63 protein-coding genes and 2 tRNA genes (2 of these 65 only partly in view) are annotated in these 54,592 nt (G+C 61.8%); 51 read left to right on the top strand and 14 right to left on the bottom strand.

Annotated elements, in window-relative coordinates; all coding sequences use genetic code 11:
- From ACSQ3E_RS12570 to ACSQ3E_RS12515, 12 genes are all read left to right on the top strand, one after another.
- Positions 1–391: the 3' portion of a group II truncated hemoglobin gene (locus ACSQ3E_RS12570; protein ID WP_436122918.1), read on the top strand. The gene continues 86 nt to the left of window position 1, outside the view; 391 of the gene's 477 nt are visible here — the last part of the coding sequence; its start codon lies beyond the left edge, outside the window; its stop codon occupies positions 389–391.
- 150 nt (positions 392–541) lie between these two features.
- A tRNA-Trp gene (locus ACSQ3E_RS12565) sits at positions 542–617 on the top strand.
- A gap of 303 nt (positions 618–920) precedes the next feature.
- On the top strand, positions 921–1,121 hold the full coding sequence (gene secE, locus ACSQ3E_RS12560; protein ID WP_184774692.1) for a preprotein translocase subunit SecE: 201 nt from the start codon (positions 921–923) through the stop codon (positions 1,119–1,121).
- 26 nt (positions 1,122–1,147) lie between these two features.
- A complete protein-coding gene (gene nusG / locus ACSQ3E_RS12555; RefSeq protein ID WP_115732114.1) occupies positions 1,148–1,675 on the top strand; it encodes a transcription termination/antitermination protein NusG in 528 nt (175 codons plus the stop codon).
- Between the two features lie 155 nt (positions 1,676–1,830).
- Positions 1,831–2,259 (top strand): 50S ribosomal protein L11, encoded by a 429-nt coding sequence (rplK, locus tag ACSQ3E_RS12550; protein WP_310328509.1) that lies wholly within the window; start codon positions 1,831–1,833, stop codon positions 2,257–2,259.
- A gap of 4 nt (positions 2,260–2,263) precedes the next feature.
- Complete coding sequence (gene rplA, locus ACSQ3E_RS12545) at positions 2,264–2,962, top strand: 50S ribosomal protein L1 (RefSeq protein WP_115732112.1); 699 nt, start codon at positions 2,264–2,266, stop codon at positions 2,960–2,962.
- Positions 2,963–3,350: 388 nt separating this feature from the next.
- Entirely contained in the window at positions 3,351–3,869 is a 519-nt protein-coding gene (rplJ, locus tag ACSQ3E_RS12540; RefSeq protein ID WP_067961867.1) for a 50S ribosomal protein L10, read from the top strand.
- Between the two features lie 54 nt (positions 3,870–3,923).
- Positions 3,924–4,298, top strand: coding sequence for a 50S ribosomal protein L7/L12 (gene rplL / locus ACSQ3E_RS12535; RefSeq protein WP_310328513.1), 375 nt, complete (start codon positions 3,924–3,926; stop codon positions 4,296–4,298).
- Positions 4,299–4,502: 204 nt separating this feature from the next.
- Entirely contained in the window at positions 4,503–8,636 is a 4,134-nt protein-coding gene (rpoB, locus tag ACSQ3E_RS12530) for a DNA-directed RNA polymerase subunit beta (RefSeq protein WP_436122917.1), read from the top strand.
- A gap of 175 nt (positions 8,637–8,811) precedes the next feature.
- Positions 8,812–13,008 (top strand): DNA-directed RNA polymerase subunit beta', encoded by a 4,197-nt coding sequence (rpoC, locus tag ACSQ3E_RS12525; RefSeq protein WP_310328518.1) that lies wholly within the window; start codon positions 8,812–8,814, stop codon positions 13,006–13,008.
- Positions 13,009–13,143: 135 nt separating this feature from the next.
- Positions 13,144–14,238, top strand: coding sequence for an esterase-like activity of phytase family protein (locus ACSQ3E_RS12520; protein ID WP_436122916.1), 1,095 nt, complete (start codon positions 13,144–13,146; stop codon positions 14,236–14,238).
- Positions 14,239–14,404: 166 nt separating this feature from the next.
- Positions 14,405–15,826 (top strand): APC family permease, encoded by a 1,422-nt coding sequence (locus ACSQ3E_RS12515; RefSeq protein WP_310328523.1) that lies wholly within the window; start codon positions 14,405–14,407, stop codon positions 15,824–15,826.
- Between the two features lie 33 nt (positions 15,827–15,859).
- On the opposite strand, the gene ACSQ3E_RS12510 is transcribed toward ACSQ3E_RS12515, so the two are convergent.
- Positions 15,860–16,141, bottom strand: a complete 282-nt coding sequence (locus ACSQ3E_RS12510) for a transcriptional regulator (RefSeq protein ID WP_310328525.1) — start codon at positions 16,139–16,141, stop codon at positions 15,860–15,862.
- Between the two features lie 475 nt (positions 16,142–16,616).
- Here ACSQ3E_RS12510 and rpsL point away from each other — a divergent pair, with 475 nt between their 5' ends.
- The 36 genes from rpsL to ACSQ3E_RS12330 all read left to right on the top strand — a co-directional run bounded on the left by rpsL (position 16,617) and on the right by ACSQ3E_RS12330 (position 39,904).
- A complete protein-coding gene (rpsL, locus tag ACSQ3E_RS12505; RefSeq protein ID WP_008837709.1) occupies positions 16,617–16,988 on the top strand; it encodes a 30S ribosomal protein S12 in 372 nt (123 codons plus the stop codon).
- Positions 16,989–17,065: 77 nt separating this feature from the next.
- Positions 17,066–17,536, top strand: a complete 471-nt coding sequence (gene rpsG / locus ACSQ3E_RS12500) for a 30S ribosomal protein S7 (RefSeq protein ID WP_067961877.1) — start codon at positions 17,066–17,068, stop codon at positions 17,534–17,536.
- Between the two features lie 32 nt (positions 17,537–17,568).
- Positions 17,569–19,659, top strand: a complete 2,091-nt coding sequence (gene fusA, locus ACSQ3E_RS12495) for an elongation factor G (protein ID WP_310328541.1) — start codon at positions 17,569–17,571, stop codon at positions 19,657–19,659.
- A gap of 67 nt (positions 19,660–19,726) precedes the next feature.
- Positions 19,727–20,902, top strand: a complete 1,176-nt coding sequence (gene tuf, locus ACSQ3E_RS12490; protein ID WP_067961853.1) for an elongation factor Tu — start codon at positions 19,727–19,729, stop codon at positions 20,900–20,902.
- Between the two features lie 64 nt (positions 20,903–20,966).
- Positions 20,967–21,275, top strand: a complete 309-nt coding sequence (gene rpsJ / locus ACSQ3E_RS12485) for a 30S ribosomal protein S10 (protein ID WP_006205468.1) — start codon at positions 20,967–20,969, stop codon at positions 21,273–21,275.
- 58 nt (positions 21,276–21,333) lie between these two features.
- Positions 21,334–22,044 (top strand): 50S ribosomal protein L3, encoded by a 711-nt coding sequence (rplC, locus tag ACSQ3E_RS12480; RefSeq protein WP_310328546.1) that lies wholly within the window; start codon positions 21,334–21,336, stop codon positions 22,042–22,044.
- Positions 22,044–22,664 (top strand): 50S ribosomal protein L4, encoded by a 621-nt coding sequence (gene rplD / locus ACSQ3E_RS12475; RefSeq protein ID WP_115732105.1) that lies wholly within the window; start codon positions 22,044–22,046, stop codon positions 22,662–22,664. The genes rplC and rplD overlap by 1 nt, the downstream gene beginning before the upstream one ends.
- Entirely contained in the window at positions 22,661–22,954 is a 294-nt protein-coding gene (locus tag ACSQ3E_RS12470; RefSeq protein WP_067961884.1) for a 50S ribosomal protein L23, read from the top strand. The genes rplD and ACSQ3E_RS12470 overlap by 4 nt, the downstream gene beginning before the upstream one ends.
- 22 nt (positions 22,955–22,976) lie before the next feature.
- The gene (gene rplB, locus ACSQ3E_RS12465; RefSeq protein WP_115732104.1) at positions 22,977–23,810 is read left to right on the top strand and encodes a 50S ribosomal protein L2; all 834 of its coding nucleotides are present in this window, start codon (positions 22,977–22,979) and stop codon (positions 23,808–23,810) included.
- Positions 23,811–23,825: 15 nt separating this feature from the next.
- A complete protein-coding gene (gene rpsS / locus ACSQ3E_RS12460) occupies positions 23,826–24,104 on the top strand; it encodes a 30S ribosomal protein S19 (protein ID WP_055976414.1) in 279 nt (92 codons plus the stop codon).
- Between the two features lies 1 nt (position 24,105).
- Positions 24,106–24,495: a 50S ribosomal protein L22 gene (gene rplV, locus ACSQ3E_RS12455; RefSeq protein WP_055976417.1), complete on the top strand. Its 390-nt coding sequence runs from the start codon at positions 24,106–24,108 to the stop codon at positions 24,493–24,495.
- A complete protein-coding gene (gene rpsC / locus ACSQ3E_RS12450) occupies positions 24,495–25,214 on the top strand; it encodes a 30S ribosomal protein S3 (protein ID WP_067961888.1) in 720 nt (239 codons plus the stop codon). Before rplV ends, rpsC begins: the two co-directional genes overlap by 1 nt.
- A gap of 27 nt (positions 25,215–25,241) precedes the next feature.
- Positions 25,242–25,655: a 50S ribosomal protein L16 gene (gene rplP, locus ACSQ3E_RS12445; protein ID WP_055976423.1), complete on the top strand. Its 414-nt coding sequence runs from the start codon at positions 25,242–25,244 to the stop codon at positions 25,653–25,655.
- Between the two features lie 13 nt (positions 25,656–25,668).
- Positions 25,669–25,869, top strand: a complete 201-nt coding sequence (gene rpmC / locus ACSQ3E_RS12440) for a 50S ribosomal protein L29 (RefSeq protein ID WP_018427849.1) — start codon at positions 25,669–25,671, stop codon at positions 25,867–25,869.
- 11 nt (positions 25,870–25,880) lie between these two features.
- On the top strand, positions 25,881–26,120 hold the full coding sequence (gene rpsQ / locus ACSQ3E_RS12435; protein ID WP_115732103.1) for a 30S ribosomal protein S17: 240 nt from the start codon (positions 25,881–25,883) through the stop codon (positions 26,118–26,120).
- Positions 26,121–26,188: 68 nt separating this feature from the next.
- Positions 26,189–26,557, top strand: coding sequence for a 50S ribosomal protein L14 (gene rplN / locus ACSQ3E_RS12430; RefSeq protein WP_006205457.1), 369 nt, complete (start codon positions 26,189–26,191; stop codon positions 26,555–26,557).
- A 12-nt stretch (positions 26,558–26,569) separates the two neighbouring features.
- Positions 26,570–26,884 (top strand): 50S ribosomal protein L24, encoded by a 315-nt coding sequence (gene rplX / locus ACSQ3E_RS12425; RefSeq protein WP_115732102.1) that lies wholly within the window; start codon positions 26,570–26,572, stop codon positions 26,882–26,884.
- Positions 26,877–27,434, top strand: a complete 558-nt coding sequence (gene rplE, locus ACSQ3E_RS12420; RefSeq protein WP_115732101.1) for a 50S ribosomal protein L5 — start codon at positions 26,877–26,879, stop codon at positions 27,432–27,434. Before rplX ends, rplE begins: the two co-directional genes overlap by 8 nt.
- A gap of 27 nt (positions 27,435–27,461) precedes the next feature.
- The gene (gene rpsN / locus ACSQ3E_RS12415; protein ID WP_115732100.1) at positions 27,462–27,767 is read left to right on the top strand and encodes a 30S ribosomal protein S14; all 306 of its coding nucleotides are present in this window, start codon (positions 27,462–27,464) and stop codon (positions 27,765–27,767) included.
- Positions 27,768–27,779: 12 nt separating this feature from the next.
- Positions 27,780–28,178 (top strand): 30S ribosomal protein S8, encoded by a 399-nt coding sequence (gene rpsH, locus ACSQ3E_RS12410; RefSeq protein ID WP_067961896.1) that lies wholly within the window; start codon positions 27,780–27,782, stop codon positions 28,176–28,178.
- Positions 28,179–28,213: 35 nt separating this feature from the next.
- Positions 28,214–28,747 carry a 50S ribosomal protein L6 gene (gene rplF / locus ACSQ3E_RS12405; protein ID WP_310328898.1) on the top strand — a complete coding sequence of 178 codons (534 nt, stop codon included), beginning with the start codon at positions 28,214–28,216 and terminating at the stop codon, positions 28,745–28,747.
- Positions 28,748–28,834: 87 nt separating this feature from the next.
- Positions 28,835–29,194, top strand: a complete 360-nt coding sequence (rplR, locus tag ACSQ3E_RS12400; protein WP_055976445.1) for a 50S ribosomal protein L18 — start codon at positions 28,835–28,837, stop codon at positions 29,192–29,194.
- 128 nt (positions 29,195–29,322) lie between these two features.
- On the top strand, positions 29,323–29,892 hold the full coding sequence (rpsE, locus tag ACSQ3E_RS12395) for a 30S ribosomal protein S5 (protein ID WP_067961902.1): 570 nt from the start codon (positions 29,323–29,325) through the stop codon (positions 29,890–29,892).
- Positions 29,893–29,920: 28 nt separating this feature from the next.
- Entirely contained in the window at positions 29,921–30,118 is a 198-nt protein-coding gene (rpmD, locus tag ACSQ3E_RS12390) for a 50S ribosomal protein L30 (RefSeq protein WP_067961904.1), read from the top strand.
- Between the two features lie 21 nt (positions 30,119–30,139).
- Positions 30,140–30,613 (top strand): 50S ribosomal protein L15, encoded by a 474-nt coding sequence (gene rplO / locus ACSQ3E_RS12385; RefSeq protein ID WP_115732099.1) that lies wholly within the window; start codon positions 30,140–30,142, stop codon positions 30,611–30,613.
- Positions 30,614–30,746: 133 nt separating this feature from the next.
- Complete coding sequence (secY, locus tag ACSQ3E_RS12380) at positions 30,747–32,087, top strand: preprotein translocase subunit SecY (RefSeq protein ID WP_310328904.1); 1,341 nt, start codon at positions 30,747–30,749, stop codon at positions 32,085–32,087.
- Positions 32,084–32,674 carry an adenylate kinase gene (locus tag ACSQ3E_RS12375; RefSeq protein ID WP_310328906.1) on the top strand — a complete coding sequence of 197 codons (591 nt, stop codon included), beginning with the start codon at positions 32,084–32,086 and terminating at the stop codon, positions 32,672–32,674. Before secY ends, ACSQ3E_RS12375 begins: the two co-directional genes overlap by 4 nt.
- A gap of 188 nt (positions 32,675–32,862) precedes the next feature.
- Positions 32,863–33,231, top strand: a complete 369-nt coding sequence (gene rpsM, locus ACSQ3E_RS12370) for a 30S ribosomal protein S13 (RefSeq protein WP_055976458.1) — start codon at positions 32,863–32,865, stop codon at positions 33,229–33,231.
- A 130-nt stretch (positions 33,232–33,361) separates the two neighbouring features.
- On the top strand, positions 33,362–33,751 hold the full coding sequence (gene rpsK, locus ACSQ3E_RS12365) for a 30S ribosomal protein S11 (protein ID WP_055976460.1): 390 nt from the start codon (positions 33,362–33,364) through the stop codon (positions 33,749–33,751).
- 96 nt (positions 33,752–33,847) lie between these two features.
- Entirely contained in the window at positions 33,848–34,858 is a 1,011-nt protein-coding gene (locus ACSQ3E_RS12360; protein WP_055976463.1) for a DNA-directed RNA polymerase subunit alpha, read from the top strand.
- A 109-nt stretch (positions 34,859–34,967) separates the two neighbouring features.
- A complete protein-coding gene (gene rplQ / locus ACSQ3E_RS12355; protein WP_067961913.1) occupies positions 34,968–35,396 on the top strand; it encodes a 50S ribosomal protein L17 in 429 nt (142 codons plus the stop codon).
- Between the two features lie 196 nt (positions 35,397–35,592).
- Entirely contained in the window at positions 35,593–37,074 is a 1,482-nt protein-coding gene (locus ACSQ3E_RS12350) for a DegQ family serine endoprotease (RefSeq protein WP_436122915.1), read from the top strand.
- A gap of 60 nt (positions 37,075–37,134) precedes the next feature.
- The gene (locus ACSQ3E_RS12345) at positions 37,135–38,445 is read left to right on the top strand and encodes a replication-associated recombination protein A (protein ID WP_436122914.1); all 1,311 of its coding nucleotides are present in this window, start codon (positions 37,135–37,137) and stop codon (positions 38,443–38,445) included.
- Between the two features lie 286 nt (positions 38,446–38,731).
- Positions 38,732–39,052, top strand: coding sequence for an ArsR/SmtB family transcription factor (locus ACSQ3E_RS12340; RefSeq protein WP_409014722.1), 321 nt, complete (start codon positions 38,732–38,734; stop codon positions 39,050–39,052).
- Positions 39,045–39,473 carry a YeeE/YedE family protein gene (locus tag ACSQ3E_RS12335; protein WP_436122913.1) on the top strand — a complete coding sequence of 143 codons (429 nt, stop codon included), beginning with the start codon at positions 39,045–39,047 and terminating at the stop codon, positions 39,471–39,473. Before ACSQ3E_RS12340 ends, ACSQ3E_RS12335 begins: the two co-directional genes overlap by 8 nt.
- 2 nt (positions 39,474–39,475) lie before the next feature.
- Complete coding sequence (locus tag ACSQ3E_RS12330) at positions 39,476–39,904, top strand: DUF6691 family protein (RefSeq protein WP_436122912.1); 429 nt, start codon at positions 39,476–39,478, stop codon at positions 39,902–39,904.
- Positions 39,905–39,960: 56 nt separating this feature from the next.
- On the opposite strand, the gene ACSQ3E_RS12325 is transcribed toward ACSQ3E_RS12330, so the two are convergent.
- The 10 genes from ACSQ3E_RS12325 to ACSQ3E_RS12280 all read right to left on the bottom strand — a co-directional run bounded on the left by ACSQ3E_RS12325 (position 39,961) and on the right by ACSQ3E_RS12280 (position 50,968).
- Positions 39,961–40,581, bottom strand: coding sequence for a class I SAM-dependent methyltransferase (locus tag ACSQ3E_RS12325; protein WP_436122981.1), 621 nt, complete (start codon positions 40,579–40,581; stop codon positions 39,961–39,963).
- A gap of 357 nt (positions 40,582–40,938) precedes the next feature.
- The gene (locus tag ACSQ3E_RS12320; protein ID WP_436122911.1) at positions 40,939–41,754 is read right to left on the bottom strand and encodes an MBL fold metallo-hydrolase; all 816 of its coding nucleotides are present in this window, start codon (positions 41,752–41,754) and stop codon (positions 40,939–40,941) included.
- A gap of 4 nt (positions 41,755–41,758) precedes the next feature.
- Positions 41,759–42,541, bottom strand: a complete 783-nt coding sequence (locus ACSQ3E_RS12315) for a TatD family hydrolase (RefSeq protein WP_436122910.1) — start codon at positions 42,539–42,541, stop codon at positions 41,759–41,761.
- A gap of 11 nt (positions 42,542–42,552) precedes the next feature.
- The gene (metG, locus tag ACSQ3E_RS12310) at positions 42,553–44,094 is read right to left on the bottom strand and encodes a methionine--tRNA ligase (RefSeq protein WP_436122909.1); all 1,542 of its coding nucleotides are present in this window, start codon (positions 44,092–44,094) and stop codon (positions 42,553–42,555) included.
- Positions 44,095–44,180: 86 nt separating this feature from the next.
- Positions 44,181–45,236, bottom strand: a complete 1,056-nt coding sequence (locus tag ACSQ3E_RS12305; protein ID WP_436122980.1) for a DNA polymerase III subunit delta' — start codon at positions 45,234–45,236, stop codon at positions 44,181–44,183.
- Positions 45,233–45,904, bottom strand: coding sequence for a dTMP kinase (gene tmk, locus ACSQ3E_RS12300; protein ID WP_436122908.1), 672 nt, complete (start codon positions 45,902–45,904; stop codon positions 45,233–45,235). Before tmk ends, ACSQ3E_RS12305 begins: the two co-directional genes overlap by 4 nt.
- 114 nt (positions 45,905–46,018) lie before the next feature.
- Complete coding sequence (locus ACSQ3E_RS12295) at positions 46,019–47,152, bottom strand: D-alanyl-D-alanine carboxypeptidase family protein (RefSeq protein ID WP_436122979.1); 1,134 nt, start codon at positions 47,150–47,152, stop codon at positions 46,019–46,021.
- A 154-nt stretch (positions 47,153–47,306) separates the two neighbouring features.
- Positions 47,307–48,605, bottom strand: a complete 1,299-nt coding sequence (locus ACSQ3E_RS12290) for a septal ring lytic transglycosylase RlpA family protein (RefSeq protein WP_436122907.1) — start codon at positions 48,603–48,605, stop codon at positions 47,307–47,309.
- 322 nt (positions 48,606–48,927) lie between these two features.
- Complete coding sequence (locus ACSQ3E_RS12285) at positions 48,928–50,304, bottom strand: sensor histidine kinase (protein WP_436122906.1); 1,377 nt, start codon at positions 50,302–50,304, stop codon at positions 48,928–48,930.
- On the bottom strand, positions 50,291–50,968 hold the full coding sequence (locus ACSQ3E_RS12280) for a winged helix-turn-helix domain-containing protein (protein WP_436122905.1): 678 nt from the start codon (positions 50,966–50,968) through the stop codon (positions 50,291–50,293). The genes ACSQ3E_RS12285 and ACSQ3E_RS12280 overlap by 14 nt, the downstream gene beginning before the upstream one ends.
- A 369-nt stretch (positions 50,969–51,337) precedes the next feature.
- On the opposite strand from ACSQ3E_RS12280, the gene ACSQ3E_RS12275 reads away from it, so the two are divergent.
- The 3 genes from ACSQ3E_RS12275 to ACSQ3E_RS12265 all read left to right on the top strand — a co-directional run bounded on the left by ACSQ3E_RS12275 (position 51,338) and on the right by ACSQ3E_RS12265 (position 52,922).
- A tRNA-Ser gene (locus ACSQ3E_RS12275) sits at positions 51,338–51,427 on the top strand.
- Between the two features lie 307 nt (positions 51,428–51,734).
- The gene (locus ACSQ3E_RS12270) at positions 51,735–52,418 is read left to right on the top strand and encodes a GGDEF domain-containing protein (protein WP_436122904.1); all 684 of its coding nucleotides are present in this window, start codon (positions 51,735–51,737) and stop codon (positions 52,416–52,418) included.
- Positions 52,419–52,643: 225 nt separating this feature from the next.
- The gene (locus tag ACSQ3E_RS12265; RefSeq protein WP_310318995.1) at positions 52,644–52,922 is read left to right on the top strand and encodes a DUF2218 domain-containing protein; all 279 of its coding nucleotides are present in this window, start codon (positions 52,644–52,646) and stop codon (positions 52,920–52,922) included.
- Between the two features lie 60 nt (positions 52,923–52,982).
- Here the strand turns inward: ACSQ3E_RS12265 and xth are convergent, their stop codons facing one another.
- The 3 genes in view from xth to ACSQ3E_RS12250 are tightly spaced (at most 4 nt apart) and all read right to left on the bottom strand, a layout consistent with a single transcriptional unit that may run on beyond the window.
- Complete coding sequence (xth, locus tag ACSQ3E_RS12260) at positions 52,983–53,753, bottom strand: exodeoxyribonuclease III (protein WP_436122903.1); 771 nt, start codon at positions 53,751–53,753, stop codon at positions 52,983–52,985.
- 4 nt (positions 53,754–53,757) lie between these two features.
- Positions 53,758–54,396 carry an alpha/beta hydrolase family protein gene (locus ACSQ3E_RS12255; protein WP_436122902.1) on the bottom strand — a complete coding sequence of 213 codons (639 nt, stop codon included), beginning with the start codon at positions 54,394–54,396 and terminating at the stop codon, positions 53,758–53,760.
- Positions 54,397–54,592, bottom strand: the end of a protein-coding gene (locus ACSQ3E_RS12250) for a tetratricopeptide repeat protein (protein WP_436122901.1). It continues 893 nt past the right edge of the window; 196 of the gene's 1,089 nt are visible here — the last part of the coding sequence; its start codon lies beyond the right edge, outside the window; it ends in the stop codon at positions 54,397–54,399.

Below are 54,592 nucleotides of genomic sequence, written 5' to 3'. Positions count from 1 at the left end.
ACTCGCGGATCCGCTGCTCGAGCCAGTGTTCCGCCACATGTCCGGCGATCATCCCGCACATGTCGCTGCCTTCATCGGCGAGGTGTTCGGCGGGCCGAAGGACTACAGCGAGGCCCATGGCGGCCATCCCGCGATGATCAGCCACCATCTCAACCGGCACCTGACCGAGGCGCAGCGGCGGCAGTGGATCGCGCTGTTGCTCCATGCCGCCGATGAGGTGGGGCTGCCGGACGATCCCGAGTTTCGTTCGGCCTTCGTCGCCTATCTCGAATGGGGCACGCGGCTGGCCAAGCTGAATTCGCAGGACGGTGCAGCACCCGCGCTGCACGAGCCGATGCCTCGCTGGGGTTGGGGTGTTCCGGGCGGGCCTTACGTGCCGCCGGGCAGCTAAAGTGCATCCATCGGGCAGGCGAGTGTGCCTGCGTTACACCTGACGAAATTCCGCCTGTGAATGTTTCCGACATCATGCATTGCGCTCTTTACAGACGCCTAGGAAATCCTTAGGAAGCCCGTGCTGCGCAGATGATGCGCGGCGAGATGCACGGGCATAGCTCAGTTGGTAGAGCGGCGGTCTCCAAAACCGCAGGTCGTAGGTTCGAGCCCTGCTGCCCGTGCCAGTCTTGCCAGAATTCGCTAATTCAGGCATAAGGACTTCTATAGCCGGAACGGAACGACTGGATGGTTCCGACGCGGCGTTTAAACGTAAAGCTTGTTCCTGCCACTTGCGTGGAGAGAGAATCGGTTTTATGTAAGCGAAACAGACACGCGGCGCGTGGAGCTGGGGATCCGGCTTTACGCGTCCGAATTGCATGGGCGAAATGTTGCGCTGATTCGGCGTGAATATCGGTCGTGTGATGGCATCTCCCGGTCACGGGATCATCCAGAAGTCCGGTCAACGGACGTTGAGAGCAGAGCGGCACATGGCGAAAACCACGAACCCCTTCACCTTTCTGCAGCAGGTAAGGTCGGAAACGGCGAAGGTGACGTGGCCATCACGGCGCGAGACGATGATCTCCACGGTCATGGTTCTCGGCTTTGCAATTATTGCGATGATTTTCTTTTTTGCCGCTGACCAGCTGATGGCATTCGCTGTCGAGCAGATCTTGGGCATTGGCCGCTAAGGCTGCGAATACGGAGAATTCCTGAGATGACTGCGCGCTGGTATATCGTCCACGCCTATTCGAACTTCGAAAAGAAGGTCGCCGAGGACATCGAGCACAAGGCCAAGCAGAAGGGCCTGAGCGAGCAGATCGAGCAGATCGTCGTTCCGACCGAGAAGGTTGTTGAGGTTCGCCGCGGCCGCAAAGTCGATGCCGAGCGCAAGTTCTTCCCGGGCTACGTGCTTTTGAAGGCCCATTTGACCGACGCCGTGTTCTCGCTCGTGAAGAACACGCCGAAGGTCACTGGTTTCCTTGGCGATTCGAAGCCGGTGCCGATCACGGAAGCTGAGGCCCAGCGCATCCTGAACCAGGTCCAGGAAGGCGTCGAGCGTCCCAAGCCGTCGGTCACCTTCGAGATCGGCGAGGCGGTTCGCGTCTCGGATGGTCCGTTCGCGTCGTTCAACGGTTTCGTCCAGGAAGTGGACGAGGAGCGCGCCCGCCTCAAGGTGGAAGTTTCGATCTTCGGGCGCGCCGTGCCTGTCGATCTCGAATTCGGTCAGGTCGAAAAGGGCTGATCGAACAGCCTGCCGCCGGTTTCGGTGGAGGGCAGTGCCGGGCGCAGGCCTGGCGCAAGCATGGTGGGAGAAGAGGCGGCTTAGCCGGTTGTCTTTTTCGCACCACCGAACTGCAACCGCCGGGTACTCCGGCATAAAACGAAAGCAGGAAAGAGATGGCTAAGAAAATAGCGGGCCAGCTCAAGCTCCAGGTTTCCGCGGGTTCGGCGACGCCGTCGCCCCCGATCGGTCCGGCGCTTGGTCAGCGTGGCATCAACATCATGGAGTTCTGCAAGGCGTTCAACGCGCAGACCCAGGAACTTGAGAAGGGATCCCCGATCCCGGTCGTTATCACCTATTACCAGGACAAGTCGTTCACCTTCGTCATGAAGACGCCGCCGGTGTCCTACTTCCTGAAGAAGGCCGCCAACCTGAAGTCGGGCTCGAAGGAGCCGGGCAAGGTCAAGGCTGGCGAGATCAGCAGCGCCAAGGTGCGTGAGATCGCCGAAGTCAAGATGAAGGACCTGAACGCGAACGACATCGACGCCGCCATCAAGATGGTCGAAGGCTCGGCTCGTTCCATGGGCCTGGAAGTGGTGGGCTGAGATCATGGCTAAGATTGCAAAGCGCGTTTCCAAGTCCCGCGAAGGCATCGATGTGAACAAGGCTTACGGCCTTGGTGAAGCCATCGAGCTTTTGAAGGCTCGCTCGTCGGTCAAGTTCGACGAGACCATCGAAGTCGCCATGAACCTCGGCGTCGACCCGCGCCACGCTGACCAGATGGTCCGCGGCGTGGTCAACCTGCCGAACGGCACGGGCCGCACGGTTCGCGTCGCTGTGTTCGCACGTGATGCCAAGGCTGACGAAGCCCGCGCCGCCGGCGCTGACATCGTCGGTGCGGAAGATCTCGTCGATATCGTCCAGAAGGGCCAGATCGACTTCGATCGCTGCATTGCCACCCCCGACATGATGCCGCTGGTCGGCCGTCTCGGTAAGGTGCTCGGCCCGCGCGGCATGATGCCGAACCCGAAGGTCGGCACCGTGACCACCGACGTCGCAGCTGCCGTCAAGGCTTCGAAGGGCGGCGCCGTCGAGTTCCGCGTCGAGAAGGCCGGCATCATCCACGCTGGCGTTGGCAAGGTCTCGTTCGACGTCAAGGCGCTGGAAGAAAACGTCCGCGCTTTCGCTGACGCGGTCAACAAGGCAAAGCCGGCAGGCGCCAAGGGCGTCTACGTCAAGAAGGTGTCCGTCACCTCGACGATGGGCCCGGGCCTCAAGGTCGACCTCGGCACGCTCGCAGCGTCCTGATGATTTGAATCGGGATTGGCCGGCATCGGCTGGATCCTGAAACCTATTCCGGGCCTCCGGGCCCGGATTTTCGGAAGCTGGCAACAGCTTTCGAAAATCCTGTCCGAGATTGCAGGCGGTCCAAGCGACCCTTGGTCCTTAATTCGAATGGGCCTGCATGAGACGGGTGAAGACCAGACAACGGAGCCTCCGCTCCAATGAAAGGTTCGAACCGTGTTTGCCTTTTGTCTGCGCATCGCGCCGGGCCGCAAGCCCGTCAGGTGTGGCGAAAGGGGGCAGGATCCTCGAGCGCCGTTCGGGTGATCTGGAATTTCTGGATTGGCCGCCCGGCAAAAGGCAACCCGACCGTCACCCCCGCAAATGGGGAGCGGTCAACTGGAGATAGGCAGTGGACAGAGCGGAAAAACGCGAACTCGTCACGGGCCTGAATGACGCGTTCTCGAACGCAGGTTCAGTGGTCGTGGCCCACTATGCCGGTATCACCGTCGCGCAAATGAACGATCTTCGCGTGAAGATGCGTCAGGCCGGCGGCACCGTCAAAGTCGCGAAGAACCGTCTCGCCAAAATCGCTCTTCAGGGCACGGAATCCGAAAACATCATCGATCTGTTCAAGGGACAGACGCTGGTTGCTTATTCGGAAGATCCGATTGCAGCGCCGAAGGTCGCGTCCGAATTCGCCAAGACCAATGACAAGCTTGTCATCCTTGGTGGTTCGATGGGCACGACCTTGCTCAACGCCGATGGTGTGAAGGCTCTCGCCTCGCTCCCGTCGCTCGACGAGCTGCGTGCAAAGCTGGTTGGCATGATCGCCACCCCGGCTACCCGGATCGCCCAGATCGTCAATGCGCCGGCGGCTTCGGTCGCGCGCGTCATTGGCGCTTATGCCCGGAAGGACGAGGCGGCATGAGGCCGTTCCTCGCTATCATCAACTCACGTTCGAACTGATTGAAGGAATAGAAAAATGGCTGATCTCGCAAAGATCGTTGACGACCTGTCGGCCCTGACCGTCCTCGAGGCGGCTGAGCTGTCGAAGCTCCTCGAAGAGAAGTGGGGCGTTTCGGCTGCAGCTCCTGTGGCTGTTGCTGCTGCTGGCGGCGGCGCTGCTGCTGCACCGGTCGAAGAGAAGACCGAGTTCGATGTCGTCCTGGCAGCTGCCGGCGACAAGAAGATCGAAGTCATCAAGGAAGTCCGCGCCATCACCGGCCTGGGCCTCAAGGAAGCCAAGGACCTCGTCGAAGGCGCTCCGAAGACCGTCAAGGAAGGCGTTTCGAAGGCTGACGCCGAGAAGCTCAAGGCTCAGCTGGAAGCAGCTGGCGCCAAGATCGAGCTTAAGTAAGCTCACGGTTTCGGTGGGCGGCCTCGTTGCCGCCCACCGGCTCCCGTGACCCGGGGGATGTGTGGGGAACCTATTTCCTGATGGCCGCAAGCGGCTTTCAGGAAACGGGTTTTCGCCCGTTTTGGATAGGCCGCCGCCGAGGCGGCGCGAATGCAAGGTGAGCATTAGCGACGCTCACCCCAAGAAAGGCAGCAAGGAGCGACGATGGCCCAGGTCCAGACTTTCAATGGCCGCAGACGCGTACGCAAGTTCTTCGGAAAGATCCCGGAAGTTGCGGAGATGCCGAACCTCATCGAGGTTCAGAAGGCATCCTACGATCAGTTCCTCATGGTGGACGAGCCCAAGGGCGGCCGTCCCGATGAAGGACTGCAGGCCGTTTTCAAGTCGGTCTTCCCGATTTCTGATTTCTCCGGCGCGTCGATGCTGGAATTCGTCAAGTATGAGTTCGAAGCACCAAAGTTCGACGTCGACGAGTGCCGTCAGCGCGATCTGACCTTCGCTGCGCCGCTCAAGGTGACGCTGCGCCTCATCGTGTTCGATATTGACGAGGACACCGGCGCGAAGTCGATCAAGGACATCAAGGAGCAGGACGTCTACATGGGCGACATGCCGCTCATGACGTCCAACGGCACCTTCATCGTCAACGGCACCGAGCGCGTCATCGTTTCGCAGATGCATCGTTCGCCGGGCGTCTTCTTCGATCACGACAAGGGCAAGTCGCACTCGTCGGGCAAGCTTCTGTTTGCCGCGCGTGTCATCCCTTACCGTGGTTCGTGGCTCGACATCGAGTTCGACTCCAAGGACATCGTCCACGCCCGTATCGACCGTCGCCGCAAGATTCCGGTGACGTCGCTGCTGATGGCGCTTGGCATGGACGGCGAAGAGATCCTGTCGACCTTCTACAACAAGATCACCTACAAGAAGTCGGGCGACCACTGGCGCATCCCGTTCTCGGTCGACCGTTTCCGCGGCCTCAAGGCTGTCGGCGACCTGGTTGACGCCGACACCGGCGAGATCGTTGTCGAAGCCGGCAAGAAGATCACCGCACGTCAGGCCAAGCAGCTTGCCGAAAAGGGCCTCAAGGCGATCAAGGCGACCGAAGACGATCTCTTCGGCAGCTACCTCGCCGAGGACATCGTCAACTACGCCACCGGCGAGATCTTCCTCGAAGCCGGCGACGAGATCGACGAAAAGACCCTCAAGGTTCTGCTCGCGGCTGGCGAAGAAGAGATCAAGATTCTCGACATCGACCACATCAACGTCGGCGGCTACATCCGCAACACGCTGACCGTCGACAAGAACGAGAGCCGCCAGGACGCCCTGTTCGACATCTACCGTGTCATGCGCCCGGGCGAGCCGCCCACCATCGACACGGCGGAAGCGATGTTCAACTCGCTGTTCTTCGACAGCGAGCGCTACGACCTGTCGGCTGTCGGCCGCGTCAAGATGAACATGCGCCTCGAGCTCGACGCTGAAGACACCGTCCGTGTCCTGCGCAAGGATGACATCCTTGCCGTGGTAAGGACGCTTGTCGAACTGCGCGACGGCAAGGGCGAAATCGACGACATCGACAACCTCGGCAACCGCCGTGTCCGTTCGGTCGGCGAGCTGATGGAAAATCAGTACCGCGTCGGTCTGCTCCGGATGGAGCGCGCGATCAAGGAACGCATGTCCTCGATCGAGATCGACACGGTCATGCCGCAGGACCTGATCAACGCCAAGCCGGCGGCTGCCGCCGTGCGTGAGTTCTTCGGCTCCTCGCAGCTGTCGCAGTTCATGGATCAGACCAACCCGCTGTCGGAGATCACCCACAAGCGTCGTCTTTCGGCGCTTGGACCTGGTGGTCTGACCCGCGAGCGCGCTGGCTTTGAAGTCCGCGATGTGCACCCGACCCACTACGGCCGTATCTGCCCGATTGAGACGCCGGAAGGCCCGAATATCGGTCTGATCAACTCGCTGGCTACCTTCGCACGCGTCAACAAGTACGGCTTCATCGAGAGCCCGTACCGCAAGATCGTCGATGGCACGCTGACCAATGAGGTCGTCTATCTCTCGGCTATGGAAGAGGCCAAGCACTTCGTTGCCCAGGCCAACGCCGAGCTGGACAAGGACGGCCACTTCGTCGACGAGTTCGTCATTTGCCGTAACGCCGGCGAAGTGATGATGGCGCCGCGCGAAAACGTCGACCTTATGGACGTTTCGCCCAAGCAGATGGTGTCGGTCGCAGCAGCGCTGATCCCGTTCCTGGAAAACGACGACGCCAACCGCGCTCTGATGGGCTCGAACATGCAGCGTCAGGCCGTGCCGCTGGTGCGCGCCGAGGCTCCATTCGTCGGTACCGGCATGGAGCCGATCGTTGCCCGTGACTCTGGCGCTGCCATCGGCGCTCGCCGCGGCGGTATCGTCGACCAGGTCGACGCGACCCGTATCGTTATCCGTGCGACCGAAGACCTCGATCCGGGCAAGTCCGGCGTCGACATCTACCGCCTGATGAAGTTCCAGCGTTCGAACCAGAACACCTGCATCAACCAGCGTCCGCTGGTTCGTATGGGCGACCGGGTCAACAAGGGCGACATCATCGCTGACGGTCCGTCGACCGAGCTCGGCGATCTGGCTCTCGGCCGTAACGTGCTCGTCGCGTTCATGCCGTGGAACGGTTACAACTACGAGGACTCGATCCTGCTCTCCGAGCGCATCGTGGCCGACGACGTCTTCACCTCGATCCACATCGAGGAGTTCGAGGTCATGGCGCGCGATACGAAGCTCGGGCCTGAGGAAATCACGCGCGACATTCCGAACGTTTCGGAAGAAGCGCTGAAGAACCTCGACGAAGCCGGTATCGTCTACATCGGCGCGGAAGTTGCTCCTGGCGACATCCTCGTCGGCAAGATCACGCCGAAGGGCGAAAGCCCGATGACGCCGGAAGAGAAGCTTCTGCGCGCCATCTTCGGTGAAAAGGCGTCCGACGTCCGTGACACCTCCATGCGCATGCCGCCCGGAACCTTCGGCACCGTCGTCGAAGTGCGCGTCTTCAACCGCCACGGCGTGGAGAAGGACGAACGCGCCATGGCGATCGAGCGCGAGGAAATCGAGCGTCTCGCCAAGGACCGTGACGACGAGCAGGCGATCCTCGATCGCAACGTCTACAGCCGCCTGAGCGACATGCTCATCGGCAAGGACGCGATTGCCGGACCGAAGGGCTTCAAGAAGAGCTCGACCGTCGCCAAGGAGACGCTGGACGACTATCCGCGTTCGCAGTGGTGGCAGTTCGCCGTCGAAGACGAGAAGATGCAGGGTGAGCTCGAAGCTCTCCGCGGCCAGTACGACGACTCCAAGAAGCAGCTCGAGCAGCGCTTCATGGACAAGGTCGAGAAGGTGCAGCGCGGCGACGAGATGCCGCCCGGCGTGATGAAGATGGTCAAGGTCTTCGTTGCGGTGAAGCGCAAGATGCAGCCCGGCGACAAGATGGCCGGCCGTCACGGCAACAAGGGTGTCGTGTCGCGTATCGTTCCGGTCGAGGACATGCCGTTCCTCGAAGACGGCACGCATGCTGATATCGTGCTCAACCCGCTCGGCGTGCCTTCGCGCATGAATGTCGGCCAGATTCTGGAAACGCATCTGGGCTGGGCATGCGCAGGCATGGGCAAGAAGATCGGTGAGCTGATCGAGGCGTACAAGTCTGGTGGCGATATCAAGCCGCTGCGCGAGACGCTCGAGAGCTTCATTCCGGCCAACGACCGCAACGAGCCGGTCCGCGATTACGACGACGAGAGCATCGTTCGCCTCAGCGAGCAGATGAAGCGTGGCGTCTCGATTGCGACCCCCGTGTTCGACGGCGCGCATGAAGCCGACATCAACATCATGTTGGAGCAGGCGGGTCTTCATACCTCCGGCCAGTCGCAGTTGTACGATGGCCGTACGGGTGAGCCGTTCGACCGCAAGGTGACCATGGGCTACATCTACATGCTCAAGCTTCACCACCTGGTCGACGACAAGATCCACGCCCGTTCGATCGGACCGTACTCGCTCGTTACCCAGCAGCCGCTGGGCGGCAAGGCGCAGTTCGGTGGCCAGCGCTTCGGCGAAATGGAGGTCTGGGCGCTCGAGGCTTACGGCGCCGCCTACACGCTGCAGGAAATGCTGACCGTGAAGTCGGACGACGTGGCCGGCCGTACCAAGGTCTACGAGGCGATCGTGCGCGGCGACGACACGTTCGAAGCGGGCATCCCCGAGAGCTTCAACGTTCTCGTCAAGGAAATGCGTTCGCTGGGCCTCAACGTCGAGCTTGAGAACACCAAGGTCGACGAAAACCACCGGCTGCCAAACGCTGCCGAGTAAGCACTAAAGGCGCGCCGCGGGATTTTCCCGCGGCGTCGCCGCTGAGCACGATCCCCAAGGTTGGGTACTGATCGCGCTCTTCGATGAGAATTCTTCGGCGATGGCCGAAAGCAGGCGGGCGCTCTGGCCCGCACAAGATGAAAGGGGCTTTCGTGGCCCCGAAAAGGAGAACGGCATGAACCAAGAGGTCATGAATCTCTTCAACCCCCAGGCGCCTGCGCAGGTGTTCGATTCCATCCGGATTTCGCTCGCCAGCCCTGAGAAGATTCTGTCCTGGTCGTTCGGCGAAATCAAAAAGCCGGAGACGATCAACTACCGCACCTTCAAGCCGGAGCGTGACGGGCTGTTCTGCGCCCGTATCTTTGGCCCGATCAAGGACTACGAGTGCCTGTGCGGCAAGTACAAGCGCATGAAGTACAAGGGCGTCATCTGCGAAAAGTGCGGCGTGGAAGTGACGCTGTCGCGCGTTCGCCGCGAGCGCATGGGCCACATTGAGCTCGCAGCGCCCGTCGCCCACATCTGGTTCCTGAAGTCACTGCCGAGCCGCATCGGTACGCTGCTCGACATGACGCTCAAGGATATCGAGCGCGTCCTGTATTTCGAGAACTACATCGTCACCGAGCCGGGCCTGACCGCGCTCAAGGAGCACCAGCTCCTTGGCGAGGAAGAGTACCAGATCGCCGTCGACGAGTATGGCGAGGACAGCTTCACCGCCATGATCGGCGCTGAGGCCATCCACGACCTGCTCGCTTCGATGGATCTCGAAAAGATCGCTGGCGATCTGCGTTCGGAGCTCGCGACGACGACGTCGGAACTGAAGCAGAAGAAGTATCTCAAGCGCCTCAAGGTGGTTGAGAACTTCATGGAATCGGGCAACCGCCCCGAGTGGATGATCATGAAGGTCGTGCCGGTGATCCCGCCGGACCTGCGTCCGCTGGTCCCGCTGGATGGCGGCCGCTTTGCGACGTCCGACCTGAACGATCTCTATCGCCGCGTCATCAACCGTAACAACCGCTTGAAGCGCCTGATCGAGCTCCGTGCGCCGGGGATCATCATCCGCAACGAGAAGCGCATGCTGCAGGAGGCCGTCGACGCACTGTTCGACAACGGCCGCCGTGGCCGCGTCATCACCGGTGCCAACAAGCGTCCGCTGAAGTCGCTGTCCGACATGCTCAAGGGCAAGCAGGGCCGCTTCCGTCAGAACCTGCTCGGCAAGCGCGTCGACTATTCCGGCCGTTCGGTCATCGTGACCGGTCCGGAGCTCAAGCTGCACCAGTGCGGCCTGCCGAAGAAGATGGCGCTCGAGCTGTTCAAGCCGTTCATCTACGCCCGCCTCGACGCCAAGGGTTACTCCTCGACCGTCAAGCAGGCCAAGAAGCTGGTCGAGAAGGAAAAGCCGGAAGTCTGGGATATCCTCGACGAGGTCATCCGCGAGCATCCGGTCCTGCTCAACCGCGCACCGACGCTGCACCGCCTGGGCATCCAGGCCTTCGAACCCACTCTGATCGAAGGCAAGGCAATCCAGCTGCACCCGCTCGTCTGCACGGCCTTCAACGCCGACTTCGACGGCGACCAGATGGCTGTCCACGTTCCGCTGTCGCTCGAGGCTCAGCTCGAAGCACGCGTGCTGATGATGTCGACCAACAACATCCTGCACCCGGCTTCCGGCGCGCCGATCATCGTGCCGTCGCAGGACATGGTTCTCGGTCTCTACTATCTCTCGATCGTCAACCAGAACGAGCCGGGCGAGGGCATGGTGTTTGCCGACATGGGCGAACTCCAGCACGCGCTTGAGACCAAGGCTGTCACGCTGCACGCCAAGATCAAGGGTCGCTTCCGCACGGTCGACGCCGAAGGCAATGTCGTGTCCAAGATCCACGACACGACGCCGGGCCGCATGATCATCGGCGAACTGCTGCCGAAGAACGTCAACGTGCCGTACGACACCGCAAACCAGGAGATGACCAAGAAGAACATCTCCAAGATGATCGACACCGTCTACCGCCACTGCGGTCAGAAAGAGACGGTCATCTTCTGCGATCGCATCATGGCTCTCGGCTTCGCTCATGCCTGCCGCGCCGGCATTTCGTTCGGCAAGGACGACATGCTGATCCCGGATACCAAGGAAAAGCTGGTCGCCGACACCGAGGCTTTGGCCAAGGAATACGAGCAGCAGTACAATGACGGCCTGATCACTCAGGGCGAGAAGTACAACAAGGTCGTCGACGCCTGGGCCAAGTGCTCGGAAAAGGTCGCCGACGAAATGATGGCCCGCATCAAGGCGGTGGAGTTCGAGGACAACGGCCGTCAGAAGCCGATGAACTCGATCTACATGATGTCGCACTCCGGTGCGCGTGGTTCGCCCACCCAGATGCGCCAGCTCGCCGGCATGCGCGGCCTGATGGCCAAGCCGTCGGGTGAAATCATCGAGACGCCGATCATTTCCAACTTCAAGGAAGGTCTGACGGTTCTCGAGTACTTCAACTCGACCCACGGTGCCCGTAAGGGCCTCGCGGATACCGCTCTGAAGACGGCTAACTCCGGCTACCTGACCCGTCGTCTCGTCGACGTGGCGCAGGACTGCATCGTCAACTCGGTTGATTGCGGCACCGACAAGGGCCTCACCATGCAGCCGATCGTCGATGCCGGCCAGGTTGTCGCTTCGCTCGGCCTGCGTATCCTCGGCCGTACGTCGCTGGACGACATCAACCACCCCGTCACTGGCGATTTGCTGGTCAAGGGCGGTACGCTGATGGACGAACGCGACATCGAGGTCATCGAGAAGGCTGGCGTCCAGTCGGTCCGCATCCGTTCGGCCCTGACCTGCGAAGTCAAGGTCGGCGTCTGTGCGGTCTGCTACGGTCGCGACCTGGCACGCGGTACCCCTGTCAACCAGGGCGAAGCTGTCGGTGTCATTGCCGCGCAGTCGATCGGCGAGCCGGGCACGCAGCTCACCATGCGTACCTTCCACATGGGCGGTACCGCGCAGGTCGTGGACAGCTCGTTCCTTGAAGCCTCGTATGAGGGCAAGGTCGAGATCCGCAACCGCAACGTGGTTCGCAACTCCGACGGCAACCTTGTCGTGATGGGCCGCAACATGGCGATCCTGATCCTCGACGAAGCCGGCAAGGAGCGTGCCACGCACCGCGTCACCTATGGTTCGCGTATCTTCGTGGACGATGGCGACAAGGTGAAGCGCGGTCAGCGTATCGCCGAGTGGGACCCCTACACCCGTCCGATCCTCACCGAAATCGAAGGCCGCGTGGCGTTCGAGGATCTGGTCGACGGCATTTCCGTTCAGGAAACGGCCGACGAGTCGACCGGCATCACCAAGCGTGAGGTCATCGACTGGCGTTCGACCCCGCGTGGCAACGATCTGAAGCCCGCGATGGTCGTTCAGGACGCCAAGGGCAAGGTCGGCAAGCTGTCGAAGGGCGGCGATGCCCGCTTCCTGCTCTCGGTCGAGGCCATTCTTTCGGTCGAGCCGGGTGCACAGGTTCGTCCTGGCGACGTTCTGGCGCGTATCCCCATGGAAAGCGCGAAGACCAAGGACATCACCGGCGGTCTGCCGCGTGTTGCCGAACTCTTCGAAGCCCGCCGTCCGAAGGATCACGCCATCATCGCCGAGATCGACGGTACTGTCCGCTTCGGCCGCGACTACAAGAACAAGCGCCGCATCATCATCGAGCCGCATGACTCGACGCTTGAACCGGTCGAATACCTGATCCCGAAGGGCAAGCCGTTCCATCTCCAGGACGGCGACGCCATCGAAAAGGGCGACTACATCCTCGACGGCAACCCGGCGCCGCACGACATCCTGGCAATCAAGGGCGTGGAAGCTCTCGCTTCCTACCTCGTCAACGAAATCCAGGAAGTCTACCGACTGCAGGGCGTGTCGATCAACGACAAGCACATCGAGGTCATCGTTCGTCAGATGCTGCAGAAGGTCGAGATCACCGCACAGGGCGACTCGATCTACATCCCGGGCGATCATGTCGACGTCATCGAGTTCGACGAGATCAACGAGCGCCTGATCGAGGAAGGCAAGAAGCCTGCCGAAGGTCAGCCGGTCCTGCTCGGTATCACCAAGGCATCGCTGCAGACGCCGTCCTTCATCTCGGCCGCTTCCTTCCAGGAAACGACCAGGGTGCTGACGGAAGCTGCTGTCGCCGGCAAGACCGACATGCTGCAGGGCCTGAAGGAAAACGTCATCGTCGGCCGCCTTATCCCGGCCGGCACGGGCGGCATGATGAGCCAGATCCGGCGCATCGCCACCTCGCGCGACGAACTTATCCTCGACGAGCGCCGCAAGCTCTCGGGCGCGGAGATCGCCGAGCCGATCCTGACCGACATGGTCAACGCCGCTCAGTAAGAGCGTCGTCGCAAGGAACTGGAAAAGGGGGCTTCGGCCCCCTTTTTTCATTTCGGCGACACCCAGGCTTCATGCCGCTGTCAAATGCCGCCGCTAGCTATGCTGCTTCAACGCACATGCCAGGTGGCCGTCATCATGAAAAACGTCGTTTCCGCTCTTACTGCCCTGCTGGCCTCGGTGGCCATGCCCGCCCATTCTGAGGAAGCCGTACCGTTCAAGGCTACGCTGCTCGGCCAGGTCGTCCTGCCGACCGGACTGAAGATCGCGGGAACCGAGTTCGGCGGTATTTCCGGCCTCGACTACGACGCTGCGAGTGGGCTGTTCTACGCTATTTCGGACGACCGCTCGGAGCGCGCGCCGGCGCGGCTCTACACACTGAAGCTTGCCGTCGACGGCAAGGGCGTCCACGGCATCGACATCGTTTCGAGCGCGGAATTGCGCAACGCCGAGGGTGCTGCCTTCGCCAAGAAGGACGTCGACCCCGAGGCAATCCGCTTCGACGCCTCGGCAAATCGCATCTTCTGGTCGAGCGAGGGCGATGCAGCCGGACGGCCGGCGATCTATGAAGCCAAGGCCGACGGCAGCCACGTCAGGAGCTTCGCCATTCCCGAGGCCTACCTGCCTGATGCCGACAAGACGCGCGGCGTGCGTGGCAACCTATCGTTTGAAAGCCTCGCCATTTCGCCCGACGGCAAGACCCTTTGGGCGGGAACCGAAAATGCGCTGGTGCAGGACGGCGAAAAGGCGACGCTAGAGGCTGGCAGCCCGTCGCGCATCATCGGCTTCGACATCGCCAGCGGCGCCGTCGCGGCCGAGTACGTCTATGACAACGGGCCGATCTTCACCAAGGCGACCCAGGACCCGTTTTACAATGACAACGGCCTCTCCGAATTCATGTTCTTCGGACCCGATGAGCTTCTGACGATCGAACGTTCCTTCGCGCTCGGCATCGGCAGCGAGATCAATTTCTACCTGGCGAGCTTCTCCGGTGCGACCGATGTCAAAGGTTCTGCCTCGATCAAGGACGTTGCGGCAAAGGCGATGTCCAGGCGCAAGGTGCTGAAGATAGGCGAGGGCGACTTCGGCCTCGACATCGACAACATCGAGTCGGTGACATGGGGGCCGGAAGTCGACGGCCAGCGCACCTTGGTCATTGCCTCCGACAACAACTTCAACCCGGAGCAGTTCACCCAGTTCGTCGTGCTGAAACTGGACTCCGCCACGAATTGACAGGCGTGGGGCCGGTCGACCGCTACGTGTCGATCCTTCCAGGAGCCGCCGGAGTGATCCGGCGGTTTTTAGCAAGGATTTGCTAATGTATTGAGGCGGTTTGACATCGCGAACTTACGAAAATAGCCTCCTCCTTGAAGTGCATCAGCCCTGAGAGGAGTGCCCGATGACCGACGTCCCCTCCGACGCAAAAGGACAGGGGGTATCGGTAGAGCCGAGCCTCCATCGCGTGATGGGCCCCTGGCTCCTTCTGCTCTTCATCGTCGGTGACATATTGGGAACCGGCATCTATGCGCTGACCGGCCAGGTGGCCAAACAGGTCGGCGGCGTGGTCTGGCTGCCGTTCCTTGTCGCCTTCATCGTCGCCGTCATCACCGCCTTCAGCTATCTTGAGCTGGTCACCAAATATCCGAAGGCGGCCGGTGCTGCTCTTTATGCGCACAAGGCCTTCGGCATCCATTTCATCACCTTCATCGTGGCTTTCGCCGTGATGTGCTCGGGTATCACCTCGGCGTCGACGGCCTCGCGCGCCTTTGCCGCCAACCTGTCGGGTGCTTTCGATCTCGGCCTCACCGGCACCTATGGCATCACGCTGATCGGCTTGGCATTCATGGCGGTCGTCGCCGCCGTGAACTTTCGTGGCGTCGGCGAGAGCGTCAAAGCCAATGTCGTGCTGACCTGTGTCGAGTTCACCGGCCTGATGATCATCATCGTCATCGGCCTGTGGGCGATCGGTGCGGGCGAGGGCGATGTCTCCCGCATCACCCAGTTCCATTCGGCACCCGACCGCAGCGCCTTCTGGTCGGTGATCGCTGCCACCACGCTCGCCTTCTTCGCGATGGTCGGCTTCGAGGACTCGGTCAACATGGCCGAGGAGTGCAAGGACCCGACGCGCATCTTCCCGAAGGTTCTGTTGACCGGCCTGCTAATCACCGGCGTGATCTACGTGCTCGTGTCGATCTCGGCGATCACCCTTGTGCCGCCGGAACAACTGGGCGAGGGCGAAACGCCATTGCTCAAGGTCGTCCAGGCCGGCGCGCCGAACTTCCCGGTCGAGATTTTCGGCTTCATCACCATGTTCGCCGTTGCCAACAGCGCGCTCATCAACATGCTGATGGCGAGCCGGCTGGTCTATGGCATGAGCCGCGAGCACGTGTTGCCGGAAGTGCTCGGCAAGGTACACGCTTCACGCCGCACGCCTTACATTGCGATCGGCTTCACCACCTTGCTCGCCTTCGCGCTCATTACCTTCGTCGGCGAGGTTCCGGCACTGGGCGGCACGACGGCACTGCTGTTGCTCTGCGTCTTCACCGTGGTCAACATTGCGGTGCTGGTGCTGCGCAAGGACACGGTCGGGCACGATCATTTCCGTACGCCGACGCTGTTGCCGATCCTGGGGGCCGTGGCTTGCGCCTTCTTCGCCGGGCCATGGACCGGGCGCGATCCCGTTCAATACAAGATCGCCGGTATCCTGATCGGCATCGGCGTGGTGTTGTGGTTCGTGACCGTGCTGGTCAACCGTGCCACCGGGCAGAAGCCCGCCGAACCTGACATGGCTGACATCGGCGGGGCAGGGCCGGTAAACTGACCGCTGTCTATATACAGGCGAGGTGCGCGGCCGTCAGAAAGGCTCGTTGAAGGTGACGATCGAGACCTCGCCTTCGAGCGCGCCCTGATAGGCGGAGATGTGCGGCTCGTCGTCGGGTTCGCCCTGCATGTCGCCGATCTGGTCGAGCTCGGCTTCGGCGTAACCTTCCTTGGCAAGTGCGTCGAGCGCCGAGCGAACGGCGGTGTCGTCGTCGGGCGCGACCAGCATGATGTGCACGCCTTCCGGCTTGCCGCCCTTCTTGCGCCAGACTCGGCCTGTGATGATTGTCACGGGCCGTTCGTCGTTGTCGTTCATAGTGATTCCCTGGAACTAGATTCGTTTGCGGGGGGATTCGCCCCGGTTTCCCCGATTTTCGCACGAAGGCGGGGTGCAAGACAGAACAAACAGCCTTATAAATTGGCTTCGAACCCATGTTGCAGTGCAATATAGTTGCTGCAAGCCCTTCAACCCGCCCGAAGCCCCGGTTTCGTTAAGGTTTTTAAGGGGACGGGCTTGACGGTTGGCGGTCATGCGAGTAGATACCGCCTCGTCTGAGCCGATGTGAGGTTGGCTTTTCCGAAGCGACGTGCTTTGGAGTTCACCTCAAACAGGGTTCGTTTTTTACGAGCGAGAAGACATTTCCGGCGTGCATGAAGCGGATTCGCTTCCTCTGCCTTTGTTCGGGCAAGACCGCAAAACGCGGTTTGGGGCCCGAATTCGCGTATGGATTTTGCGCTTGAAGCCGCCCCGAACGGGCTTGAGACACGGAATTGAGAGACAAGAGGGTTTAATGCCTACCGTCAACCAGCTGATCCGCAAGCCGCGCATTGCGCCGGTGAAGCGCAACAAGGTTCCGGCCATGCAGGCCAACCCGCAGAAGCGGGGCGTTTGCACGCGCGTCTATACGACGACGCCGAAGAAGCCGAACTCGGCTCTGCGTAAGGTCGCTAAGATTCGCCTGACCAATGGCTTTGAAGTGATCGGCTACATCCCCGGCGAAGGCCACAACCTTCAGGAGCACTCCGTGGTCATGATCCGCGGCGGCCGCGTGAAGGATCTTCCGGGTGTGCGCTATCACATCATCCGCGGCGTGCTCGACACGCAGGGCGTGAAGAACCGCAAGCAGCGCCGTTCGAAGTACGGTGCGAAGCGTCCGAAGTAATTCGGGTTCTGCAATTTAGGCGCTGCGCGAGGTTCTCCGCGTAATAGAGCGTCGGCCAAGTTTGAGAGACAAGAACCATGTCACGTCGTCACAGTGCAGATAAGCGCGAAATCAACCCGGATCCCAAGTTCGGCGATCTCGTTGTCACCAAGTTCATGAATGCCGTCATGTATGACGGCAAGAAGTCGATCGCCGAAACGATCGTCTACGGTGCGCTTGACCAGGTTCAGGCCAAGACCAAGCAGGAGCCGGTCACCGTCTTCCATCAGGCGCTCGACAACGTCGCGCCGCACGTGGAAGTGCGTTCGCGTCGTGTTGGCGGCGCCACCTACCAGGTTCCGGTCGATGTGCGCCCCGAGCGCCGTCAGGCTCTCGCCATTCGCTGGCTGATCACTGCTGCCCGCAACCGCAACGAGACCACCATGGTCGACCGCCTCTCGGGCGAGCTGATGGATGCGGCGAACAACCGCGGCACGGCCGTCAAGAAGCGTGAAGACACCCACAAGATGGCGGAAGCCAACCGCGCCTTCGCGCACTACCGCTGGTAATAGCGCGACCGAACGACTGAGAGGCACCTCCCATGGCCCGCGAATACAAGATCGAAGACTACCGCAATTTCGGTATCATGGCGCATATCGACGCCGGCAAGACCACGACCACCGAGCGCATCCTTTATTACACGGGCAAGTCGCACAAGATCGGCGAAGTCCATGACGGCGCTGCCACCATGGACTGGATGGAGCAGGAGCAGGAGCGCGGCATCACGATCACGTCTGCTGCGACCACGACCTTCTGGAAGGGCCGTGACGGCAAGCAGCGCCGCTTCAACATCATCGACACCCCAGGCCACGTCGACTTCACCATTGAAGTCGAGCGTTCGCTGCGCGTTCTCGACGGCGCCATCGCGCTGCTCGATGCCAACGCGGGTGTTGAGCCGCAGACCGAGACCGTGTGGCGCCAGGCGGACAAGTATCACGTCCCGCGCATGATCTTCTGCAACAAGATGGACAAGATCGGCGCCGATTTCTATCGCTCGTACGATATGATCAAGTCGCGTCTCGGTGCGACCGCCGTTGCCGTTCAGCTGCCGATCGGTGCTGAGTCCGAGTTCAAGGGTGTCGTCGATCTGATCGAGATGAACGCGCTCGTCTGGCGCGACGAGAGCCTGGGCGCTGCCTGGGACGTCGTCGAGATCCCGGAAGACCTCAAGGCCAAGGCTGAAGAGTTCCGCGAAAAGATGATCGAGACCGCCGTCGAAATGGACGAGACGGCTCTCGAGAACTACCTCGAAGGCAAGATGCCCTCGAACGACGAACTGCGCGCGCTGATCCGCAAGGGCACCATCGCCGTCAAGTTCTTCCCGATGTTCTGCGGCTCGGCCTTCAAGAACAAGGGCGTTCAGCCGCTGCTCGACGGCGTCGTCGAGTTCCTGCCTTCGCCGCTCGACGTTCCAGCCATCAAGGGCATCGATGCCAAGACCGAAGCCGAGATCGAGCGTCATGCCGACGACAGCGAGCCGCTGTCGATGCTGGCCTTCAAGATCATGAACGATCCGTTCGTCGGTTCGCTGACCTTCTGCCGCATCTACTCGGGCAAGGTGGTCAAGGGCGCTTCGCTCGAAAACACCGTCAAGGGCAAGAAGGAGCGTCTCGGCCGTATGCTGCAGATGCACTCGAACTCGCGTTCGGACATCGAAGAAGCATTCGCTGGCGACATCGTCGCTCTGGCCGGCCTCAAGGAAACGACCACCGGCGACACGCTCTGCGATCCGCTGCACCCGGTCATCCTTGAGCGCATGGAATTCCCCGAGCCGGTCATCCAGATCGCGATCGAGCCGAAGACCAAGGGCGACCAGGAAAAGATGGGCCTCGCGCTCAACCGCCTGGCTGCTGAAGATCCTTCGTTCCGCGTCAAGTCGGACGAAGAGTCGGGTCAGACCATCATCGCCGGCATGGGCGAGCTGCACCTCGACATCATCGTCGACCGCATGCGTCGCGAGTTCAAGGTCGAGGCGAACGTCGGCGCGCCGCAGGTTGCGTATCGCGAGACGATCACCCGCACCCACGAGCAGGACTACACCCACAAGAAGCAGTCGGGTGGTACCGGTCAGTTCGCTCGCGTCAAGATCGTGTTCGAGCCGAACCCCGAGGGCGAAGATTTCGTCTTCGAATCGAAGATCGTCGGCGGTGCTGTTCCGAAGGAATACATCCCGGGCGTCGACAAGGGCCTCCGCAGCGTTCTGTCGTCGGGTCCGTTCGCGGGCTTCCCGATGATCGGCGTCAAGGCGACGCTCATCGACGGCGCCTACCACGACGTCGACTCGTCGGTTCTCGCCTTCGAAATCGCCGGCCGCGCCTGCCTTCGCGAAGCCGCTCCGAAGCTGGGTGTCCAGCTGCTCGAGCCGATCATGAAGGTCGAAGTCGTGACGCCGGAAGACTACGTCGGTAACGTCATCGGCGACTTGAACAGCCGTCGTGGCCAGATCCAGGGCCAGGAAAGCCGTGGTATCGCCGTCGTCGTCAACGCGATGGTGCCGCTGGCAAACATGTTCAAGTACGTGGACAGCTTGCGTTCGATGTCTCAGGGCCGCGCCCAGTACACGATGCAGTTCGACCACTACGAGCCGGTTCCGACCGCGGTCGCTCAGGAAGTTCAAAAGAAATACGCGTAATTCCAACGAATTGCAGCGTTTTATTAATTCAACGCCCTTATCGGGCTAGCAAGAATGGAGACCTCACATGGCAAAAGGTAAATTCGAGCGTAATAAGCCTCATGTGAACATCGGCACGATTGGTCACGTTGACCACGGCAAGACGTCGCTGACGGCGGCGATCACGAAGTATTTCGGCGAGTTCAAGGCCTACGACCAGATCGACGCAGCGCCTGAAGAGAAGGCCCGCGGCATCACCATTTCGACCGCACACGTCGAATACGAGACGCCTGCTCGTCACTACGCCCACGTCGACTGCCCAGGCCACGCCGACTACGTCAAGAACATGATCACTGGTGCTGCCCAGATGGACGGCGCGATCCTGGTCGTGTCGGCTGCCGACGGCCCGATGCCGCAGACCCGCGAGCACATCCTGCTCGCCCGTCAGGTTGGTGTTCCCGCCCTCGTCGTGTTCCTGAACAAGGTCGACCTGGTCGACGACGCCGAGCTGCTCGAACTGGTCGAGCTCGAAGTTCGCGAGCTGCTGTCGAAGTACGAGTATCCGGGCGACGACATTCCGATGATCAAGGGTTCGGCTGTTGCTGCGCTCAACGATTCGGACAAGAAGATCGGCGAAGACGCGATCCGCGCGCTGATGGAAGCCGTCGACGCCTACATCCCGACGCCTGAGCGTCCGATCGACCGTCCGTTCCTGATGCCGATCGAAGACGTGTTCTCGATCTCGGGTCGCGGTACTGTTGTCACCGGTCGTGTCGAGCGCGGCATCGTCAAGGTTGGCGAAGAAGTCGAGATCGTCGGCATCAAGGCAACCTCGAAGACCACCGTCACCGGCGTTGAAATGTTCCGCAAGCTGCTCGACCAGGGCCAGGCTGGCGACAACATCGGCGCGCTGATCCGTGGCGTTGGCCGTGAAGACGTCGAGCGCGGCCAGGTGCTGTGCAAGCCGGGTTCGGTGAAGCCGCACAAGAAGTTCGTGGCTGAAGCCTACATCCTGACCAAGGAAGAGGGTGGCCGTCACACGCCGTTCTTCACCAACTACCGTCCGCAGTTCTACTTCCGCACGACCGACGTGACCGGCATCGTGTCGCTGCCGGAAGGCACCGAGATGGTCATGCCCGGCGACAACATCACCGTCGACGTCGAGCTGATCGTTCCGATCGCCATGGAAGAGAAGCTCCGCTTCGCTATCCGTGAAGGTGGCCGCACCGTCGGCGCCGGCATCGTCGCTTCGATCAAAGAATAATCCGAATTAACGATCTGTCGCGGGCGGGAATACGCCCGCGCCGCGCCAGAACAAGGAAGTGACCATGAACGGACAGAATATCCGCATCCGCCTCAAGGCGTTTGACCACCGGGTTCTCGACGCTTCGACGCGTGAGATCGTGTCGACCGCGAAGCGCACCGGCGCCAATGTTCGCGGCCCGATCCCGCTGCCGACGCGGATCGAGAAGTTCACGGTGAACCGCTCGCCGCACGTCGATAAGAAGAGCCGCGAGCAGTTCGAAATGCGCACGCACAAGCGTCTGCTGGACATCGTCGATCCGACCCCGCAGACCGTCGATGCTCTGATGAAGCTCGACCTCGCAGCAGGTGTCGACGTCGAAATCAAGCTCTAAGAGCTAACATGAGCCGCGCGAGCAGATCCAAACGGCTCCTCTGAAGGAAAACGAACCGATGCGTTCAGGTGTAATTGCACAGAAGGTGGGAATGACCCGCGTCTATAATGACGCTGGCGAACACGTTCCCGTCACCGTTCTCCGCATGGAGAACTGCCAGGTCGTGGCACAGCTGACCAAAGAGAAGAATGGCTACACCGCCGTTCAGCTCGGCGTTGGCCTGGCCAAGGTCAAGAATACGACGAAGGCGTTGCGCGGTCACTTCGCTGCCGCTTCCGTCGAGCCGAAGTCGAAGGTTGCCGAGTTCCGCGTCTCCGCAGACAACATGCTGGACGTTGGCGCCGAGATCACCGTAGAGCATTTCGTCGCCGGCCAGAAGGTCGACGTGACGGGCACGACGATCGGTAAGGGCTTCCAGGGCGTCATCAAGCGTCACCACTTCGGTGGTGGCCGCGCTACCCACGGTAACTCGGTCTCGCACCGTACGCACGGTTCGACTGGTCAGCGCCAGGATCCGGGCAAGGTGTTCAAGGGCAAGAAGATGGCCGGCCACATGGGCGACGTTCGCGTCACCACCCAGAACGTGGAAGTCGTCTCGACCGACACCGATCGCGGTCTCATCCTGATCCGCGGTGCGGTTCCGGGTTCGAAGGGTGCATGGATCCTGGTTCGCGACGCCGCAAAGGTTGCGCTTCCTGAGAACGCGCCGAAGCCGGCCGCGATCCGCGCTGCCAGCAACAAGGCTCCGGCCAACGAGGGAGCGGAATAATGGACCTCAAGATTACAACCCTCGCAGGCAAAGATGCCGGCAAGGTTGAGCTCTCGGAAGAGATCTTCGGCCTCGACCCGCGCGAAGACGTTCTCCAGCGCGTCGTGCGCTGGCAGCTCGCCAAGAAGCAGCAGGGCACGCACAAGGCCAAGGGTCGCGCGGAAATCGCGCGCACCGGCGCCAAGATGTACAAGCAGAAGGGTACGGGCCGCGCTCGTCACCATTCGGCACGCGCTCCGCAGTTCCGGGGCGGCGGCAAGGCCCACGGCCCGGTCGTTCGCAGCCACGAGCATGACCTTCCCAAGAAGGTTCGCGCTCTTGGCCTGAAGCACGCACTCTCGGCCAAGGCCAAGGCATCGAACCTGATCATCGTCGACGAGCTGACGCTCGCCGAGGGCAAGACCAAGGCGCTGCTCGCGAACTTCGCGACGCTGGGCCTGACCAACGCCCTGGTGATCGGTGGCGCCGAGCTTGACGTCAACTTCAAGCGCGCAGCGACCAACATCCCGAACATCGATGTCCTGCCGATCCAGGGCATCAACGTTTACGACATTCTGCGCCGCGGCACGCTGGTCCTTTCGAAGGCCGCCGTCGAGGCTCTCGAGGAGCGCTTCAAATGACGGATCTCCGCCACTATGACGTGATCGTCAGCCCGGCGATCACCGAAAAGTCGACCATGGCTTCGGAAAACAACCAGGTCGTCTTCAATGTCGCCAAGAAGGCGAGCAAGCCCGAGATCAAGGCTGCCGTCGAAGCGCTGTTCGGCGTGAAGGTGACTGCTGTGAACACCCTGGTCCGCAAGGGCAAGGTGAAGCGCTTCCGCGGCACGATCGGCCGCCAGAGCGACGTCAAGAAGGCGGTAGTGACGCTGGCTGATGGCCAGTCGATCGACGTCGCGACGGGTCTCTGAGCTGGGCTGAGAGGACAGGACAATGGCACTAAAGAAATTCAAGCCAGTAACGCCGAGCACGCGCCAGCTGGTCATCGTCGACCGCTCGGGTCTGCATAAGGGCAAGCCCGTCAAGGGTCTGACCGAAGGCCTGACCAAGTCGGGCGGCCGTAACAACTACGGTCGCATCACGGCTCGCTTCATCGGCGGCGGTCACAAGCGTTCGTACCGCATCATCGACTTCAAGCGTCGCAAGTTCGACGTCGTCGGCACGGTCGAGCGTCTCGAGTACGATCCGAACCGCACCGCCTTCATCGCGCTGATCAAGTACGACGACGGTGAGCTGAGCTACATCATTGCTCCGCAGCGTCTGCAGGCCGGCGACAAGATCATCGCTGGTGAGCAGGTCGACGTGAAGCCGGGCAACGCAATGCCGCTCGCAGCAATGCCGGTCGGCACGATCGTCCACAACATCGAGCTGAAGCCCGGCAAGGGCGGCCAGGTCGCTCGTTCGGCTGGTGCTTACGCCCAGCTCGTCGGTCGTGACCAGGGCATGGCGATCCTTCGCCTCAACTCGGGTGAACAGCGCGTCGTCAGCGGTCTCTGCATCGCCACCGTCGGTGCCGTGTCCAACCCGGACCATGGCAACATCAACGACGGCAAGGCCGGCCGCACGGTCTGGCGTGGCAAGCGCCCGCACAACCGCGGCGTGACCATGAACCCGGTCGACCATCCGCACGGCGGTGGTGAAGGCCGCACCTCGGGCGGACGCCATCCGGTGACCCCGTGGGGCAAGCCCACCAAGGGCAAGAAGACGCGGTCCAACAAGGCGACCGACAAGTTCATCCTGCGCTCGCGCCATCAGCGCAAGAGCTAAGAAGAGGTAACGCCAGTGACTCGTTCAGTCTGGAAAGGCCCGTTCATTGACGGCTATCTGCTCAAGAAGGCAGAGAAGGTTCGTGAAGGCGGTCGCAATGAGGTGATCAAGATGTGGAGCCGTCGCTCCACCGTCCTGCCGCAGTTCGTCGGCCTCACCTTCGGTGTCTACAACGGCCAGAAGCACGTCCCGGTCTCGGTGAACGAGGACATGGTCGGCCACAAGTTCGGTGAGTTCGCTCCCACCAGGACCTACTACGGTCACGGCGCGGACAAGAAGGCAAAGAGGAAGTAACATGGGCAAGGCCAAAGCTCCGCGCAGGCTTGCTGACAACGAGGCACGTGCGGTCCTCCGCACGATCCGGGTCAGCCCGCAGAAGCTCAACCTCGTTGCCGCGCTTATCCGCGGCAAGAAGGTAGCGACCGCGCTTTCGGATCTGGAATTTTCGCGCAAGCGCATCGCCGGAACGGTTAAAAAGACCCTCGAATCGGCTATCGCCAACGCGGAAAACAATCACGACCTCGATGTCGATGCACTGGTGGTGGCGGAAGCCTTTGTCGGTAAGTCGATCGTCATGAAGCGTTTCCACGCTCGTGGCCGTGGTCGCGCCAGCCGTATTGAGAAGCCGTTTTCGCACCTCACGATCGTCGTTCGTGAAGTCGAAGAGAAAGGGGAGGCCGCATAATGGGCCAGAAAATCAATCCTATTGGTCTCCGCCTCGGCATCAACCGCACCTGGGACTCGCGTTGGTACGCAAACACCGGCGAATACGGCCAGCTGCTCCACGAAGACATCAAGATCCGCAAGTATCTTGAAGCCGAGCTGAAGCAGGCCGCGATCTCCAAGGTCGTGATTGAGCGTCCGCATAAGAAGTGCCGCGTGACCATTCACGCAGCACGTCCGGGCCTGATCATCGGCAAGAAGGGCGCCGACATCGAAAAGCTTCGCAAGAAGCTGATGGAGATGACGAAGTCCGAGACGCACCTCAACATCGTCGAGGTTCGCAAGCCGGAGACCGACGCTACGCTGGTCGCACAGTCGATCGCGCAGCAGCTCGAGCGCCGCATTGCCTTCCGTCGCGCCATGAAGCGCGCGGTGCAGTCGGCCATGCGCCTCGGCGCAGAGGGCATCCGCATCAACTGCTCGGGCCGCCTCGGCGGCGCTGAAATCGCTCGTATGGAGTGGTATCGCGAAGGTCGCGTTCCGCTGCACACCCTGCGCGCTGACGTCGACTACGGCACTGCCGAGGCAAAGACCGCCTACGGCATCTGCGGCGTCAAGGTCTGGGTGTTCAAGGGCGAGATCCTTGAGCACGATCCGATGGCTTCCGAGCGTCGCGCAACCGAAGGCGAGCATTCGCATGCTGGCGAGCGCCCTGAGCGCCGCCGTCGCGAAAACGCCTGACACGCATAGGAATTTGGAGTTAGAACGATGCTGCAGCCAAAGCGCACAAAGTTCCGTAAGCAGTTCAAGGGCCGCATCCACGGTACCGCGAAGGGTGGCACCAACCTGGATTTCGGCGGCTTCGGACTGAAGGCGCTTGAGCCAAACCGCGTCACCGCGCGTGAGATCGAGGCGGCTCGCCGCGCGATCACCCGCGAAATGAAACGTCAGGGCCGCGTCTGGATCCGTATTTTCCCAGACGTTCCGGTCACGTCGAAGCCGACCGAAGTCCGCATGGGTAAGGGCAAGGGCGCCGTCGACTACTGGGCATGCCGCATCAAGCCAGGTCGCGTGATGTTCGAGATCGATGGTGTCTCCGAGGAAGTGGCGCGTGAAGCGCTGCGTCTTGGCGCTGCCAAGCTCTCGGTCAGGACGCGCTTCGTTCAGCGCATCGCAGAATAAGGAAGGGCTGATCATGAAAGCCTCGGACATCAGGACGAAGACCCAGGACCAGCTCACCGACGAGCTCGCCAGCCTCAAGAAGGAGCAGTTCAACCTGCGCTTCCAGAAGGCGACCGGTCAGCTGGAAAAGACGGCGCGCGTGAAACAGGTCCGTAAGGATATCGCGCGTATCAAGACCATCGCCGCCGAAAAATCGGCCGGCAAGAAGGCTTAAGGACGAAAACCATGCCAAAGCGCATCCTGCAGGGTACGGTCGTCAGCGACAAGAACGAGAAGACGGTCGTCGTCAAGGTCGAGCGTCGCTTCACGCACCCGGTGATGAAGAAGACCGTGCGTATGTCGAAGAACTACAAGGCGCACGACGAAAACAACGCCCACAAGGTTGGCGATCAGGTGGCTATCCAGGAATCGAAGCCGATTTCCAAGGATAAGCGCTGGGTCGTCATTACCCCGGACCAGGCGTAACAACGAATTTTGGACAAGCCGGGGAGGGCGGTAGCCCATCCCGTTAGAGAAGAAGAAGGCGGCCAGTCATGATTCAGATGCAAACAAACCTCGACGTCGCGGATAATTCCGGCGCCCGTCGTGTCATGTGCATCAAGGTGCTGGGCGGCTCGAAGCGGAAGTATGCTTCTGTTGGCGACATCATCGTGGTGTCGATCAAGGAAGCCATTCCGCGCGGCCGCGTAAAGAAGGGTGACGTGATGAAGGCGGTCGTGGTTCGCACGGCCAAGGACATTCGTCGTCCGGACGGCAGCGTGATCCGTTTCGACAAGAACGCGGCCGTTCTTGTCGATAACAAGAAAGAACCTATCGGCACGCGTATCTTCGGGCCGGTTCCGCGCGAACTCCGCGCCAAGAACCACATGAAGATCATCTCGCTCGCGCCCGAAGTGCTGTAAGGAGCCGGAACAATGCAGAAGATCCGTAAAGGCGACAAGGTTGTCGTTCTGGCCGGCAAGGACAAGGGCCGCACCGGCGAGGTGCTGTCCGTCCAGCCGAAGGAAGACAAGGCACTTGTCCGCGGCGTGAACATGATCCGCCGCCACCAGAAGCAGTCCCAGACCCAAGAGGGCGGGATCATCACGAAGGAAGCGCCGATCCACCTGTCGAACCTCGCGCTCGCCGACCCCAAGGATGGCAAGCCGACCCGCGTCGGTTTCCAGGTCCAGAAGGACGGCACGAAGGTGCGTGTCGCCAAGCGCTCGGGAGAAGTCATCAATGGCTAAGGCAACCAACGAGCCGCGTCTGAAGAAGGTCTACAATGAGACCATCCGCCAGGCGATGCAGGAACAGTTCAAGTACGACAACGTCATGCAGATCCCGCGCATCGACAAGATCGTGCTCAACATGGGTGTTGGCGAAGCCACTGCGGACTCGAAGAAGCCCGCCGTTGCCGCTGAAGACCTGGCGATGATCGCCGGTCAGAAGCCGGTCATCACCCGCGCCCGCAAGTCGATCGCCGGCTTCAAGGTGCGTGAGCAGATGCCGATCGGGGCCAAGGTGACGCTCCGCCAGGAGCGCATGTACGAGTTTCTGGACCGTCTCGTGAACATCGCACTGCCGCGCGTTCGCGACTTTCGCGGTCTGAACCCGAAAAGCTTTGACGGCCGCGGAAATTACGCTATGGGCCTCAAGGAGCATATCGTGTTCCCCGAGATCAACTACGACAAGGTTGATCAGATGTGGGGTATGGACATCATCGTTTGCACGACCGCCAAGACGGACGAAGAAGCCCGGGCTCTGCTCAAGGCCTTCAACTTCCCCTTCCGGCAGTAACGGCAGCGAGAAAAGGAAAAATCTGAAATGGCAAAGACCAGCTCAGTCGAGAAGAACAATCGGCGCCGTAAGCTTGTGGACCAGTACGCTGCCAAGCGTCAGGCCCTCAAGGACGTCATCATGGATCAGTCCAAGCCGATCGAGGAACGCTTCCGCGCGCAGCTCAAGCTCGCCGCGCTGCCGCGCAACTCGGCCAAGATCCGTATCCGTAATCGCTGCGAAGTGACGGGCCGCCCGCGCGCCTACTATCGCAAGCTTAAGATGTCGCGTATCGCGCTTCGCGACCTGGGCTCGATCGGGGCGATCCCCGGTCTGGTCAAGTCGAGCTGGTAAGGAGCATTTGACATGTCTTTGAGTGATCCTCTCGGCGATATGCTGACCCGCATCCGCAATGCCTATGGCCGCAAGAAGTCGACCGTGTCGACGCCTGCGTCCAGGCTGCGCGCCCGTGTTCTCGACGTGCTGAAGGCGGAAGGCTACATCCGCGACTACAGCCAGACCGACTTCGAAAACGGCAAGTCCGAGATCGAAATCGAGCTGAAGTACTTCGACGGCCAGCCGGTTATCCGCGAAATCGCCCGCGTCTCCAAGCCGGGCCGCCGCGTGTACGTCTCGTCCAAGTCGATTCCGCCTGTTGCCAATGGCCTCGGCATCTCGATCCTTTCGACCCCGAAGGGCGTGATGGCCGACCACGAAGCGCGCGAACAGAACGTCGGCGGGGAAATCCTCTGCCAGATCTTCTGATCTGCCTAGGCTGAAACAAGAAAGGCACGAGGACTATGTCTCGTATTGGCAAGAAACCCGTTCAGCTTCCGCAGGGCGTTACCGCTTCCGTCGACGGCCAGACCGTCACGGCTAAGGGCCCCAAGGGCGAGCTGAAGTTCGTGGTCAACAACGAAGTTCTGGTGACGATGGAAGGCAGCGAGATCGCTGTTCAGCCGCGCGACCAGTCGAAGGACGCGCGCTCCAAGTGGGGCATGTCGCGGACCCAGATCGTCAACATCCTGACCGGTGTTAAGGACGGCTTCGAAAAGAAGCTCGAGATCACCGGCGTCGGTTACCGTGCAGCGCTCCAGGGCAAGAACCTGCAGCTGGCACTTGGCTTCTCGCACGACGTCGTCTATCAGACGCCGGAAGGCATCACCATCACGGTGCCGAAGCCTACCGAAATCGTGGTCAACGGCATCAACAAGCAGCAGGTTGGCCAGGTTGCTGCCGAGATCCGCGAATATCGCGGTCCCGAGCCCTACAAGGGTAAGGGCGTACGCTATGCAGGCGAGAAGATCGTCCGCAAAGAAGGCAAGAAGAAGTAATAACAACGCCGCGGTGCGCGGTCGCGGGAAGCATTTGGGCTTACCGCAGATGGCCGCGCCCGTTTCAGAAGGCAAGGAACACTTACTATGGCTTCGAAAGAAACCACTCTGCGCCGTTCGGCGCGCATCCGCCGACAGATCAAGAAGGTCGCAAACGGCCGTCCGCGCCTGTCGGTTCACCGCACGTCGAAGAACATCTATGTTCAGGTCATCGACGACGCCAATGGCCGTACGCTCGCTGCCGCTTCGACCCTCGAGAAGGATCTCAAGGGCTCGCTCAAGACCGGCGCCGACACTGCTGCTGCAACCGCAGTTGGCAAGCTGATCGCCGAGCGCGCTTCGAAGGCTGGCGTCAAGGACGTCGTTTTCGATCGTGGCGCCTACATCTATCACGGCCGCATCAAGGCACTTGCCGAGGCTGCGCGTGAAGGTGGTCTCAACTTCTGATGCAGTTTACGGCGTAGCGCGCGGCGCTGCGCCGCATCTGTGATCAGTTGCAATAAATCCGGCGACGCTATAGACGCCGGATTTGGTTTTTAACCCCCGTGCTTCCGGAAAAAAATAAGGATAGGAATATGGCACAAGAACGTAGGGAAGGTGGTCGCGACCGTAGCCGTGACCGCGAAGAGCGCGACAGCGAGTTCGTCGATAAGCTCGTCCACATCAACCGCGTTGCCAAGGTCGTCAAGGGCGGCCGGCGTTTCGGTTTTGCAGCACTCGTCGTTGTCGGCGACCAGAAGGGCCGCGTTGGCTTTGGTCACGGCAAGGCACGCGAAGTGCCGGAAGCGATCCGCAAGGCAACCGAATCGGCCAAGCGCGACATGATTTTCGTGCCGCTCCGCTCGGGCCGTACGCTGCACCACGATGTTGAAGGCCGTTGGGGCGCTGGTCGCGTTCTGCTGCGCTCTGCCAAGCAGGGTACCGGCATCATCGCCGGCGGTCCTATGCGCGCTGTCTTCGAGACGCTCGGCATGCACGACGTCGTCGCCAAGTCGATGGGTTCGTCGAACCCGTACAACATGGTTCGTGCGACCTTCGATGCGCTGAAGAGCCAGATGCATCCTAAGGATGTGGCTGCACAGCGCGGCATCAAGTATTCGACGCTTCAGGCCCGCCGCGGCACCGCCGTTGCGGCCGAAGAATAGTCGCTCGAGCTGACCAGGGACAATGACCATGGCCAAGAAAGCAACCAAGACCATCACCGTCGAGCAGATCGGTAGCCCGATCCGTCGTCCGAAGGAACAGCGTGCAACGCTGGTCGGCCTCGGCCTCAACAAGATGCATCGCAAGCGCACGCTGGAGGATACTCCTTCGGTGCGTGGCATGATCGCAGCTGTCCAGCACCTCGTCCGCGTTGTGGACGAGGCGTAAGCCGAGCGCAGGAGATAGAAGATGAAACTCAACGATCTGCGTGACAACGCCGGCGCGACCCACTCCAAGAAGCGTCTTGGCCGTGGCATCGGTTCCGGCTCCGGCAAGACCGGCGGCCGCGGCGTGAAGGGCCAGAAGGCTCGTTCGGGCGTCGCGATCAACGGCTTCGAGGGTGGCCAGATGCCGCTCTATCGTCGCCTGCCGAAGCGCGGCTTCACCAACATTTTCGCCAAGAGCTACAACACCGTTTCGCTGGCCCGCATCCAGGTCGCGATCGATGCCAAGAAGCTCGATGCGAAAGAGACCGTGACGGCGGAAGCCCTCGTCAAGGCCGGCGTGATTCGCCGCGTCAAGGACGGCGTCCGCATCCTCGGCGACGGCGAACTCAAGGCCAAGGTGGCCTTCGACGTTGCCGGCGCTTCCAAGCCGGCGATCGAGAAGATCGAAAAGGCTGGAGGATCGGTGAAGCTGCCTGAAGTGGCAGCCGCCGAGTAAAAGGCTTTGCAAAGTAAGCGGCGGTAGAGATACCGCCGCTTGCATGTTTGCCTCCCGGAGCCTATCTCGTGGCTTCGGTGACACGCGCCGCGCCCATCGCGGCATTTTGGCGTGACCAAGCGGAGTACCCTGAATGGCATCGGCTGCTGAACAACTAGCATCCAATCTGAATTTCGCAGCCTTCGCCAAGGCCGAAGACCTCAAGAAGCGTATCTGGTTCACGCTTGGCGCGCTGCTGGTCTACCGCCTCGGTACCTACATCCCGCTTCCGGGAATCAATCCCGACGCATTCGCGCAGGCTTTCACCCAGCAGAGCCGCGGCGTCCTTGGCATCTTCAACATGTTCGCCGGCGGCGCCGTGCAGCGCATGGCGATCTTTGCCCTGGGCATCATGCCCTACATCTCCGCCTCCATCATCATGCAGCTCATGACGTCGGTCGTTCCGTCGCTTGAAGCGCTGAAGAAGGAAGGCGAGCAGGGCCGCAAGATCATCAACCAGTACACCCGCTACGGCACCGTGCTTTTGGCCGTCGTTCAGGCCTATGGCATTTCCGCCGGCCTTGAAGGCGGCAACGGCATCGTCACCGATCCTGGCATGTTCTTCCGCGCCTCGACGGTCATCACGCTTGTCGGCGGCACCATGTTCCTGATGTGGCTCGGCGAGCAGATCACCGCGCGCGGCATCGGCAACGGCATTTCACTGATCATCTTTGCTGGCATCGTCGCAGGCCTTCCGAGCGCCATCAGCGGCACGTTGGAGCTTGGTCGCACCGGCGCTCTTTCGACCGGCCTGATTCTCGCGATCATCGTCCTTGCGATCGTCGTCATCGCGCTCATCGTCTTCTTCGAGCGTGCCCAGCGCCGCCTTCTGATCCAGTATCCGAAGCGCCAGGTCGGCAACCGCATGTTCCAGGGCGATACGTCGCACCTGCCGCTGAAGCTGAACACCGCAGGCGTTATTCCTCCGATCTTCGCTTCGTCGCTGCTGCTTCTGCCGGCAACGGTTGCGGGCTTCTCGAACACCGCCACGCTGCCCGGTTGGGTGAGCACGATGATGGCCGCTCTCGGTCATGGTCAGCCGCTCTACATGCTGCTTTACGCCGCGATGATCGTCTTCTTTGCCTTCTTCTACACGGCAATCGTCTTCAATCCGAAGGACACGGCCGATCAGCTGAAGAAGCATTCGGGCTTCATCCCGGGCTATCGCCCTGGCGAGCGCACGGCAGAATATATCGACTACGTGCTGACCCGCGTCACCGTCATCGGCGCTGCCTACCTGGTCGTCATCTGCTTGATGCCCGAGTTCCTGATTTCGGCAACCGGCGTTCCGTTCTACCTTGGTGGTACTTCGCTTCTGATCGTGGTCAATGTAACCCTTGATACCGTGGCGCAGATTCAGGGTCACCTGATCGCCCACCAGTACGAGGGGCTGATCAAGAAGTCGAAGCTCCGTGGAGGTAAGAGGGGAAGATGAAGCTTATATTGCTGGGACCGCCCGGGGCGGGGAAGGGCACTCAGGCGCAGAGGCTGGTCGAAAAGCACGGCATCCCTCAGCTTTCCACCGGTGACATGTTGCGGGCCGCAGTGAAGGCCGAAACGGATGTCGGCAAGCGCGCCAAGGCCGTTATGGACGCCGGCGAGCTGGTTTCGGACGAAATCGTCAACGCGATCGTCGCCGAGCGAATCGACCAGGACGACTGCGCGAAAGGATTCATCCTCGACGGTTATCCACGCACGCTGGCGCAAGCCGATGCAGTCGCCGACATGCTGGCCGAGCGCGGCCTGCATCTCGACGTGGTCATCGAGCTCGTCGTCGACGACAAGGCACTCGTTGGCCGGATCCTGAAGCGCGCCGAAGAAGCACAGGCTGCTGGCCAGCCGGTTCGCAAGGACGACAACGCCGAGGTGTTCGAAGAACGGCTGCGCGAGTACTACAAGAAGACCGCGCCGCTGATCGGCTACTACTACGCCAATGACCTGCTTAAGCAGGTCGACGGCATGGCCGACATGGACGACGTGACCACGCAGATCGAAGCTGTCATCGCTGCGGTCACGCACTAAAAACAGCCATCGCGCTTGACTGGCGGGCCGTACTGGAGTATGGCGGCCCGTCTTCCATTCAGGCATGATGTTGTTTGCCCGTTAGGGTGCAAAGTCATATTGATACGGAAAACCCGCATGGGCCGGCCTCCACCGGACGCGGGGCAACTTGAAGCGCCGGCACAGTCCGGCCCAAATGGAGTGAGAAAATGGCTCGTATAGCCGGCGTTAACATCCCGACCAACAAGCGCGTTGTGATCGCGCTTCAGTACATTCACGGCATTGGCAAGAAGTTCGCCCAGGAGATCGTCGAGAAGGTCGGCATCCCGGCTGAGCGTCGCGTCAACCAGCTGACCGATGCTGAAGTCCTGTCGATCCGCGAAACCATCGATCGCGACTACCAGGTCGAAGGCGATCTGCGCCGCGAAGTTTCGATCAACATCAAGCGTCTGATGGACCTCGGCTGCTACCGCGGCCTGCGTCACCGTCGTTCGCTCCCGGTCCGTGGCCAGCGTACGCACACCAATGCGCGCACCCGCAAGGGCCCGGCCAAGGCAATTGCCGGCAAGAAGAAGTAATTTCGTTCCCGGCGGGTTTTGGCCCGCCGGTTTCGCCTTTTATGGGCGGGTGTTCGGCCTGACACCTTAAACGCAGGCTGGTGTAGCCGCTGGTATTACGGCGGTGAAGAGATCAACTGAAAGGACTACCATGGCTAAGGAAGCCGCTCGCGTTCGTCGTCGCGAACGCAAGAACATCTCGTCGGGCGTTGCCCACGTGAATTCGACCTTCAACAACACCATGATCACCATCTCCGATGCACAGGGCAACACGATTGCCTGGTCGTCGGCTGGTGCACAGGGCTTCAAGGGTTCGCGCAAGTCGACCCCGTTCGCTGCCCAGATGGCTGCCGAAGACTGCGCCAAGAAGGCCCAGGAACACGGCATGCGCATGCTCGAAGTCGAAGTCTGCGGTCCGGGTTCGGGTCGTGAATCGGCTCTGCGCGCGCTCCAAGCTGCGGGTTTCACCATCACGTCGATCCGCGACGTGACGCCGATCCCGCACAACGGCTGCCGCCCGCGCAAGAAGCGTCGCGTCTAAATATTTCACCCCGCGCGAGCGCCATTGGCGCTCGTTTGCGGTTTCCAGGTCGCCCGCCACGATTGGATGGTGGCGGGGCAACGGAAGGAAGCGAATATGATCCAGAAAAACTGGCAGGAACTGATCAAGCCAAACAAGATCGAGTTCTCGTCCAAGAAGAAGACGCTGACCACGCTCGTCGCCGAGCCGCTCGAGCGTGGCTTCGGCCTGACGCTGGGCAACGCGCTCCGTCGCGTGCTGCTGTCGTCGCTTCGCGGCGCTGCCGTCACTGCCGTCCAGATCGACGGCGTGCTGCATGAGTTCTCGTCCATCGGCGGCGTTCGTGAAGACGTCACCGATATCGTGCTCAACATCAAGGAAATCGCCATCCGCATGGAAGGCGACGGCCCGAAGCGCATGGTCGTTCGCAAGCAGGGCCCCGGTGCCGTGCTCGCTGGCGACATCCAGACGGTCGGCGACGTCGAGATCCTGAACCCCGATCACGTCATCTGCACGCTCGACGAGGGCGCGGAGATCCGTATGGAGTTCACCGTCGACACCGGCAAGGGCTACGTCCCGGCTGAACGCAACCGCGCTGAAGACGCTCCGATCGGTCTCATCCCGGTCGACAGCCTCTACTCGCCGGTCAAGAAGGTTTCGTACAAGGTCGAGAACACCCGCGAGGGCCAGGTTCTGGACTACGACAAGCTGACCATGACCATCGAGACCGACGGTTCGATCACCGGCGAGGACGCAGTGGCTTTCGCTGCTCGCATCCTGCAGGACCAGCTTGCCCTGTTCGTCAACTTCGACGAGCCGCAGAAGGAAGTTGCAGCCGAGGCCGTTACAGAGCTCGCCTTCAACCCGGCGCTGCTCAAGAAGGTCGACGAACTGGAGCTTTCGGTCCGTTCAGCCAACTGCCTCAAGAACGACAACATCGTTTACATCGGCGACCTGATCCAGAAGACGGAAGCAGAAATGCTGCGTACTCCGAACTTCGGCCGCAAGTCGCTCAACGAGATCAAAGAAGTTCTGGCCGCAATGGGCCTGCACCTCGGTATGGAAGTGCAGGACTGGCCGCCGGAGAACATCGAAGACCTCGCCAAGCGATACGAAGACCAGTACTAAGACCACCTAGTCGAGCATGGTTCCGAGGACCGGATATTCCGGTCCGACGGCCTTGCGGAAAACCATCAGAGGCCGTGGCCTCTTGAACAACTGAAGAAGGAAAAGAGCCATGCGTCACGGTTTTAAAGGCCGCCGCTTCGCCCGCAGCGTAAGCCACCGCAAGTCCATGTTCGCCAACCTCTCGGTCTCGCTTATCGAGCACGAGCAGATCGTGACCACGCTCGAAAAGGCGAAGGACCTGCGTCCGATCGTCGAGAAGCTGGTGACGCTCGGCAAGCGCGGCGACCTGCATGCCCGCCGCCAGGTGATCGCCCAGATCGGCAACGAGAACGTCGTGAAGCGTCTGTTCGACGTCGTCGCGCCGCGTTACGCCACCCGCAACGGCGGCTACCTGCGCATCATGAAGGCTGGATTCCGCCGCGGTGACAACGCCGCGATGGCCGTCATCGAGTTCGTCGATCGCGACACCTCGGCCAAGGGCGCCGGCGACCGCGTTCGCCTCGAAGCCGAAGCTGCCAACGAAGCTGAAGCTGCATAAGCTGTCTGCACCGTTGATTTGAACCGAAGGGGCCCTCGTGGCCCCTTTTGTTTTGGGCAATCGCCCGTAAGCCTGCAGCGGTTCTTTCGCATTGCGCGCCAACTATGCGGAAATAACCGCTTTCACGCGCATACAGCCTTTCAATTTGCACAATCGTCACGACAATGGCGCCGACTTAGACGTTGGAGGATTCGCAATGCGTGCGAAACGTTATTTGCTGCTTGCGCTGTGTGCCTGGATGGCCGTTGCAGGTGGTGTCTCTGCCCAGGAGGCGACCAAGCCCGCCGAGGATCCCGGCCTGTCGGATGTGCTGACCGACCTGTTGAACGGCGGCAAGGACGGCACGGCCACGCCTGGCCCCGACCGTCGTGTGCCCTTTGGCCGCGAGGAGATGCAGCTGTCGTTTGCGCCGCTGGTCAAGGATACGGCTGCCGCGGTGGTCAACGTCTACGCCTCCAAGCAGGTGAAGGCGCGTTCGCCCTTTGAAGGCGATCCTTTCTTCGAACAGTTCTTCGGCCGCGGCGCGCCGCGCAACCGCTCCTCGCTCGGTTCCGGCGTGCTGGTCGATGCCAGTGGCATCGTCGTCACCAACAATCACGTCGTCCAGGACGCCGACCAGGTGAAGGTCGCGCTGTCGGATGGCCGCGAGTTCACCTCCAAGGTTCTGCTCAAGGACGACTCGCTCGATCTCGCGGTGCTGAAGATCGATTCCGACAAGCCGTTTCCGACGATCGCCATCGGCGATTCCGATGCGCTGCAGGTCGGTGATCTGGTGCTCGCCATCGGCAACCCGTTCGGTGTCGGCCAGACCACGACCAGCGGCATCGTCTCGGCACTGGCCCGCACGCATATCGGCGTGTCCGATTCCGGCTTCTTCATCCAGACCGACGCCGCCATCAATCCGGGCAATTCGGGTGGTGCGCTAATCAACATGGGCGGCCAACTCATCGGCATCAACACGGCAATCTTCAGCCGCACCGGCGGCTCGATCGGCATCGGCTTCGCCATTCCTTCCAACATGGTGCGGGCTTTCACCGAAGCAGCGAAGGGCGGCGCGGAGTTCTTCGAGCGGCCGTTCATCGGCGCCTCGTTCGAGCCTGTGACGCCGCAGATCGCAGAATCGCTTGGCATGGATCATCCCGCCGGCGCGCTTATCTCGTCAGTCGACGAGAACGGCCCTGCGGCACGCGCCGGCCTCAAGCCCGGCGACGTCGTGCTGTCGTTCAACGGTGCTGCGATCGAGCATATGGAAGCGCTCGACTATCGCCTGGCGACCCAGCCGATCGGCGGCAAGGCGACGCTATCGGTGCTGACCAAGGGCGAGGAGAAGGCGGTTGAGGTGGCGCTCGAGCGCGCGCCTGAAGGCGCCAGCACGAACGAGGTCCTGCTGGGTGGCCGCAGCCCGTTTGCCGGCGCCAAGGTCGCCGTGCTGTCGCCGCGGCTAGCCCAGCGCCTGCGCGTTGCGACCGACACCAAGGGTGTGGTGATTGTCGGCGTCGATGGCGGTTCGGCCGCTGCCGGCTTCGGCTTCCAGGCGGGTGACATCGTGCGCGAGCTCAACGGCGAGACCATCGACACCGCCGAGAAACTCAAGCAGCTTGCCGAGGAAGATACGCGCTGGTGGCGCTTCACCGTCGAGCGCGACGGCCGCATCATGCGGCAGATGCTGCGCTACTGAGACGCTGACCATGCTCGAAAAGCTCGCGGCATGGTGCTGGATCGCGGGGAGGGCTATTCGATGAGCTCTCTCTTCGACGAGTTTGTGCCGCGCCCGCTTGCCGAGACATTGCGGCCGCAAAGCCTCAGCGAGGTCATCGGACAGGACCATATCCTCGGGCCCGACGGCCCGATCGGGCGCATGGTCAAGTCGAAGAAGGCGTCGTCGTTCATCCTGTGGGGGCCACCGGGCGTCGGCAAGACGACCATCGCAAGGCTGGTGGCGAAGGAAATCGGCCTCGACTTCGTCCAGCTCTCGGCTGTTCTCTCTGGCGTTGCCGACCTCAGGAAGGTCGTCGACGCCGCCAGGCAGCTGCGCAGCGGGGCAGGGCGCCAGACCGTGGTGTTCGTCGACGAGCTCCACCGCTTCAACAGGACCACCCAGGACGCGCTGCTGCCGCATGTCGAGGACGGCACCATTGTCCTGATCGGCGCGACGACGGAGAACCCGAGCTTCAGCCTGGTAGCCGCGCTGCTGTCGCGTGCAAAAGTCTACACGCTCAAGCGCTTCGAAAAGCCTGACCTTGCCATCCTGGCCGAGCGCGCCGAGGCACATGCCGGCAGGAAACTGCCGCTGGACGCCGACGCGCGCGACACACTTTTGACCATGGCGGACGGGGACGGTCGTTATCTGATCGGGCTCTGCGAGGAGCTGCTCGCTCTGCCTTCCGGTGTGGTGCTTGATGTCGCGGGTCTCGCCGAGACAGTGCAGAAGAGGGCGCCGGTCTACGACAAGGGGCAGGAAGAGCACTACAACCTGCTCAGCTGCTTCCACAAGAGCCTGCGCGGCAGCGATGTGCAGGCGTCGCTCTATTGGGCGGCGCGCATGGTTGTCGGCGGCGAATCTCCCGCCACGATCTTCCGTCGCTTGGCTTGCGCGGCATCGGAAGACGTCGGCATGGCCGATCCGCAGGCGATGCCGCAGGTCATCGCCGCCTGGACTGCGTTCGAGCGGGTAGGGTGGCCGGAAGGGCGCCTGTTCATGGCCCAGGCGATCACCTATGTGGCGACGGCGCCCAAGTCGAACGCCTCCTACATGGGCTTCAACCAGGCTATAGCCATGGCGCAGCAGACAGGCTCGCTGGCACCGCCCAAGCACATCCTCAACGCCCCGACGAAGCTGATGAAAGAACTCGGCTACCACGAGGGCTACAAATACGATCACGACTATCCCGATGCGTTTTCGGGGCAGGAGTTCATGCCGGATGAGCTCGCCGGGGCGAACCGTCCGGAATTCTACGCGCCGAATGAACGCGGCTTCGAACGCGACATCAAGAAGCGGCTCGAGTTCTGGGCGCGCAACAAGGCCAACCGCAACCAGTCCGACGACTAGCCCTCTGCTGGCCGTCCGTTGAGCATTTTTCCCGGACGCGAGCTCGACCACTGATCAAATTAGGACGCGACAAACGCCGGAGGCGTAGGCGTCTCGCGTCAACTCGATACATATAAAATATCGATTGCAAAAAAATGCAATCGTGTTTACGTAAGCATTGTGGCTGAGGCGTTGCGATGAGCGCCGTAAGCGAAGCGCCTGATCTGGCCGATGGCGATCCGGGCAGGTGGATTCCCGAACCAAGGTCGACATCGTGAACCTCGAACCCGACAAAGCGCTGTCTGAACTGCTTGAACGGGCAGGGGAAGCTTCGGAATTTCTGAAGAAGCTCGCCAACCCCAACCGCCTGATGATCGTCTGCGCGCTTGTCGACGGTGAGCGTTCGGTGCGCGATCTCGAAGACAGCCTCGGCATACGCCAGCCAGGCCTGTCGCAGCAGCTCGCCGAGTTGCGCGACGCCGGACTGATCGCCGGGCGCAAGGAATCGAAGTCGGTCTTCTATCGCCTGGCCGACGAGCGCGTCGCGGAGATCGTTGCGCTGCTCTACCGCATGTTCTGCGCGCCGAAAGCCTGGACAAATCCAAACGAAAGCAGGAACGATGACTGAATTCACGCCCATCGCATCCACCGTCGGCGGCGCCCTGATCGGCCTCTCGGCTGTCCTGCTGATGGCCTGGGAAGGGCGCATTGCCGGCATCAGCGGCATCGCCAGCCGCCTGTTGCCGCCATACGCTGACAGTGCCTTTCTGTCGCGCTTGGGCTTCGTTCTTGGCCTGGTCGCCGCGCCACTGGTCTATGTGCTGGCGACCGGCAACGGGGTGCTCCAGACAGTCTCCTCGAACCTGCCGCTGATGGCCGTTGCCGGCCTGCTGGTTGGTTTCGGTTCGGCCTATGGCAGCGGCTGCACCAGCGGGCACGGCGTCTGCGGGCTGTCGCGGCTCTCCATTCGTTCGCTGGCGGCGACCATCACCTTCATGGCCACGGGCTTCGCCACCGTCTTCATCGTCCGGCACGTTCTGGGAGCCTGACCATGTCCTTTGTCGTCAATCTCGCGCTTGGCCTGCTGTTCGGCCTAGGGCTCGTCGTTTCAGGCATGTCCGACCCGGCCAAGGTGCTGAACTTCCTTGATCTGTTCGGCACCTGGGATCCGTCTCTGGCCTTCGTCATGGGCGGCGCCGTCGTCACCGCATTCATCGGCTACCGACTTGTCTTCAAGCGCCAAAAGCCGTTGGCCGCAGCCTCGTTCCAGCTGCCGGCCAAAAAGGAGATCGACCGTCCGCTTCTCCTGGGATCGGCCATCTTCGGCATCGGCTGGGGCCTTGGCGGCTTTTGCCCCGGGCCGGCACTGACGGCAGCCACGCTCGGAGCCGCCGGCACCTATGCCTTCCTGCCGGCAATGTTTGTCGGCATGTGGCTCGCCAGGATACTTGCGTCCAGGCGCGCCGCGGCAGCGGCGTGACCTGCTGCCGCGCTGCCGCGGCGATCCAGAAATAGCTAATACGGGCAGGGTGGTCGTCAGCCCTGTTTTCGGAATGTGCTGAATTGGAAGAGCTGCACGCTGTCCCACGGCGTCCTGTGTTCGTGGCGGCGGGTGTCGATCAGCTCGAAGCTGCCACCCAGCAACTTGCCGATGCTGTCGGCGTCGTGCCTGACGATCGGCAGCCCGCTGCATTTCTCTGGACCGTCGGGCGCGAAGGTGCCGATGATCGCATGGCCACCAGCTTTCAGCGCGCGCTTCAAGACAGCCTTGTAGGCGGCCTGATCTGCGACGGTGGTGAGGAAATGGAATGCAGCGCGGTCATGCCAGATGTCGTAGCGGCGGTCCGGCTGCCAGGCCGTCACGTCACTACGGATCCAGCTGACATGGCTTGCGTCCGGTCCGAGGCGCGCGCGGTCGGCATCGAGTGCAACCCGTGAGATGTCGAGCACGGTGACATCGTCAAAGCCTCGGCTGATCAACGCGTCAACCAGATGCGAAGCGCCGGCGCCAATGTCGACGATTGCCGCGTCAGGCGTAGCCCCAGCAAGCCCGAGCAGCGTCAGCGACGGCTCCGGCGTCTGCTGGAACCAGCTGACCTGATCTTCCGTCTTGGTCCGATAGATAGTTTCCCAATGAGAGGTGCGATCATCGCTCACAGCACAGCTCCGGTCATCCTGGCACACCCAGCCAGTTTGCACGGTTTGGACGCCAAAGGGGACATCGTTTGGTGCTTCCAGCAAGCATGTTAAAAAGTCGCATAAGATAGATTATGGAACTAGAATGGCCCACTGAAGCGCTGTTTGGCTGGCTTTCTCGTGAACTCCCGCCATCAGCAAGCTTGCACAGATCGGTCGATCCGACCAATGGTGCCTCACGGTTCGATGCAAACACGACGAGCCGGTGGGCTGCAGGTGCGCCGAGTTGCGGCCTATCGCGCCTTTGGTCGTCAGAGATGCCGGTTCAGGCTTCGCGGCCCACGCATTGACGCCTGCGCGCATCAAGCAGCCCGCTTATCACCCTGACGGATAAGGCATTTCGATCGTCATGCCGTCATAGGCCGGTTCGACATGCGCCGGCGTGGCGTCCATGACAGCGGTATAATCCAGCGGCACATGCATATGCGTCAGCACGGCATTGGCGGGCTTGAGCCTCTCGATCCACGCCAGCGCCTCAGACAGTGACAGATGGCTGACATGCGGCCTGTGCTGCAATGCGTCGACGACAAGAAGTTCCAGGCCCGTCATCAATGCCGCCGTGGGCTCTGGAAAGTCGCTGACGTCGGAACAATAGGCCAGCGGCCCAACGCGGAAGCCGAGGGAGATGATGTCGCCATGGATCTGCGGCAGCGGCAGAAAGGTGAGGGCACCCCCCTCTCCCGTTATGACGAACGGCTGGTCGTGCGCGATGATGTGCGGCCGCACGATCGGCGGATATGAGCTGCCTGGCGGCGTTTCGATGCAGTAGCCAAAAGCCTGTTTCAGCCTGTCGAGCGTGAAATCGTCCGCCCAGATGTCGACCAGGCTGCCGCGCTCGAGCACATAGCCTCGGAGGTCGTCGATCCCATGGATATGGTCGGCATGCGGGTGCGTGTAGACCACGCCGTCGATGTGGCGAACGCCGGCGGCCAGCATCTGGGCGCGAAAATCCGGCCCCGTGTCGATGACGACGCGCGTGACGCCGGCATCGGAAATGCGCTCGACCATGGCCGCCGCGCGCGTGCGCCTGTTCCTAGGGTTTGTGGGGTCGCAGGCGCCCCAGTCGCCGGTGATGCGCGGCGTGCCTGGCGAAGAGCCGCAGCCCAGAATGGTGAGGCGCAGCACGTCGGCCATGGCGTCAGGCTGGCCTCGGCATCTTGGTGAACAGCCGGAAGAAATTGGCCGTGGTGATATCGGCGATTTCGGCAGCGCTGACGCCGATGGTTTCAGCCAGCACTGCAGCCGTCTGGGCCACGAAGGCCGGCTCGTTGCGCTTGCCGCGATGCGGCGGCGGCGCAAGGTACGGCGCATCGGTTTCGACCAGCAGCCGGTCGCGCGGAACGTCCTTGGCGATCTCGCGCAGCTCGGCCGAGTTCTTGAACGTCAGAATGCCGGAGAACGAGACATAGCCGCCAAGCTCGACGCCAATGCGTGCCAGCTCAGCCCCCGACGAGAAGCAGTGCAGGATGAAGGGGAAGGCGCCCTTCCCCATTTCGTCCCTGAGAATTTCAGCCATGTCGTCGTCGGCGGCACGGGCGTGTATGACCAGCGGCAAGCCGGTTTCACGCGACGCGGCGATATGCACACGCAACCCTTGCGCCTGGGCGTCGCGCGGCGACTTGTCGTAATAATAGTCGAGGCCGGCCTCGCCGATCGCCACCACTTTCGGGTGCGCGGCCAACCTGACGAGATCGGCCGTGGTCACGTCGAGCTCTTCGGCGGCGTTGTGCGGATGGGTGCCGACGGAGCAGAAAACCTCGTCGAATTCCTCAGCGATCGCAAGGATTTGCTCGAAGCGCTTCACGCGCGTCGAGATTGTGACCATGCGCTCGACGCCCGCGGCCTTGGCGCGCGCGATGATCTGCGCGCGCTCCTCGGCGAAATCGGGAAAGTCGAGATGGCAGTGACTGTCGACCAACATTTCGGCCGGCCTCAGCTTTCCGTCGCCTGTTCGACATAGCGCGGGAACACCGGCTGCGGCGCCGGCAGAGCCGCACCCGAAACCAGCGCATGCGCGGCGTCGACATGGACGAAGTCCCGGTCAGTAACGGCAAGCAGGTCGAGCAGCTTGGCCGCCGAAGCCGGAATGAACGGCTGGCACATGATGCCGACGCGGCGGATCACCTCTGCGGTGGTCCACAGCACCGTCTCCATGCGCGCCGGATCGGTCTTCTTCAGCGCCCAGGGCTCCTGTGCCGCGAAGTAGCGATTGGCCTCGGCAACGACGGCGAAGATCGCGGCAAGGGCGTGGTGGATGCCCTGCTCCGCCATCGCCTTGCGCGCGGTCGCCAGCGCGGCTGTGGCCTGGTCGAGGATCGCCTTGTCGGCATCAGTCAGTTCGCCGCGCTGCGGCACCACGCCATTGCAGTTCTTGGCGATCATCGACAGCGAGCGCTGCGCCAGATTGCCCAGATCGTTGGCGAGGTCCGCATTGGTGCGGTTGACGATCGCCTCATGGCTGTAGCTGCCGTCCTGGCCGAACGGAACCTCGCGCAGCAGGAAGTAGCGCACCTGGTCGAGACCATAGTGCTCCACCATGGTGAACGGATCGACGACGTTGCCGAGCGACTTCGACATCTTCTCGCCGCGGTTGAACAAGAAGCCGTGGCCGAACACCCGCTTCGGCAGCTCGATGCCGGCCGACATCAGGAAAGCCGGCCAGTAGACGGCGTGGAAGCGCACGATGTCCTTACCGATGATGTGCACTGCAGGCCAGTAGGCCCACTTCTCGGCGCTGGTATCAGGATAGCCAAGCGCGGTGATGTAGTTGGTCAGCGCGTCGACCCAGACATACATCACGTGCTTGTCGTCGCCAGGCACCGGCACGCCCCAGTCGAAGGTTGTGCGCGAGATCGACAGGTCCTTCAGGCCCGAGCGGACGAAGCTTGCAACCTCGTTGCGGCGTTCGTTGGGGCCGATGAAGTCGGGCTGTTTGTCGTAGAGCGCCAGCAGCTTGTCCTGATAGGCGGACAGGCGGAAGAAATAGCTCTCTTCCTCGACCCATTCGACCGGCGTGCCCTGCGGGCCGTAGCGAACATTGTCAGGACGGACTTCGGTCTCTTCCTCGCCGTAATAGGCTTCGTCGCGCACCGAATACCAGCCGGCATAGCTGCTCTTGTAGATGTCGCCCTTCTCCGCCATCGCCTTCCAGATAGCCTGGGAGGCAGCGTAGTGGCGCTCTTCGGTGGTGCGGATAAAATCGTCGTTCGACGCATTCAGAAGTGTTGCCATCTTCTTGAATTCGTTCGAATTGCGATCAGCCAGCTCGCGCGCGGTGATGCCCTCGCGAGTGGCCGTCTGCAGCATCTTGATGCCGTGCTCGTCAGTGCCGGTGAGGAAAAACACATCCTTGCCGTCATGGCGCTGGAAGCGTGCGAGCGCGTCGGTGGCGATCAGCTCGTAGGCATGGCCGATATGCGGCTTGCCGTTGGGATAGGAGATCGCGGTCGTGATGTAGAATTTTTCGCGGGACATGGATGGGCCGTCATGAATGTCGGATTGAAAGGGTCGCGGTCAGATAACGCATCGGCATGGCGATAGCCATCCGGCTCGGACGAGCGTCACATTCGCAATGCGGCATTCAAGCGGTCGATCATGGCCAGGACGTGTTGTTTCTTGTCGAGATTGTAGGTCTCGGTCTCGGATATCGCGTTTTGGGCGTCGTGCCAAGCATCGGACAAGGCGTTGGCCCGCGAAAGGTCGGAGTTGTAGGCGGCTTCCGCCGCCGTATCCGACAGCAGGTCGAGCGCGCGGCGATTAAAGACGTCGAACTGGATCGCGCTGTCCCTGCCCGCTACCGCGTCGGCAAGCTTGTGCGCAGCACCGATGTCGTTGCGTCCCGACTGTACGATCTTGTCCAGTGCCTCGGCGATCTCCAGCCCGCCATACTGGGTAAGAAGGACTGCTGCGCGAACACTTCCCCCTGCCCGCTGCACCAGTGAAGCGCGCGCCTCGGGTTCATCCGGCGCAGGCTGGTCGGTACCGGCAAGGGCTGCCAGCAGCGCGTTGTCGTCGAGCGGGGTCAGGCGAATGGTCTGGCAGCGCGAACGGATCGTCGGCAAAAGGCTTCCGGGCGCATGCACGATCAGGATGAACAGCGTGCGTGCCGGCGGCTCCTCGAGGTTCTTCAGCAGCGCATTGGCGGCATTGGTGTTCATGTCGTCGGCAGGATCGACGATGACGACACGGTAGGCGCCATCATGCGAGGTCATCGACAGGAAGCGCGACACCTTTCGGATCTCGTCGACTGTCACGACCGACTTGAAACCCTTGGTCTTGTCGTTCTGCGGCCGTGTCAGGTGCAGCACCGAAGGATGCGCGCCGGTGGCGACCTGTCGGAACAGTCCCGACCTCGGGTCTGGATCCGCCAGTTCTTCCGGCGCGCTGCGATAGTCGGGATACCGCAACAGGTGGTTGGCGAGATGAAAGGCCAGCGTCGCCTTGCCGATGCCGACCGGCCCGGCGAGGATCAAAGCGTGTGGCAGCTTGCCCGAGCGGTAGGCGGCGGTCAGCATCGCGATCGCCTGCTCGTGGCCGAATAGCCGCGGGTTTTCTGCGGGCTCGGCTATGCCGTCGAGCGTGTCGTGCTGTTCGGGGGCGATACGTTCGAACATCAGGCGTCAGCCCTCGCCCGGCTGCCGGCCGTGGCGCGCGCCTCAAGGGCCGCGAACACCGCGTCGGTGATCTGGTGCTCGACCTCTTCCTGGTCCTTCGCCGCGTCGATCAGGATGCAGCGCTCGGGTTCGTTCTCGGCAATTGCCAGATAGGCTTCGCGCCGGCGCTGGTGGATCTCGACCGTTTCCTTTTCGAAACGGTCAGCCACATCCTGTCCGCGCCTGGCGGTGGCGCGCCGCAGGCCTTCGGTCGGGTCGAGATCGAGGATCAGCGTCATGTCGGGCATCATGCCGTTGATGGCCACGCGCTCGACCGCCGCCATGAAATCGGGATCGAGATCGCCTGTTACGCCTTGATAGACGCGCGACGAATCAAGGAAGCGGTCGCACAGCACGATCGCGCCGCGTTCGACGGCCGGGCGGATCACCTGCTCGACATGGTCGGAGCGGGCAGCGGCAAACAGCAGCGCTTCCATTTCCGGCCCGAATGGCTCGGCGGCACCCGACAACAGCACATGGCGCACTGCTTCAGCACCAGGCGAGCCGCCGGGCTCACGCGTGACCACAATGTCGTAGCGCTTGTCGCGAAGCTTGCTGGCCAGGCGCTCGATCTGGGTCGACTTGCCCGCGCCCTCGCCGCCTTCGAATGTGATGAAGAAGCCGCGCGCCAATCCAATGCCTTTCTGTCCGCTGCACCGCACGTCATGCCGCACGAACGGCCTTACGGCATATCTTTATGTAGGTGCCGAAGCTCTAGCGTCGAGAGCACCAAAGGTCCACCCGAACTATCTGAGCCAGCCGACAGCGAGCTCCTTGACCGCGTCAAGCGCACGGCTCTGCAACGAACCGACTTCGACCGCCTCGGCAGCGTACAGCGGCGTTTCCTGGCTCAGCGTGTCGCCGATCCAGACCTTGAGCGAGCCGATCGGCGTGCCCTGGGCGATCGGTGCCGCCACCGGGCCGTCATAGACGATGCGGGCGACAAGCCGCTCGCGATTGGTGATCGGCAGGAACAGCGAGATCGGCTTCTGGGCCACCAGGGCGACATGCGACTTGGTGCCGCCAAACACCTGCGCTTCACCGACAGTCTCGTTGGCGGCGAAGATTTCCGACTTCTCGAACGAGCGCATGCCCCAGTCGAGCAGCTTGCGCGCTTCTTCCGAGCGCTCGCGGTCGCTGGCAAGCCCGGCCATGGCGGCAAACAGCCGCCTGCCCTCGCGGTTGATCGAGCCGACGATGGCAAAGCCCTCGCCTTCGGTGAAGCCGGCAGCCATGCCGTCGGCACCGATGTCCATGGTGATGAGCGGATTGCGGTTGCGCTGCAGGATCTTGTTCCAGTTGAACTCCGGCAGGCTGTAGTAGCGATAGAACTCGGGATAGGTGCGCCAGATGTGCAGGCCGAGCTCGGCGAGTTCACGCACCGTGGTGGTCTGGCCGGGCGCCGGCAGGCCGGTCGAGTTAACGAATGTCGATTTTGTGAGGCCTATCTCGCGGGCGCGCTCGGTCATTTGCAGGGCGAAATTGGCCTCCGAGCCAGCCATGCCTTCGGCAAGCACGATGCAGCCGTCATTGGCGAGCTGTACGGTGACGCCCTGGATCAGATCCTCGATGCGGATTTGCGACTTTACCGCTGCAAACATCGTCGAGGCTCGTGATGCTGCACCACCTGTGCGCCAGGCGTTTTCGCTCACCGCAAAGGTGTCGTCGAGCTTGTAGCGGCCGGACTTGATGGCGTTGAACACCACTTCCATGGTCATCAGCTTGGCCAGCGAGGCCGGCGCCATCGGCTTGTCGGGATCTTTCGAAAACAGCACCGTGCCGGTTTCGGCATCGATCATGTAGGCTTGGGTGGCCTTGGTCTCGAAAAGCTGGGCGTGCGCCTGTCCTGCGAAGACAAGCGCTGCAAGCAGACCGATCATCAAGCTGAGCGGCGCGGATGGTCTGAAATTCATGAGAGATACTGCCCCGTTCGGCCCCGTTCCGGTCGAGCGTCCTGAACCTATCAGTCTTCGATCGATGGGATCAACCGTGGCCGGGCAGATAGCCACAGGTCCTCGTTCGCGAAATCGTGCCTTAGTCGTGAACCGCGAAAGCGTCGGGCGCGCCGTGTGACCAGGCTGCTTTCAACATGGCGTCGATCGAGGTCTTGCCATCGGGATAGAGATCGACCGAATACCAGGTCTTGCCTTCGAAGTCGGACTGCTCGACCATCGTGCGGCCATAGGCGGACAATGCCTTGGCGACTCGCTGTGCTTCCGCACTGTCGTCGAACGTACCGGCCGCTACATAAGCTTCCAGGTTCTGCTGGGCGCGTGGACCCGGATTGAGACGCTTCCAGGAATCGACGATGTCGCTCGACGTCATCGACTTGCCGGACAGGGCATTGAAGGCCTTGGCAGCAACGCTCTCGCTTTCGCTGGCGTAACCCATGGTGGCAAGCGCCACGCGGGTCTGCGGAACCATCATGCCGTCCGGACGCTCAGGCGCGATCGGCCCGAAATCCGGCAGCACGACGTCGACGATACCCTGACCCTGTGCAGCCATGACAGGCTGTTCGAACTGGACCGCCTGTGCGGCAAGCGTGTTGGCCGGAGCGCTGGCCTGCTGGATGATCGCAGGCGCTGCGTTGTTGGTCATGGTGCCCGGGAAGGCTGCCGCCTGCCCTACGGCGACGCTTGGCGTCGGTCCGTTCATGGCAATCATCACGCCCGTCGGCAGGCCGTCATTGGTCGGATCGCCCATGCCCTTGCCCGGGCGGTAGGATGCCAGCAGATACTGGTCGTCGCGGCCGTCGAGCGGTGCCCGGCCGACATATTCGACCTTCACATTGGCCGTGCCGCTGTGGGCATAGTCGAGCATCTCGGCGGCGCGCTTGGAGAGATCGATGACGCGGTCGTTCGAATAGGGCCCGCGATCGTTGATGCGCACGATCACCGAGGAGCCGTTCTTGGTGTTGGTGACACGCGCATAGCTCGGCAGCGGCATCGTCGGATGCGCCGCGGTCAGGTGCGTCATGTCGTAGATTTCTCCATTGGCGGTAAGCCGGCCGTGAAAGGCGTCACCGTACCAGGAGGCCGGGCCCATCGCGGCGTAGTTCTTGTCTTCCTTGGGATAGTACCACTTGCCGCGCACCTTGTAGGGCTTGCCGGTCTGGTCGCGGCCACCGCCGCGCGGCAGGTTCGACATCGCTGTCGTCACGCGCGGGCTTGCCTTCACGCCATACTCGGACTCGGCGAAATATTCCTTGGAGCGCTTCTTGCTGGCGACCGAGGTTGGCTTCTGGGAGGCGCAGCCGGCAATGAAAACTGCCGTCGCAGCGAGAATGCTGACGGTGGCTACGCGCCCAAAACGCGTCCGCGTCGAGTTCTGCATTGTCGTGAAGTCCCCTGCCAGTCTACTCCGGCACCGCCAAACTATCGCAGCGCCGTCACGCCATAAGTGGAGTTAGCTCGCGCACGTATCCCCAGTCCCCTATTTGCGCAGGTAATGCTTGCCAGCCTATTAATCGACTGTGGTCCGAAACGGGCGAGATTGTGGCGCAATTGCGGCGTCCACCCTCGAACAACCTGGCCAGAAGCGGGTTTCGCTGCGGCAGAACAGCTGCGTCGGAGTCATGTAAGAAAGCTATTGTTTTCAGTTCAGTATGGCAAAATCCATAACAAGGACATAACGCAATTCGACGCCTGAATCGGCCTCATTGGCCAATTGTGTTCCCGATAGTTGGGAAACTTGCCACGACCTTCACCCCGGGTTTGTTGTCTTCCAGCGTTAGCGAAGCCCCGTGCAGATCGGCGATTGCCCGTGCCAGGCTCAGTCCGAGGCCGGTGCCCGAGGTGGTTCGGCTCTTGTCGAGCCGGTAAAGCCTGCGGAAGACGTTTTCCCGCTCGCCTAAGGGAATGCCTGGACCGTTGTCGCAAACCTCCGCGACGATCCGTCCGCCGCTTCGTGCCAGCGAAACGTTGATTTGAGTGCCCTTGGGGCAATGCCTGATGGCGTTTTCGACGAGGTTGGCGAACATCTGGGTCAGCAATTCCCTGTCGCCGATGACCCAGTCGTCGCTGCCGGCTGCAGCCAAGACCGTCAACGTCTTGCCATCGTCCTCGGCGACGTCGGCATAGATCTCGCCAATCGATGACACCACGCTGGCAAGATCGACCTCGGCGAAACGTGCCTTGCGGGCGCCGGCCTCGATCTGGGCAATGCGCAGCAAGGCTTCGAACGTCTCGTTGATCTGATGCCCCTCGGCACGCGCCTCGGCAACATCGCTTGATACCGGCTCGCCACGTTCGATCTTTTCGGCTGCCGTTTCGAGCACCATTTGCAGGCGGTTGAGCGGTGTCTTGAGATCATGGGCAATGTCGCTGCTGACCTGCCTCATGCCATCGACAAGCGCGCCCAGGCGCTCGAGCGCGCTATTGATTTGCCCCGATACTGCGTCGATGTCGTCACCATTTCCGATAAGCGGAATGCGCGAGTTGAGCTTGCCGTCGGAGACGTCGTCCATGGTATTGGCGATGCTGTCGAGACGTCGGCGGATGCGGGTGGCGAGGAACGCACTGAGGGCGAAGGCCGTCACCGTGACGATGGCGAGCGCCCAACCCATGCTTTTCAGCGCGATCGACGCCAACCGGTCGGTCTCGGCAAGGCTGAGCCCGACCGACAGCCAGTTGTCGCCGACCTTTCCCGTGACGACGCGGTAGTTGCCCTCGCTGCTGAGCCCAGCCTCTTCCGCCGACAGCATCGAAAGCCCGCTTTTGACAGGAGGTTTGGTGAAATTGCCGGCGAGACGATTTCCCGCGGGGTCGAGCAGGACAAATATCCGGTCCTCTCCGTTACTGAGGCGCGCATAATTGTCGACCGCGCCGACGATGTCCTCGATATCGCCGTCGGCATTGGTTGCGGCAACGACTTCCCAGATTTCACGCGCCGAATTGTCCAGCCCTTGCGAAAGCTCGGCGTTCATCAACTGGTAGGCGATCAGGCCCATCGCCAGGAAGGCGCTGACGAACAGCGTGCCGAACCCTAACGCCAGACGGAAAGGCGTGCTGCGGAACAGGCTAGAGCGCAGCATGCAAGGTGTAGCCCGTGTTGCGCACCGTGTGCAGCAGCGGCGCGTCGAAGGGGCGGTCGATCTTGGCGCGAAGCCGGCTCATATGGGTCTCGACGACGCTGGTCTTGGGGTCGAAATGCAAGTCCCAGACGCGTTCGAGCAGCATCGTGCGGGTGAGCACCCTGCCTTCGTTGCGCATCAGGAGTTCGAGCAGCTTGAACTCGCGCGGCTGCAGCTCGATCGGCTGCCCTCGCCGCGCCACCCGCCGCTTGATCACGTCGAGTTCGAGGTCGGCGACAGTGAGTATGGTCTTCTGATCCTGCACCGGTGGCCGGCGTGACAGTGCATTGACCCGCGCCAGAAGTTCCGAAAAGGCGAAAGGCTTGACCAGATAGTCGTCGCCGCCGGCTTCGAGCCCTTCGACACGATCATCGACGCCGCCGACAGAGGTGAGGAACAGCACCGGCGTCTTAACATTCGCGGCGCGCAGCGCCTTGACGACGGAAAGGCCGTCGAGATTGGGGATCATCCGGTCGACGACCAGCACGTCATAGGCGTTCCGTATCGCCTGGAACAGCGCATCCTGACCGTCCATGATGACGTCGCTGACATGCCCGGCTTCGGACAAGCCCCTGGCTACATAATCAGCAGTCTTCCTGTCGTCCTCAACGACAAGTATGCGCATGCTGCCGCTCCGCGTCGCCTAGCCTTGCCCTGATGGGCTGGCCCGCAAGATCTATGGTACCACTTCGTGGTCTTTCCGTGGAAAGCGGTGCGAAAGCTGAAACAGTCCTTCGGCTCTAGATTGCGGTCGAGTTTCAGCGATCATCTACAAGCCGCAACGCAACTGGGTGCTTTAGGCACATCGAAAATGTCGATTTGCCCGTCGCGGACGACGCCGGATGTTTCTCATGTCGTTTGAGCTGAGCGGCGTTGACGACGCGCTAGGGAAAGCTATAAACGCGGCACTCGTGACCAGATGGTTGCAAGCCCAGCGTGCCTGCCGATCCGACAATATCGGAATGCGCAAATAGCACAGCGGCTGCAATGGTTTGGAGAGATGGCCGAGTGGTTTAAGGCAACGGTCTTGAAAACCGTCGAGGGCGCAAGTTCTCCGTGGGTTCGAATCCCACTCTCTCCGCCAGCACGCGAAACATCAGGACAGTCGCGGCCTGGGCTACTTCACAGCAACGGCCCTGCAAGTTTGCGACCTCATCCATTAGTGATTCCTTAACCATAGCGCTTCGTAACTGTGGCCCCACGGTCAAAGTGCCTGTCGCCATGCGGATTGGGTAGATATGCCGGGTAAGGTCCAAATCGTTGGATAGACTTTCGGCTGGGCACGCATGTTAGACAGGCTGAATGCAATAACACAACGCCGGTGGGGCCAGGTTGCGCTCCTGACCTTGGCTGGCGCGCTTTTGTTCGTTCTCATCGGGCTGGGCTTCCGCATGCTTGTCTTTGCCGGCGCGGATGCCGAAATGCTCTGGCGCGACGCGGTCAACGCTTTCGTCTTGCCACTTCTTTTCATCGCGCCCCTACTGGTCCTGCTCGGCCTGAGCCTGACCGAAAACGCGTCGCTAAAGCAGAAATATGCCCAGGAGCTGGCACATGACAGCCTGACGTCATGCCTTACCGGCCCGCTGTTCACGGCAGCAATCGACGTCATCGCCACGGCCTCGGCAGGAAGGCGGCCGGGCGCGCTGCTGGTGATCGACATCGATCATCTCAGGCGGCTCAACGAGCAGATCGGCTATGCCGCGGGCAACCAGGCGCTTAGCGCGATCGCCGAAATCATCCGCGGCTCGGTGCGAAGCGGCGATCTGGTCGGGCGCATTGGCGGTGACGAATTCTCCGTGTATCTGCCTGGGGCCTCCAAGGCGAATGCCGAGAAGGTCGCCGAGCGTATCCGGCAGGCGGTTGCTGAAGCGAGCTTCGAACCCGTCGCGGGCGGACTGAACTGGCCCTTGACCGTGAGTGTCGGCGCCGTCCTGTTCGAAACGGACGCGACCGTCGACGAACTGCTGCTTACCGCCGACCGACAGATGCAGGCGGCCAAGGAAAATGGACGCAATCGCATCGAGTACGCCCACCTCCGGCAAGGCTCCTCGCCATCCCGCCCTTCCCTCCACTGACGACCGAACGGCCTGCCGTTAGGCGACGGCCCACTCTCGGGAACAGGTGCTGGCTCTAAGCATCAGCTTGTTCTGCCTGATTCCCCTTCGCGCTCCGACAGGGCAAGGCTTGGTGCGCAGAGCCACCTTGCCATGCACATCGCGTTGGCCTCGCATTTTTGACGAAATCGCGAGACTACACCTGCCCTGTCGGCGCACAGGGCGACAATCAATTCGAGGACAATCATGCCGAAATCAACTGCATCGGTCACAACCGAACACGCCAGCCGCTACCTGCAGCAGCTCTGCAAGCACTGGAGCCACAAGTTCGCCGTTGAATTTTCCCCCACCGAAGGGCGCATCGACCTAGGTGAAAGCCGTGTCGTCGACCTGCATGCCGACGACCGCACCCTGACAGTCAATGTCGAGGCCGAAGACCTCGAGCGCATGGAACAGGTCGTCGTCGACCATATCGTGCGTTTCGCCTTCCGTGAGGAGCTGAAATTCGAGTGGCGCCCAACCTGAGCGACCTGCAAGCAGTTCACCTGCTCGAAATGGACTTGTCGCGAGGCAGCAGCGAGCCGGCTATTTCGTGCTGATCCACACCGGTGCGTGGTCGCTTGCTTCGTCTCGGCCGCGCACGTCGCGATCCACGCCCGCACCGGTGAGGCGCTTGGCCATCTTCTTGCTGAGCAGCAGATGGTCGAGCCTGAGGCCGGCGTCGCGCGGCCAGCGGTTTCGCCTGTAATCCCAGAAAGTGTAAATCGTCTCGCTGGGAAACGTCTTGCGGATGGCGTCGGACCAGCCTTGGTCGAGCAATTGCCGGAAGGCAGCACGGCTTTCAGGCTGGACCAGCGCGTTGTCGTCGTATGACTTGGTTGCGTAGACGTCGCGGGGCTCGGGCGCGATGTTGAAGTCACCGGCAAGCACTGCTGGAACGTCCGCCGCCAGCAGCGCCGCCGCATGCGTGTTGAGCCTGGCGTGCCAGGCCAGCTTGTAGTCGAATTTGGGCCCCGGTTGTGGATTGCCGTTCGGCGCATAAAGCGAAGCGATCAGCACGCCGTTCACCGCCGCCTCGATGTAGCGGCTCTGGTCGTCGGCGAGATCGCCAGGCAATTCCCACCGTGTAACGACCGGCTCGGCATCGCGGGCAAGGATCGCCACGCCGTTCCAGGTCGACTGTCCCAGCCAGGCCGCGCCATAGCCCGCCGCCTCGATGGCCGAACGCGGTAGCTGTCGATCAGCCGCCTTCAGTTCCTGCAGGCACACCACATCGGGTTTTGCCTCCGTCAGCCACGCCAGCAGGTTTTCGAGCCTGCGGTTGACGTTGTTGACGTTGAACGTGGCGATCTTCATCCGCTCAGGTCAGCCGGGCCGACCAAGCAACAACCGCATCGCCCAACGTTTTCAGGTGGTCGGCGGCGGAGAAGCCGGAAATGCTCTTGCGCGGCTTGAGATCGTGGTCGCCATCCTCGAGCCACAGCAGCTCGATGCGATCGGACAGTTCGTAGTTGGGAACCTCCTTGACCGTGCCGAACTCATCGCGCGTGCCCTGCACGATCAGTGTCGGCGTCTCGAGCGCCGCGAGGTGCTTGGTGCGCAATTGCGTCGGCTTGGCCGGCGGGTGGAACGGATAACCCAGGCACAGAAGCCCGGCGATCTTGCCGGCCGCAAGCAACTCGTCGGCGACCATGCTGGCAACACGCCCGCCCATCGACTTGCCGCCAATAATGAGCGGTCCTTTGGCGGCCAGTTGGGCGGCGGCAGCCTTGTATTCTGGATTGAGCGTCTCAGCCCTTGGCGGCGGCTTACGCGAACCTTCGCTACGCCGTGCCGCCATGTAGCCGAATTCGAAGCGCGCCACGCGCAGACCGGCCTTGGCAAGCGCGTTGGCGGCAGCAGTCATCGACGCCGAGTCCATCGGCGCGCCCGCGCCATGGGCCAGAAGCACGGTGATTTCAGCGTCTTCGGGACCATCGAAAAGAAAGTTCACCGCCATCTAGCTTGCCGTTCGTTCCCTGAGATGCAGATCGGCATACTGGATGCCTTTGGCGGCGGTCTTGGCCCATTCGGACGTGCCGTCGAGTTCGAGATAGTGCGACCACCAGCGCCTTGCTTCGGCGAGATCCCCGGCCTCGTATTCGAGGTTGGCGAGATTGAACATCGCATCGGCATAGGTTGGGTCGAGGGCCACG

Origin of the sequence: Aminobacter sp. LjRoot7, assembly GCF_964252895.1 — a bacterium.
GTDB lineage: Bacteria > Pseudomonadota > Alphaproteobacteria > Rhizobiales > Rhizobiaceae > Aminobacter > Aminobacter aminovorans_B.
This window is presented reverse-complemented; position numbering and strand designations above follow the sequence as displayed.

Excerpts from the sequence above, each read along its gene's own strand:
- rpoB (WP_436122917.1), top strand. The coding sequence starts at position 4,503 with ATGGCCCAGGTCCAGACTTTCAATGGCCGCAGACGCGTACGCAAGTTC.
- ACSQ3E_RS12350 (WP_436122915.1), top strand. The coding sequence starts at position 35,593 with ATGCGTGCGAAACGTTATTTGCTGCTTGCGCTGTGTGCCTGGATGGCC.
- rpsK (WP_055976460.1), top strand. The coding sequence starts at position 33,362 with ATGGCTAAGGAAGCCGCTCGCGTTCGTCGTCGCGAACGCAAGAACATC.
- rplF (WP_310328898.1), top strand. The coding sequence starts at position 28,214 with ATGTCTCGTATTGGCAAGAAACCCGTTCAGCTTCCGCAGGGCGTTACC.
- rpsL (WP_008837709.1), top strand. The coding sequence starts at position 16,617 with ATGCCTACCGTCAACCAGCTGATCCGCAAGCCGCGCATTGCGCCGGTG.
- rplK (WP_310328509.1), top strand. The coding sequence starts at position 1,831 with ATGGCTAAGAAAATAGCGGGCCAGCTCAAGCTCCAGGTTTCCGCGGGT.
- ACSQ3E_RS12270 (WP_436122904.1), top strand. The coding sequence starts at position 51,735 with ATGCTTGTCTTTGCCGGCGCGGATGCCGAAATGCTCTGGCGCGACGCG.
- rpsH (WP_067961896.1), top strand. The coding sequence starts at position 27,780 with ATGTCTTTGAGTGATCCTCTCGGCGATATGCTGACCCGCATCCGCAAT.
- rpsE (WP_067961902.1), top strand. The coding sequence starts at position 29,323 with ATGGCACAAGAACGTAGGGAAGGTGGTCGCGACCGTAGCCGTGACCGC.
- ACSQ3E_RS12345 (WP_436122914.1), top strand. The coding sequence starts at position 37,135 with ATGAGCTCTCTCTTCGACGAGTTTGTGCCGCGCCCGCTTGCCGAGACA.
- rpsN (WP_115732100.1), top strand. The coding sequence starts at position 27,462 with ATGGCAAAGACCAGCTCAGTCGAGAAGAACAATCGGCGCCGTAAGCTT.
- ACSQ3E_RS12520 (WP_436122916.1), top strand. The coding sequence starts at position 13,144 with ATGAAAAACGTCGTTTCCGCTCTTACTGCCCTGCTGGCCTCGGTGGCC.
- ACSQ3E_RS12285 (WP_436122906.1), bottom strand. The coding sequence starts at position 50,304 with ATGCTGCGCTCTAGCCTGTTCCGCAGCACGCCTTTCCGTCTGGCGTTA.
- ACSQ3E_RS12290 (WP_436122907.1), bottom strand. The coding sequence starts at position 48,605 with ATGCAGAACTCGACGCGGACGCGTTTTGGGCGCGTAGCCACCGTCAGC.
- tuf (WP_067961853.1), top strand. The coding sequence starts at position 19,727 with ATGGCAAAAGGTAAATTCGAGCGTAATAAGCCTCATGTGAACATCGGC.
- rplN (WP_006205457.1), top strand. The coding sequence starts at position 26,189 with ATGATTCAGATGCAAACAAACCTCGACGTCGCGGATAATTCCGGCGCC.
- ACSQ3E_RS12255 (WP_436122902.1), bottom strand. The coding sequence starts at position 54,396 with ATGGCGGTGAACTTTCTTTTCGATGGTCCCGAAGACGCTGAAATCACC.
- nusG (WP_115732114.1), top strand. The coding sequence starts at position 1,148 with ATGACTGCGCGCTGGTATATCGTCCACGCCTATTCGAACTTCGAAAAG.
- rpsJ (WP_006205468.1), top strand. The coding sequence starts at position 20,967 with ATGAACGGACAGAATATCCGCATCCGCCTCAAGGCGTTTGACCACCGG.
- ACSQ3E_RS12335 (WP_436122913.1), top strand. The coding sequence starts at position 39,045 with ATGACTGAATTCACGCCCATCGCATCCACCGTCGGCGGCGCCCTGATC.
- rpsQ (WP_115732103.1), top strand. The coding sequence starts at position 25,881 with ATGCCAAAGCGCATCCTGCAGGGTACGGTCGTCAGCGACAAGAACGAG.
- rpsG (WP_067961877.1), top strand. The coding sequence starts at position 17,066 with ATGTCACGTCGTCACAGTGCAGATAAGCGCGAAATCAACCCGGATCCC.
- rpoC (WP_310328518.1), top strand. The coding sequence starts at position 8,812 with ATGAACCAAGAGGTCATGAATCTCTTCAACCCCCAGGCGCCTGCGCAG.
- metG (WP_436122909.1), bottom strand. The coding sequence starts at position 44,094 with ATGTCCCGCGAAAAATTCTACATCACGACCGCGATCTCCTATCCCAAC.
- rplD (WP_115732105.1), top strand. The coding sequence starts at position 22,044 with ATGGACCTCAAGATTACAACCCTCGCAGGCAAAGATGCCGGCAAGGTT.
- secY (WP_310328904.1), top strand. The coding sequence starts at position 30,747 with ATGGCATCGGCTGCTGAACAACTAGCATCCAATCTGAATTTCGCAGCC.
- rplX (WP_115732102.1), top strand. The coding sequence starts at position 26,570 with ATGCAGAAGATCCGTAAAGGCGACAAGGTTGTCGTTCTGGCCGGCAAG.
- ACSQ3E_RS12375 (WP_310328906.1), top strand. The coding sequence starts at position 32,084 with ATGAAGCTTATATTGCTGGGACCGCCCGGGGCGGGGAAGGGCACTCAG.
- rplE (WP_115732101.1), top strand. The coding sequence starts at position 26,877 with ATGGCTAAGGCAACCAACGAGCCGCGTCTGAAGAAGGTCTACAATGAG.
- ACSQ3E_RS12330 (WP_436122912.1), top strand. The coding sequence starts at position 39,476 with ATGTCCTTTGTCGTCAATCTCGCGCTTGGCCTGCTGTTCGGCCTAGGG.
- ACSQ3E_RS12295 (WP_436122979.1), bottom strand. The coding sequence starts at position 47,152 with ATGATCGGTCTGCTTGCAGCGCTTGTCTTCGCAGGACAGGCGCACGCC.
- rplL (WP_310328513.1), top strand. The coding sequence starts at position 3,924 with ATGGCTGATCTCGCAAAGATCGTTGACGACCTGTCGGCCCTGACCGTC.
- secE (WP_184774692.1), top strand. The coding sequence starts at position 921 with ATGGCGAAAACCACGAACCCCTTCACCTTTCTGCAGCAGGTAAGGTCG.
- ACSQ3E_RS12510 (WP_310328525.1), bottom strand. The coding sequence starts at position 16,141 with ATGAACGACAACGACGAACGGCCCGTGACAATCATCACAGGCCGAGTC.
- ACSQ3E_RS12265 (WP_310318995.1), top strand. The coding sequence starts at position 52,644 with ATGCCGAAATCAACTGCATCGGTCACAACCGAACACGCCAGCCGCTAC.
- rpmC (WP_018427849.1), top strand. The coding sequence starts at position 25,669 with ATGAAAGCCTCGGACATCAGGACGAAGACCCAGGACCAGCTCACCGAC.
- rpsC (WP_067961888.1), top strand. The coding sequence starts at position 24,495 with ATGGGCCAGAAAATCAATCCTATTGGTCTCCGCCTCGGCATCAACCGC.
- ACSQ3E_RS12280 (WP_436122905.1), bottom strand. The coding sequence starts at position 50,968 with ATGCGCATACTTGTCGTTGAGGACGACAGGAAGACTGCTGATTATGTA.
- rpmD (WP_067961904.1), top strand. The coding sequence starts at position 29,921 with ATGGCCAAGAAAGCAACCAAGACCATCACCGTCGAGCAGATCGGTAGC.
- rplO (WP_115732099.1), top strand. The coding sequence starts at position 30,140 with ATGAAACTCAACGATCTGCGTGACAACGCCGGCGCGACCCACTCCAAG.
- rplB (WP_115732104.1), top strand. The coding sequence starts at position 22,977 with ATGGCACTAAAGAAATTCAAGCCAGTAACGCCGAGCACGCGCCAGCTG.
- rpsM (WP_055976458.1), top strand. The coding sequence starts at position 32,863 with ATGGCTCGTATAGCCGGCGTTAACATCCCGACCAACAAGCGCGTTGTG.
- ACSQ3E_RS12315 (WP_436122910.1), bottom strand. The coding sequence starts at position 42,541 with ATGTTGGTCGACAGTCACTGCCATCTCGACTTTCCCGATTTCGCCGAG.
- rplA (WP_115732112.1), top strand. The coding sequence starts at position 2,264 with ATGGCTAAGATTGCAAAGCGCGTTTCCAAGTCCCGCGAAGGCATCGAT.
- rplV (WP_055976417.1), top strand. The coding sequence starts at position 24,106 with ATGGGCAAGGCCAAAGCTCCGCGCAGGCTTGCTGACAACGAGGCACGT.
- rplP (WP_055976423.1), top strand. The coding sequence starts at position 25,242 with ATGCTGCAGCCAAAGCGCACAAAGTTCCGTAAGCAGTTCAAGGGCCGC.
- ACSQ3E_RS12360 (WP_055976463.1), top strand. The coding sequence starts at position 33,848 with ATGATCCAGAAAAACTGGCAGGAACTGATCAAGCCAAACAAGATCGAG.
- fusA (WP_310328541.1), top strand. The coding sequence starts at position 17,569 with ATGGCCCGCGAATACAAGATCGAAGACTACCGCAATTTCGGTATCATG.
- rplC (WP_310328546.1), top strand. The coding sequence starts at position 21,334 with ATGCGTTCAGGTGTAATTGCACAGAAGGTGGGAATGACCCGCGTCTAT.
- rplR (WP_055976445.1), top strand. The coding sequence starts at position 28,835 with ATGGCTTCGAAAGAAACCACTCTGCGCCGTTCGGCGCGCATCCGCCGA.
- ACSQ3E_RS12470 (WP_067961884.1), top strand. The coding sequence starts at position 22,661 with ATGACGGATCTCCGCCACTATGACGTGATCGTCAGCCCGGCGATCACC.
- xth (WP_436122903.1), bottom strand. The coding sequence starts at position 53,753 with ATGAAGATCGCCACGTTCAACGTCAACAACGTCAACCGCAGGCTCGAA.
- rplQ (WP_067961913.1), top strand. The coding sequence starts at position 34,968 with ATGCGTCACGGTTTTAAAGGCCGCCGCTTCGCCCGCAGCGTAAGCCAC.
- ACSQ3E_RS12515 (WP_310328523.1), top strand. The coding sequence starts at position 14,405 with ATGACCGACGTCCCCTCCGACGCAAAAGGACAGGGGGTATCGGTAGAG.
- ACSQ3E_RS12320 (WP_436122911.1), bottom strand. The coding sequence starts at position 41,754 with ATGGCCGACGTGCTGCGCCTCACCATTCTGGGCTGCGGCTCTTCGCCA.